50 protein-coding genes, 2 tRNA genes and 1 riboswitch are annotated in these 57,671 nt (G+C 75.3%); of the genes, 34 read left to right on the top strand and 18 right to left on the bottom strand.

Annotation, left to right across the window (positions count from 1 at the left end):
- Positions 1-185 precede the first annotated feature (185 nt).
- The 3 genes from ACRYR8_RS01290 to ACRYR8_RS01280 are packed head-to-tail and all read left to right on the top strand — an operon-like array spanning position 186 to position 3,446.
- The gene (locus ACRYR8_RS01290; protein ID WP_432482265.1) at positions 186-1,841 is read left to right on the top strand and encodes a GGDEF domain-containing protein; all 1,656 of its coding nucleotides are present in this window, start codon (positions 186-188) and stop codon (positions 1,839-1,841) included.
- Positions 1,838-2,587, top strand: a complete 750-nt coding sequence (gene recO / locus ACRYR8_RS01285; RefSeq protein WP_432482264.1) for a DNA repair protein RecO — start codon at positions 1,838-1,840, stop codon at positions 2,585-2,587. The genes ACRYR8_RS01290 and recO overlap by 4 nt, the downstream gene beginning before the upstream one ends.
- A gap of 25 nt (positions 2,588-2,612) precedes the next feature.
- On the top strand, positions 2,613-3,446 hold the full coding sequence (locus ACRYR8_RS01280) for a glycoside hydrolase family 16 protein (protein ID WP_432482263.1): 834 nt from the start codon (positions 2,613-2,615) through the stop codon (positions 3,444-3,446).
- A gap of 7 nt (positions 3,447-3,453) precedes the next feature.
- Here the strand turns inward: ACRYR8_RS01280 and ACRYR8_RS01275 are convergent, their stop codons facing one another.
- Positions 3,454-5,109 (bottom strand): glycosyltransferase family 2 protein, encoded by a 1,656-nt coding sequence (locus ACRYR8_RS01275; protein WP_432482262.1) that lies wholly within the window; start codon positions 5,107-5,109, stop codon positions 3,454-3,456.
- Positions 5,110-5,436: 327 nt separating this feature from the next.
- Between ACRYR8_RS01275 and ACRYR8_RS01270 the strand changes: the two genes are divergently transcribed.
- On the top strand, positions 5,437-6,312 hold the full coding sequence (locus tag ACRYR8_RS01270) for an isoprenyl transferase (RefSeq protein ID WP_432482261.1): 876 nt from the start codon (positions 5,437-5,439) through the stop codon (positions 6,310-6,312).
- Complete coding sequence (locus ACRYR8_RS01265; protein ID WP_432482260.1) at positions 6,309-7,652, top strand: cytochrome P450; 1,344 nt, start codon at positions 6,309-6,311, stop codon at positions 7,650-7,652. The genes ACRYR8_RS01270 and ACRYR8_RS01265 overlap by 4 nt, the downstream gene beginning before the upstream one ends.
- Positions 7,653-7,705: 53 nt before the next feature.
- Here ACRYR8_RS01265 and ACRYR8_RS01260 read toward each other — a convergent pair whose 3' ends face one another.
- The 4 genes from ACRYR8_RS01260 to ACRYR8_RS01245 form a co-directional block, all read right to left on the bottom strand.
- Positions 7,706-9,217, bottom strand: coding sequence for a cell wall-binding repeat-containing protein (locus tag ACRYR8_RS01260; RefSeq protein ID WP_432482259.1), 1,512 nt, complete (start codon positions 9,215-9,217; stop codon positions 7,706-7,708).
- A 196-nt stretch (positions 9,218-9,413) separates the two neighbouring features.
- On the bottom strand, positions 9,414-12,230 hold the full coding sequence (gene ppc / locus ACRYR8_RS01255) for a phosphoenolpyruvate carboxylase (RefSeq protein ID WP_432482258.1): 2,817 nt from the start codon (positions 12,228-12,230) through the stop codon (positions 9,414-9,416).
- 218 nt (positions 12,231-12,448) lie between these two features.
- Positions 12,449-12,727 (bottom strand): HU family DNA-binding protein, encoded by a 279-nt coding sequence (locus ACRYR8_RS01250; RefSeq protein ID WP_432482257.1) that lies wholly within the window; start codon positions 12,725-12,727, stop codon positions 12,449-12,451.
- 122 nt (positions 12,728-12,849) lie between these two features.
- Positions 12,850-13,248, bottom strand: coding sequence for a Fur family transcriptional regulator (locus ACRYR8_RS01245; protein WP_432482256.1), 399 nt, complete (start codon positions 13,246-13,248; stop codon positions 12,850-12,852).
- A 195-nt stretch (positions 13,249-13,443) separates the two neighbouring features.
- Between ACRYR8_RS01245 and ACRYR8_RS01240 the strand changes: the two genes are divergently transcribed.
- The 6 genes from ACRYR8_RS01240 to ACRYR8_RS01215 all read left to right on the top strand — a co-directional run bounded on the left by ACRYR8_RS01240 (position 13,444) and on the right by ACRYR8_RS01215 (position 21,178).
- Positions 13,444-14,838: a glycine--tRNA ligase gene (locus ACRYR8_RS01240; RefSeq protein ID WP_432482255.1), complete on the top strand. Its 1,395-nt coding sequence runs from the start codon at positions 13,444-13,446 to the stop codon at positions 14,836-14,838.
- Between the two features lie 138 nt (positions 14,839-14,976).
- Complete coding sequence (locus ACRYR8_RS01235; RefSeq protein WP_432482254.1) at positions 14,977-15,717, top strand: polysaccharide deacetylase family protein; 741 nt, start codon at positions 14,977-14,979, stop codon at positions 15,715-15,717.
- The gene (locus ACRYR8_RS01230) at positions 15,714-17,039 is read left to right on the top strand and encodes an SGNH/GDSL hydrolase family protein (RefSeq protein WP_432482253.1); all 1,326 of its coding nucleotides are present in this window, start codon (positions 15,714-15,716) and stop codon (positions 17,037-17,039) included. Before ACRYR8_RS01235 ends, ACRYR8_RS01230 begins: the two co-directional genes overlap by 4 nt.
- 166 nt (positions 17,040-17,205) lie before the next feature.
- Positions 17,206-18,744 (top strand): flotillin family protein, encoded by a 1,539-nt coding sequence (locus ACRYR8_RS01225; RefSeq protein WP_432482252.1) that lies wholly within the window; start codon positions 17,206-17,208, stop codon positions 18,742-18,744.
- Positions 18,741-19,916 carry a tRNA dihydrouridine synthase DusB gene (gene dusB / locus ACRYR8_RS01220; protein ID WP_432482251.1) on the top strand — a complete coding sequence of 392 codons (1,176 nt, stop codon included), beginning with the start codon at positions 18,741-18,743 and terminating at the stop codon, positions 19,914-19,916. The genes ACRYR8_RS01225 and dusB overlap by 4 nt, the downstream gene beginning before the upstream one ends.
- Positions 19,913-21,178 (top strand): deoxyguanosinetriphosphate triphosphohydrolase, encoded by a 1,266-nt coding sequence (locus ACRYR8_RS01215; protein WP_432482352.1) that lies wholly within the window; start codon positions 19,913-19,915, stop codon positions 21,176-21,178. Before dusB ends, ACRYR8_RS01215 begins: the two co-directional genes overlap by 4 nt.
- Positions 21,179-21,222: 44 nt before the next feature.
- Here ACRYR8_RS01215 and ACRYR8_RS01210 read toward each other — a convergent pair whose 3' ends face one another.
- The 3 genes from ACRYR8_RS01210 to ACRYR8_RS01200 all read right to left on the bottom strand — a co-directional run bounded on the left by ACRYR8_RS01210 (position 21,223) and on the right by ACRYR8_RS01200 (position 23,955).
- Positions 21,223-22,011 (bottom strand): DUF4190 domain-containing protein, encoded by a 789-nt coding sequence (locus ACRYR8_RS01210; RefSeq protein ID WP_432482250.1) that lies wholly within the window; start codon positions 22,009-22,011, stop codon positions 21,223-21,225.
- Between the two features lie 76 nt (positions 22,012-22,087).
- Positions 22,088-22,699 carry a CoA-binding protein gene (locus ACRYR8_RS01205; protein ID WP_432482249.1) on the bottom strand — a complete coding sequence of 204 codons (612 nt, stop codon included), beginning with the start codon at positions 22,697-22,699 and terminating at the stop codon, positions 22,088-22,090.
- On the bottom strand, positions 22,696-23,955 hold the full coding sequence (locus tag ACRYR8_RS01200; RefSeq protein WP_432482351.1) for an O-acetylhomoserine aminocarboxypropyltransferase/cysteine synthase family protein: 1,260 nt from the start codon (positions 23,953-23,955) through the stop codon (positions 22,696-22,698). The genes ACRYR8_RS01205 and ACRYR8_RS01200 overlap by 4 nt, the downstream gene beginning before the upstream one ends.
- Before the next feature lie 167 nt (positions 23,956-24,122).
- Between ACRYR8_RS01200 and dnaG the strand changes: the two genes are divergently transcribed.
- The 7 genes from dnaG (at position 24,123) to ACRYR8_RS01165 (ending at position 30,149) form a co-directional block, all read left to right on the top strand.
- Positions 24,123-26,039: a DNA primase gene (gene dnaG / locus ACRYR8_RS01195; RefSeq protein WP_432482248.1), complete on the top strand. Its 1,917-nt coding sequence runs from the start codon at positions 24,123-24,125 to the stop codon at positions 26,037-26,039.
- A gap of 81 nt (positions 26,040-26,120) precedes the next feature.
- Positions 26,121-26,193 (top strand) — tRNA-Asn (locus tag ACRYR8_RS01190).
- A gap of 75 nt (positions 26,194-26,268) precedes the next feature.
- The gene (locus ACRYR8_RS01185; RefSeq protein WP_432482247.1) at positions 26,269-26,955 is read left to right on the top strand and encodes an HNH endonuclease family protein; all 687 of its coding nucleotides are present in this window, start codon (positions 26,269-26,271) and stop codon (positions 26,953-26,955) included.
- Between the two features lie 101 nt (positions 26,956-27,056).
- Positions 27,057-27,143: riboswitch (SAM riboswitch) on the top strand.
- Positions 27,144-27,150: 7 nt separating this feature from the next.
- The gene (locus ACRYR8_RS01180) at positions 27,151-27,570 is read left to right on the top strand and encodes a rhodanese-like domain-containing protein (RefSeq protein WP_432482246.1); all 420 of its coding nucleotides are present in this window, start codon (positions 27,151-27,153) and stop codon (positions 27,568-27,570) included.
- The gene (locus ACRYR8_RS01175) at positions 27,567-28,766 is read left to right on the top strand and encodes an O-succinylhomoserine sulfhydrylase (RefSeq protein ID WP_432482245.1); all 1,200 of its coding nucleotides are present in this window, start codon (positions 27,567-27,569) and stop codon (positions 28,764-28,766) included. Before ACRYR8_RS01180 ends, ACRYR8_RS01175 begins: the two co-directional genes overlap by 4 nt.
- 26 nt (positions 28,767-28,792) lie before the next feature.
- On the top strand, positions 28,793-30,025 hold the full coding sequence (locus tag ACRYR8_RS01170) for a cobalamin-independent methionine synthase II family protein (RefSeq protein ID WP_432482244.1): 1,233 nt from the start codon (positions 28,793-28,795) through the stop codon (positions 30,023-30,025).
- 50 nt (positions 30,026-30,075) lie between these two features.
- A tRNA-Ile gene (locus ACRYR8_RS01165) sits at positions 30,076-30,149 on the top strand.
- Between the two features lie 1,245 nt (positions 30,150-31,394).
- Here ACRYR8_RS01165 and ACRYR8_RS01160 read toward each other — a convergent pair.
- Positions 31,395-32,258, bottom strand: coding sequence for a TolB family protein (locus ACRYR8_RS01160; RefSeq protein ID WP_432482243.1), 864 nt, complete (start codon positions 32,256-32,258; stop codon positions 31,395-31,397).
- 346 nt (positions 32,259-32,604) lie between these two features.
- The gene (ilvA, locus tag ACRYR8_RS01155) at positions 32,605-33,906 is read right to left on the bottom strand and encodes a threonine ammonia-lyase IlvA (protein WP_432482242.1); all 1,302 of its coding nucleotides are present in this window, start codon (positions 33,904-33,906) and stop codon (positions 32,605-32,607) included.
- A gap of 95 nt (positions 33,907-34,001) precedes the next feature.
- Between ilvA and ACRYR8_RS01150 the strand changes: the two genes are divergently transcribed.
- Positions 34,002-34,331 carry a YnfA family protein gene (locus ACRYR8_RS01150; RefSeq protein ID WP_432482350.1) on the top strand — a complete coding sequence of 110 codons (330 nt, stop codon included), beginning with the start codon at positions 34,002-34,004 and terminating at the stop codon, positions 34,329-34,331.
- 160 nt (positions 34,332-34,491) lie between these two features.
- On the opposite strand, the gene ACRYR8_RS01145 is transcribed toward ACRYR8_RS01150, so the two are convergent.
- Both ACRYR8_RS01145 and ACRYR8_RS01140 read right to left on the bottom strand, forming a co-directional pair.
- Positions 34,492-35,157, bottom strand: a complete 666-nt coding sequence (locus ACRYR8_RS01145) for a hypothetical protein (RefSeq protein WP_432482241.1) — start codon at positions 35,155-35,157, stop codon at positions 34,492-34,494.
- A gap of 70 nt (positions 35,158-35,227) precedes the next feature.
- The gene (locus ACRYR8_RS01140) at positions 35,228-35,653 is read right to left on the bottom strand and encodes a hypothetical protein (protein ID WP_432482240.1); all 426 of its coding nucleotides are present in this window, start codon (positions 35,651-35,653) and stop codon (positions 35,228-35,230) included.
- A gap of 231 nt (positions 35,654-35,884) precedes the next feature.
- On the opposite strand from ACRYR8_RS01140, the gene ACRYR8_RS01135 reads away from it, so the two are divergent.
- The gene (locus ACRYR8_RS01135) at positions 35,885-36,397 is read left to right on the top strand and encodes a DUF3145 domain-containing protein (RefSeq protein WP_432482239.1); all 513 of its coding nucleotides are present in this window, start codon (positions 35,885-35,887) and stop codon (positions 36,395-36,397) included.
- A 74-nt stretch (positions 36,398-36,471) separates the two neighbouring features.
- On the opposite strand, the gene ACRYR8_RS01130 is transcribed toward ACRYR8_RS01135, so the two are convergent.
- The 5 genes from ACRYR8_RS01130 to ACRYR8_RS01110 all read right to left on the bottom strand — a co-directional run bounded on the left by ACRYR8_RS01130 (position 36,472) and on the right by ACRYR8_RS01110 (position 41,546).
- Positions 36,472-37,722, bottom strand: a complete 1,251-nt coding sequence (locus ACRYR8_RS01130; protein WP_432482238.1) for a beta-ketoacyl-[acyl-carrier-protein] synthase family protein — start codon at positions 37,720-37,722, stop codon at positions 36,472-36,474.
- Positions 37,723-37,810: 88 nt separating this feature from the next.
- A complete protein-coding gene (locus ACRYR8_RS01125) occupies positions 37,811-38,056 on the bottom strand; it encodes an acyl carrier protein (protein WP_166611561.1) in 246 nt (81 codons plus the stop codon).
- A 96-nt stretch (positions 38,057-38,152) separates the two neighbouring features.
- Positions 38,153-39,196: a beta-ketoacyl-ACP synthase III gene (locus tag ACRYR8_RS01120; RefSeq protein ID WP_432482237.1), complete on the bottom strand. Its 1,044-nt coding sequence runs from the start codon at positions 39,194-39,196 to the stop codon at positions 38,153-38,155.
- Entirely contained in the window at positions 39,193-40,158 is a 966-nt protein-coding gene (locus tag ACRYR8_RS01115; protein ID WP_432482236.1) for an ACP S-malonyltransferase, read from the bottom strand. Before ACRYR8_RS01115 ends, ACRYR8_RS01120 begins: the two co-directional genes overlap by 4 nt.
- Positions 40,159-40,331: 173 nt before the next feature.
- The gene (locus tag ACRYR8_RS01110) at positions 40,332-41,546 is read right to left on the bottom strand and encodes a PucR family transcriptional regulator (protein WP_432482235.1); all 1,215 of its coding nucleotides are present in this window, start codon (positions 41,544-41,546) and stop codon (positions 40,332-40,334) included.
- A 161-nt stretch (positions 41,547-41,707) separates the two neighbouring features.
- Here ACRYR8_RS01110 and ACRYR8_RS01105 point away from each other — a divergent pair, with 161 nt between their 5' ends.
- Both ACRYR8_RS01105 and ACRYR8_RS01100 read left to right on the top strand, forming a co-directional pair.
- Positions 41,708-42,385, top strand: a complete 678-nt coding sequence (locus ACRYR8_RS01105; protein WP_432482234.1) for a hypothetical protein — start codon at positions 41,708-41,710, stop codon at positions 42,383-42,385.
- Between the two features lie 530 nt (positions 42,386-42,915).
- The gene (locus ACRYR8_RS01100; RefSeq protein WP_432482233.1) at positions 42,916-43,533 is read left to right on the top strand and encodes a DNA-binding response regulator; all 618 of its coding nucleotides are present in this window, start codon (positions 42,916-42,918) and stop codon (positions 43,531-43,533) included.
- Between the two features lie 127 nt (positions 43,534-43,660).
- On the opposite strand, the gene ACRYR8_RS01095 is transcribed toward ACRYR8_RS01100, so the two are convergent.
- Positions 43,661-44,629 (bottom strand): ACP S-malonyltransferase, encoded by a 969-nt coding sequence (locus ACRYR8_RS01095; protein ID WP_432482232.1) that lies wholly within the window; start codon positions 44,627-44,629, stop codon positions 43,661-43,663.
- Positions 44,630-44,934: 305 nt separating this feature from the next.
- Between ACRYR8_RS01095 and ACRYR8_RS01090 the strand changes: the two genes are divergently transcribed.
- The 12 genes from ACRYR8_RS01090 to ACRYR8_RS01035 all read left to right on the top strand — a co-directional run bounded on the left by ACRYR8_RS01090 (position 44,935) and on the right by ACRYR8_RS01035 (position 57,515).
- Complete coding sequence (locus ACRYR8_RS01090) at positions 44,935-45,591, top strand: hypothetical protein (RefSeq protein WP_432482231.1); 657 nt, start codon at positions 44,935-44,937, stop codon at positions 45,589-45,591.
- Between the two features lie 86 nt (positions 45,592-45,677).
- Entirely contained in the window at positions 45,678-46,454 is a 777-nt protein-coding gene (locus ACRYR8_RS01085) for a sulfurtransferase (protein WP_432482230.1), read from the top strand.
- A 349-nt stretch (positions 46,455-46,803) separates the two neighbouring features.
- A complete protein-coding gene (locus ACRYR8_RS01080; protein ID WP_432482229.1) occupies positions 46,804-47,175 on the top strand; it encodes a TcmI family type II polyketide cyclase in 372 nt (123 codons plus the stop codon).
- Positions 47,176-47,218: 43 nt separating this feature from the next.
- Positions 47,219-48,919 carry an acetyl-CoA carboxylase carboxyltransferase subunit alpha gene (locus ACRYR8_RS01075; protein WP_432482228.1) on the top strand — a complete coding sequence of 567 codons (1,701 nt, stop codon included), beginning with the start codon at positions 47,219-47,221 and terminating at the stop codon, positions 48,917-48,919.
- Positions 48,916-49,515: an acetyl-CoA carboxylase biotin carboxyl carrier protein gene (gene accB / locus ACRYR8_RS01070; RefSeq protein ID WP_432482227.1), complete on the top strand. Its 600-nt coding sequence runs from the start codon at positions 48,916-48,918 to the stop codon at positions 49,513-49,515. The genes ACRYR8_RS01075 and accB overlap by 4 nt, the downstream gene beginning before the upstream one ends.
- 4 nt (positions 49,516-49,519) lie before the next feature.
- Positions 49,520-50,875, top strand: coding sequence for an acetyl-CoA carboxylase biotin carboxylase subunit (locus ACRYR8_RS01065; RefSeq protein ID WP_432482226.1), 1,356 nt, complete (start codon positions 49,520-49,522; stop codon positions 50,873-50,875).
- A gap of 42 nt (positions 50,876-50,917) precedes the next feature.
- The gene (locus ACRYR8_RS01060; protein WP_432482225.1) at positions 50,918-51,178 is read left to right on the top strand and encodes an acyl carrier protein; all 261 of its coding nucleotides are present in this window, start codon (positions 50,918-50,920) and stop codon (positions 51,176-51,178) included.
- A complete protein-coding gene (locus ACRYR8_RS01055; RefSeq protein WP_432482224.1) occupies positions 51,175-51,702 on the top strand; it encodes an SRPBCC family protein in 528 nt (175 codons plus the stop codon). The genes ACRYR8_RS01060 and ACRYR8_RS01055 overlap by 4 nt, the downstream gene beginning before the upstream one ends.
- Positions 51,699-52,199, top strand: coding sequence for a cupin domain-containing protein (locus ACRYR8_RS01050; protein ID WP_432482223.1), 501 nt, complete (start codon positions 51,699-51,701; stop codon positions 52,197-52,199). Before ACRYR8_RS01055 ends, ACRYR8_RS01050 begins: the two co-directional genes overlap by 4 nt.
- Positions 52,199-53,479, top strand: coding sequence for a beta-ketoacyl-[acyl-carrier-protein] synthase family protein (locus tag ACRYR8_RS01045; protein ID WP_432482349.1), 1,281 nt, complete (start codon positions 52,199-52,201; stop codon positions 53,477-53,479). The genes ACRYR8_RS01050 and ACRYR8_RS01045 overlap by 1 nt, the downstream gene beginning before the upstream one ends.
- The gene (locus tag ACRYR8_RS01040) at positions 53,476-54,720 is read left to right on the top strand and encodes a beta-ketoacyl synthase N-terminal-like domain-containing protein (protein ID WP_432482222.1); all 1,245 of its coding nucleotides are present in this window, start codon (positions 53,476-53,478) and stop codon (positions 54,718-54,720) included. Before ACRYR8_RS01045 ends, ACRYR8_RS01040 begins: the two co-directional genes overlap by 4 nt.
- Entirely contained in the window at positions 54,717-57,515 is a 2,799-nt protein-coding gene (locus tag ACRYR8_RS01035; RefSeq protein ID WP_432482221.1) for an FAD-dependent monooxygenase, read from the top strand. Before ACRYR8_RS01040 ends, ACRYR8_RS01035 begins: the two co-directional genes overlap by 4 nt.
- The last annotated feature ends 156 nt before the right edge of the window (positions 57,516-57,671 follow it).

The raw sequence follows: 57,671 nt of genomic DNA, 5'->3' as shown, positions 1-57,671 counted from the left end.
CCGGCCCGCCGCGCCACGCCGCGCGGCGGGCCGGGCCCGGGTGTTCGCGCGGGGGGTGGGGACGCGCCGTCCCGATGGTCGTTGAGCGCTCAGCCGTGACGCGTTCCGGCTGCGCCGACCCTGCTCGCGGTTAGGATCAGTCACGATCCGTGCTCGACCGCGCGGGGGGACGGGGGACGATCGACGTGGGCAGCGCTGCAGTGGCGACCGGGACGACCGGGCGGGAGCTGGAGCCGTTCGGGCCGTTCGGGCCCTTCGACGCCCTCGCCGAGTCGGCGCACCGCCTCTACCTCGACGGCTACGGCGAGCGGGCCGTCCAGGTCTCCCGCGAGGGTCTGCTGCTGTGCGAGACCGCCGGGGACGAGCGGACCGCCCGGTACCTGCAGTTCATCTGCTGCGTCGCCCTGCAGCAGCTCGGGCGCGCCGCCGAGGCCGCCGAGGAGGCCGGGCACCTGCTGCACCGCCTCGGCGCCCGCGCCGACCCGGTCTGGCGGGCCAAGGCCCTGTCCCTCCTGGCCGAGGCCCGCGTCGACCTGGGCATGACCGCCCTGGCGATGGACCACCTCGCCGAGGCCCAGCTCATCGTCACCGCCCAGCCGGTGCGCACCTACGACCACCTCTCGGCGACCATGTCGGTCGCCCTGGCCCTGCGTGCGCTGGCGCTGTTCGAGCCCGCCGACGAGCTCACCGAGCTCATGCTCGGCCTCACCTTCCCGCCGGCCCGCGTGCGGCTCAACGTCGTGCAGGAGGCCGCCGTCCTGGAGGTCTCCTGGGGCGCCATGCTCGACGTGGTCGGTCGCTCCGCCGAGACGGGCCCCCACTACGCCCGGGCCCTGGAGCACGCCGCGCGGATGCGCTCGCTCGCCACGGAGGTCGGTTACCCGGAGATGCGGGCCCGTGCCGACGCGATCGAGGGCTTCGTCCTGCACCGCACCGGCGAGCCCGCCCTGGCCGCGGCGCGGCTGCGCACCGCGGCCGCCGCGTTCCGCCAGCGCGAGGAGCTGGTGGAGACGCAGATCGCCCGCGTGGGCCTGGCCATGTCGCTGTCCGCGGAGGGCGACCAGGCCGGGGCCCGCGACCTGCTGACCGCCGTGCAGCGCACCTCCTCCAGCACCCAGCTGGACGTGTGGGGGCTGACCGCGCTGAAGGTCCGCGCCGACAACGCCGTGCGCCACCACGGCGGCCACGAGGCCGCCGACGCGCTCGCCGAGCTGGCGCGCATCTCCCTGTCGCGGCTGTGGGAGGACCGCGAGAGCCGCTTCGAGGCGCTGCAGGACCGCATCCGCCAGCACGAGATGGCCGAGCAGAACGAGCGGCAGGGGCGGGCCGCGCTGACCGACCCCACCACCGGCCTGGGCAACCGCCGCCGGCTGCAGCAGGTCCTCGAGCGGCCCGACCAGCGCTACAGCGCCGTCCTCGTCGACCTGGACGGCCTGCGCGCCGCCAACGACGAGCACGGCCCCGAGACCGGCGACGCCGTGCTGCGCCGGGTGGCGGCGCTGATGGTGGAGAACTGCCGCGAGGACGACGTCCTGGTGCGCTACGGCGGCGACGAGTTCGTCGTCCTGATGCCCGCCGAGCGCCCGGGCGCCACGCCTGCCGACGTCGCCTCGCAGTTGCTGCAGGCGGTGCGCGAGGAGCCCTGGGCGCGGACCGCGCCCGGCCTGCGGATGACCGCCTCGGTGGGCGTCGCCGGGCCCGCGCCCGCCGCCGAGGCGCTCGCGGCCGCCGACGCCGCGTGCGCGCGCGCCCGTCGCGCGGGGGGTGACCGGCTGGAGCTCGCCCGACCCGACCCGCTCGGCGGGGAGGTGTCGGGGGCGGGGCCTACGCTGCCCGGGTGAGTGGGATCGGGGGACCGCGCAGCTACCGCGACGAGGCGGTCGTGCTGCGCACCGGCAAGCTCGGCGAGGCCGACCGCGTCATCACCCTGCTGACCCGCCACCACGGGCGGGTGCGTGCCGTGGCCAAGGGCGTGCGCCGCACCTCCTCCCGCTTCGGGGCCCGCCTGGAGCCGTTCACCTGCGTGGACGTGCAGCTGCACCGCGGCCGCACCCTCGACATCGTCACCCAGGTCGACGTGCTGGCCCCGCTGGGCGCCGTCATCGCCGCCGACTACGGCCTCTACACCGCCGGGCACGCGCTGCTGGAGACCGCCGAGCGCTTCACCGAGGTCGAGGGGGAGAGCAACACCCAGCAGTACCTGCTGCTGGTGGGCGCCCTGCGCACCCTGGCCCGCGCCGAGCACGCCGCCCCGATGGTGCTGGACGCCTTCCTGCTGCGCTCCCTGGCCGTGGCCGGGTACGCGGCCAGCTTCGCCGACTGCGCCCGCTGCGGACAGCCCGGCCCGCACCGCGCGTTCTCCGTGCCCGCCGGCGGGGCGGTGTGCCCCGCGTGCCGCCCGCCCGGATCCGCCGCCCCCGACCCGCGCACCCTGGAGCTGCTCGCGGCCCTGCTGAGCGGGGACTGGGTGCTCGCCGACACCAGCGACCCCCGCTGCCGCGACGAGGCCAGCGGGCTCGTGGCCGCGTTCCTGCAGTGGCACCTGGAGCGCGGCATCCGCTCCCTGCAGCACGTCGAGCGAGTCTGACGGGGTGTCGTCGGACCGTTCCCGCGTGCTGCGGACCATGGGCGCAGGCCTCGCGCCCGCGCGCCGGGCCGTCCTCGCCGCTGCGCTGCTCTCCGGGTGCGCGGACCGTGGTGCTAGCAGTCCAGATCTGCCCCGCGAGCGTCGTCTCCTGTGGGAAGACGACTTCACCGGCCGGCGCGGCAGCTTCCCCGATCCCGTGTCGTGGACCGCTGAACTCGGTGGTGGCGGCTGGGGCAACGACGAACTGCAGGAGTACACGGACGCCCCCGCGAACGTCGCCCTCGACGGCGAGGGGCACCTGGTCATCACCGCCCGCAGGGCGGTGCCCGGTGACGACTCCACGTGGACGTCCGCGCGCATCACCACGTTCGGCAAGCGCACCGTGGTCCACGGGCGGGTCGAGGTCCGTGCACGCATCGCCGCCGGCCAGGGAGTGTGGCCCGCGGTCTGGATGTTGGGCGCAGACATCCAGCAGGTCGGCTGGCCCGCCTGCGGCGAGATCGACGTCCTGGAGGCGTTCGGCGACACCCGCACGGCACTGCATTCCCTGCATGCAGCCCGCACCGACGGGAGCCACTGGTACACCACCTCCCGCTCCGTGCGGGAGCGCCCACTCGCGGACGAGTTCCACGTCTACGCCGTGGACTGGACAGCGGCCGGTGCACGTTTCGAGGTGGACGGTGAGGTCACCGCCTCCGTGAGCCGGGAGGCGTTGCCGCCCGACGTCACCTGGCCCTTCGACGGTCCGCAGTACCTCCTGCTCAACGTCGCCGTCGGGGGCCGACTGCCGGGCTACCCGGACGCCGGCACCCCGGACAGCGTTTCCACGGTCGTCGACCGCGTCCGCGTCTACGGGTGAAGCGGGCTCAGCGCACCACCTCGTCGAGGGCGCGCGGCGCGGCGCGCGGCGTCGGCACCGCAGCGGCAGCCGCCCGCGTGTCCGGCAGGGTGATCAGCCGGTCGCGGCGGAAGAGGGCGGCGACCATGCCCCGCAGCCGTGCCGGCGCCACGCGCAGCACCGGCAACGCCCACCCCGCGAGCACGCCCGCCGGCACCATGAGCATCGCGATGACGACCGCCGCGCCCCAGGCGACCATGGCCCAGGCGACGTGCCCCTGCGCGAAGCCCGCCAGCATCCCGAGCAGCATGATCGCTGCAACCGTCAACTGGGGCCGGAAGGCCGTGAGCGCCCCGCCGCGGGGAGCGCGGCCGCCCTTGGGTGTCACCTTGAACGACAGGTGCTTGCCGCGCAGCACACCGATCAGCGCGAGGAAGTAAACGGGCTGGATGAAGGTCCCCACCACGCGACCGGGGAGCATCAGCCCCCGTTCGACGTCGGGGCGGACGTTCCAGCGGTTCATGACCCAGTTGTGGGCGTTGCGCCACACCAGGTAGGGGCCGTAGTGGAGCAGCAGGGGCATCAGCGGCATGGACGCGGCCGGTACGCCCGTGGCGAAGTAGGCCAGCAGCAGGGCCGTGCCCGTGACGAAGGCCAATCCGCTGAAGTAGTTCTGCTGCAGCCACAGGTAGTACAGCCGTGCTCGCCAGTCGAGCTGCCGGAGCCGGCGCGGGGTCACCCGGCGCAGGATGTCGAAGCAGCCGAACGCCCACCGCATCTGCTGGTTGGTGTAGGCGAGCCAGGTCGTCGGCCCCTCACCGACGGCCAAGGGCTGCGGGACGTAGGTGCTGCGCCACCCCGCTGCGTGCAGCTTGATCCCCGTGGCGAGGTCTTCGGTGAGGTGTCCCTCGTAGAAGCCTTCCGAGCGCAGTGCGCAGACCCGGACCACGTGGTTGGCGCCCAGCATGAGCGCGAGCTTCCGGGCACTGAGCCCGCGCAGTACTGACCCGTAGAACGTGAACTGCTGCTGCCCCGCGGCACGGGCGATGAAGGACTCCGTGTTCCCGTAGATCTGCGGTGTGACGACCCAACCGACGGAGCTGTCGTGGAACTCGGCGAGGGTCTGGGTCAGGAAGTCCCTGCGCACCAGGAAGTCCGTGTCGACCTGAGCTACGAAGTCGTACGCGTCCCCGTGGGCCGCGTACCAGGCGTTGTGGTTGCCGCCCTTGGTTCGCGCGGCGAAGGTCCCGTCCGCGGTGTTCCACTCCGCCACCCCGCGGCGGGAGAAGTGACGGACACCCAAGTCGGTGCACAGTCGCCGCACCTCGAGGTCGTTCCCCTCGTCGAGCACCCAGGTGTCGTGCGGGTAGTCGGCCTCGAGCATGGATGTGAGCGTCCGCCGCAGCATCGCGATGGGCTCGCTGCCGGGGACGAACGTCGTCAGGAAGGCCACGCGATGACCCATCGCTGGCGCAGGCCGCGGAGCTTCCACGGGGAGGCGCCGGGTGAGCACGTGGTTGAGGGTGTCCATCGCGATGCGGTGCCAGACCACCGCGGTGAGCAACCCGAACATGGCGAGAGCGAGCCACCGACCGTGGCCCGTGACAGGGGCCAGGCGTCCGGGGGAGAACCAGTAGAGCGCGAAGGTGGCCAGCGCGGTGCTTCCCAGGGCGATGGAAGCCACCCATAGGCACCGTTGCCGTCGATCCACTTGTCGTGTCCCCCCGTACGTCCGTCTGAGCCCAGTACTCCGGCCCGCCGGGGAGCCGGTCCCGGGCGAACGCCGAAGCGGTGGGTGGAGGCGATCGCCTCGCAGGACAGCGTCGAACCGTGATGGACGTAAGGTCACGCTGTGTAACTCATATGGAGGCCGGATGCCGCCTGACCGGCCCACCGCCCTTGACGCACAGTGACTCCTATTGGCAGTCCGGCCAGCAGTGGTGCGCGCTTCGACCTCCACCGGGACGGCCTCGTGCCGAGCCGCACGGCACTCGTGCCAAGCTCGGACCTCGTGAGCACCCCCGCACGACGCACCCTCGGGCGCCGCGCCGCGGCAGCCGCGCCCCGCACCGTCGAGGCCCCTCCGCCGCACCCCTCCGGGGCGCGCCCGCCGCAGCTGCCGCCGGAGCTCGTCCCGAAGCACGTCGCGATCGTCATGGACGGCAACGGCCGCTGGGCCAACGCCCGCGGCCTGCCGCGCAACGAGGGGCACAAGCGGGGTGAGGCGTCCCTGCTGGACGTCGTGGCCGGGGCCGTCGAGATCGGAGTCACCCACGTGTCGGCGTGGGCGTTCTCCACGGAGAACTGGAAGCGCAGCCCCGACGAGGTGCGCTTCCTCATGGGCTTCAACCGCGACGTCATCCGCCGTCGCCGCGACGAGATGCACCGCTGGGGCGTGCGCGTGCGCTGGGCCGGCCGGCGGCCCCGTCTGTGGCGCAGCGTCATCGACGAGCTGGAGGCCGCCGAGGAGCTCACGAAGGACAACACCGTCTGCACCCTGACGATGTGCGTGAACTACGGCGGTCGCGCCGAGATCGCCGACGCCGCGCGCGCCATCGCTCGAGAGGTCGCCGCCGGGCGGATCAACCCGGACCGGGTGGACGAGCGCACCGTGGCGCGGTTCATGGACGAGCCGGACATGCCCGACGTGGACCTGTTCTGGCGCTCCTCCGGCGAGCAGCGCACCTCCGGGTTCCTGCCCTGGCAGTCCACCTACGCCGAGATGGTGTTCTCCGACGTGCTGTGGCCCGACGTGGACCGGCGTGCCCTGTGGGCCGCGATCGAGACGTACGCGCAGCGCGACCGCCGCTACGGCGGGGCGGTCGACGCCCCCGGGACCCCCGGGACCCCCGGGACCCCCGGGACCCCCGGGGCCTCGCCCGCGTGAGCACGGTGAGCACGGTGGGTGCCGTCACCGCCCCGGTGGTGCGCGAGGCGCGGGTGGCCCTGCGCTGGGGACTGCAGCACGGCCTGCCTCGCCTGGCGGTGCGCCGCGGCGCCCGTGAGGGGGACCTGCAGTCGCTGCTGCTGGCCGACCCGCCCACCTGGCGGGAGCCGTACGCCTTCCACGAGCGGGTCCGCGCGGCCGGGCCGTTGCTGACGGGGCGCTTCACCTGCATGAGCGCCTCCCACGAGGTGGTGCGCGAGGTCCTGGGCGGTGCCGACTTCGGCGTCGGCGCCCTGCACGACACACCCCTGCCGCAGCTGCGGCGGTTGCTGGACTGGGCCGGGCGGGACCGGCCCACCCACCCCGTCGAGCCGCCGTCGATGCTCGCGGTCGACCCGCCCGACCACACCCGCTACCGGCGCCTGGTCTCCAAGGTGTTCACCGCGCGCGCCGTGCAGGGCCTGCGCCCGCGCGTGGAGGAGCTCGCCGGCGAGCTGCTCGACGAGCTCGCCGCGCGCGGCCCGGTCGCCGACGTCGTGCGCGACTACGCCCTGCGGCTGCCGGTGGCCGTCATCGCCGAGGTCCTCGGCGTGCCGCCGGAGCACCGCGAGGAGGTCCGCGCCTTCGAGGCCGGGGTCGCCGGCAGCCTGGAGGTCGCCGCCCCGTGGCGCGAGGTGCGCGCCGTCGACGCGGCGCTGCGCGGTTTCGACGCCTGGATCGGCGAGCACCTGCAGCGGTTGCGCCGCGACCCCGGCGACGACCTGCTCAGCCGGCTGGTCACCGTCACCGACGACGAGGGTGGTGCGCAGCTGTCCGACCGCGAGCTGCGGGCCACCGCCGGCCTCCTGCTGGCCGCGGGGTTCGAGACGACCGTGAACCTGCTCGGTTCGGCGACGGCGTTGCTGCTGCAGCACCCCGACCAGCTCGCACTGGTGCGCGCCGACCCCGGCCTGTGGCCGGGCGTGGTGGAGGAGTCCCTGCGGCTGGAATCGCCGGTGCAGCTGACCTCCCGGCGTGCGCTGCGCACCACCCGCGCGGGCGGCTGCGAGGTGCGTGCCGGCGCACGCGTGGTGCTGCTGCTCGGTGCCGCCAACCGCGACCCGGGCGTCTTCACGGATCCCACCCGGTTCGACGTGCGCCGCGCGAACGCCCGCGAGCACGTCGCGTTCTCCGCGGGCAGGCACTTCTGCCTCGGCGCCGCGCTGGCCCGGCTGGAGGGCGAGGTGGGGCTGCGCGCGTTGTTCGGGCGCTTCCCCGGCCTGGCGCTGGAACCCGGGGCCCGGCGCACGACGACGCGGGTGCTGCGCGGGTGGCGCAGTCTGCCGGTGCGCCTGGGGTGAGCGTCCCGGCGCGGGGGTGGGCCGGCGGTGCGCGCACCCCCGGCCCACCGGGCTCACAACCCGAGGATGGCGTCGACCTCCGCCCGCACGGACGCCGAGACGGTGTTCTCACCGCCCAGGACGTACACCGCCTGGATCCGGCCGGCACCCGCCTGCAGGTACTCGCGCGCGGCTGGCGACAGCTCAGCGCCCACGAGCAGCACGGGGGCGTCGCGCCGGCCGGCCGCGGGGGCACCGGCCAGGGCGTCGGGGAAGTTCGCGCCCGTCGCCAGCACCACCGTCGTGGCCGTCGGGAAGAGGGTGTCGGCGATCTCGGCGGAGGTCGTGTAGCGGTCGTCCCCGGCGAGGCGTTCCACCTCGTGGCCGTGGGCGACCAGTTCCGCCAGCACCGCCTCGCTCACCGAGCCGAGGCCACCGGTCACGTGGATGCGCACGTCGCCCAGCTGCTGCAGGAACTCCAGGACGCGAGGGTCGAGGGATTCGGCGGCGGTCAGCAGCACGGGGGCGTCCGTGCTCGCCGCGAAGGCGGCGCCGGACAGGGCGTCGGGGAAGTTCGCGCTGCTGGTGAGGACGACCTCGTCCACCTCGGCACCGGAGTCGACGAGGAAGCGCCCCAGCAGCAGTGCGGTCTCGACCCGGTCCTCACCGGCGATGCGGACCACGTCGTACCCGGCGGCACGCAGGTCCTCGGCGACCGCGGGGCTGATGGCGCCGTCACCGCCCAGGACGTAGACGGTCCCACTCTCCCCGAGCGTGCGCGTGATCTCCGCACGGACGCTGTCGGGCAGCTCCGCGGTGGCGCTGAGCAGGACGGGAGCGTTGCGCAGCAGCGCTGCCGGGGCAGCAGCCAGCGCGTCGGCGAAGCCGTCGGAGCGGGCCAGCAGGACGGCGTCGGCCGCCCCGTCGACGGGGAAGTCCTCCCGCGCCAGCCGGTTGGCCGTCTCGAAGCGGTCCGCACCGGCCAGCCGGGCGCTGCCCCCACCCACCTGCACCTCCACGGGCACGCTGACGGGGGAGCCACCGGTGGGCGTGGCGGTGACCGTGACCGTGTAGGTGCCCGCTTCGGCGTAGCCGTGCTTGCCGAAGGCCTTCACCTTCTCGGGGGAGCCGACCACGCGCATGGCCTGCGGGGCCGAGCCGTCACCGAAGTCCACGACCAGCTCCACGCCCGCTGCGGGTGCACCGACGGCCGGGCGCTGGGAGAGCTGAGCCAGGACGCCGCCCCCGCCGGTCTCGCCGTCGGTCTCGCCGCCGGTCTCGCCGTCGGTCTCGCCGTCGGACTCCTCGTCGGACTCCTCGTCGGACTCCTCGTCGGACTCCTCGTCGGACTCCTCGTCGGACTCCTCGTCGGACTCCTCGTCGGACTCCTCGGGCTCGTACTCGGCGGCGACCGTCACCACGCCGCTGGGCGTGGCGATGGCGGGGCGGACCTCCACCTCCAGCACGTCAGCGGCTCCGGCGTCGACTCCACCGGCCTGAGCCGGCACGCTCACGGCACCGAGCGAGAGGGTCAGCACCACTGCTGCGGCCAGGCCCGTCCCGGCGCGGCGGTTGTTCTCATTCACGGTCTCTCCCCGGTGGCGGTGGCTTCCTCTCCGACCACCATCGGCGCCGCGTTCGCGAGTGCGGATCGACCGGTCGGGGGAGACCCGGACGGAGCAGGCACGAACACCGGTCCACCACCGGCCGACCGCGGGCGCAGCCGGCCGGTGGTGGACCGGGGCGGCCGCTCCCGCGGCCACCCCGGTGCGGACCGCCGGGTCAGCCGGTGTTGCGCATCCCCGCGGCGATGCCGTTGATCGTCAGCAGCAGCGCCCGCCGCAGCGCCGGGTCCACCCCGTCACCGGCGGCGCGGGAACGGCCCAGCAGGCTCACCTGCAGCGCGTGCAGCGGTGCCAGGTACGCGTCGCGCAGCTCCAGCGTCCGGCGCAGCACCGGGGTCGACTCCAGCAGCGAGTCCTGCTCGGTCACCCACAGCACCTGCTCGAGGGTGCGGGCGTGCTCGGCGCGGATCACGTCGAACGCGCCGCGCTGAGCGGCGGGCACCAGTTCCTCGACGTAGTGCGCCGCGATGCCGAGGTCGGTCTTGGCCAGCGTCATCTGCACGTTGGAGACGAAGCTGCGGAAGAAGTGCCACTCGGCGTACATCTCCCGCAGCGCATCACCGCGACCCGCCGCGCGCGCCGCCGCCAGGCCCGAGCCCACGCCGAACCAGCCGGGCACGTTGATGCGGCTCTGCGTCCAGCCGAACACCCACGGGATGGCCCGCAGGTCCTCCAGACCCCCCGTGCCGCCGGGGCGCCGAGAGGGGCGCGAGCCGATGTTCAGGTGACCCAGCTCCTCCACCGGCGTGGCGGTCAGGAAGAACGGCACCAGGCCCGGGTCGCGCACGAGAGCCCGGTACGCGCGCTGGCCCTCGGCCGCCAGCACGTCCATCGTGCCGTCCCACACGTCCAGCACGTCGTGGTCCGCGCGGGCGCTGCGGTGCAGGGTGGAGGCCTCCAGCGCGGCCGACAGCGCCACCTCCAGGTTGTGCCGGGCCAGGCGCGGCTGCACGTACTTGTCGGAGATCACCTCGCCCTGCTCGGTCACCTTGATCGGGCCGTCGAGCGTGCCGTACGGCTGCGCCAGGATCGCCTCACCCGTGGGGCCGCCGCCGCGTCCCACCGAGCCGCCGCGGCCGTGGAACAGGCGCAGCACCACGCCGTGGCGGCGCGCCACGTCGCGCAGCGCCCGCTGCGCGCGGTGGATCTGCCAGCGCGAGGCGGCGATGCCGGCGTCCTTGGAGGAGTCGGAGTAGCCGAGCATGATCTCCTGCACGTCGCCGCGGGCGGCGACGACCCGGCGGTAGGAGGGGTCCGACAGCAGGCCCTCCAGCAGGTCCTCGGCGGCCTCCAGCTCCGTGACCGTCTCGAACAGCGGCACGAACCCGATGCGCGCCACGTCCCCCGGGCCGCCCTCACGGCCCCCGCCGTCGGCCAGGTCCACCAGCCCCACCTCGCGGGCCAGCACCACCACGGCCAGCAGGTCGTCCACGCCCTGCGTCATCGACACGATGTAGCTCTCGATCGCGTCGTCACCGAAGCGGTCCAGGCAGTTGCGGATCGTGGCGAACAGGTGCATGACCTGCGCCGGCGTGCCCGTCAGGCTGCGCACCGCCGCACCGATGAGCGGGCGGTGCCCCGTCAGCTCCCGGCTCAGCAGCCGCCGGCGCGACTCGCGGTCCAGCGAGGCGTAGGGCTGCACCAGCTCGCCCAGGCGGTCGTAGGCCGCCGCGAGGGCCGCGTGGTGGCGCTCGGCGTGCTCGCGCACGTCCAGCGTGGCGAGGCCGAACCCGACGGCGTGGGCGGTGCGCAGCAGCCGCGCCACCGACCCGTCGGCGACCAGTTCGCCGTCGTTGGCGCGCAGGGAGTCCTGCAGCACCCGCAGCTCGGCGAAGAACTCCTCCGGACCGGCGTAGTCCAGACCCTCGACGTGCTCGGCGCCCGAGCGCAGCCGGGCGCGGGTGCCCTCCAGGCGGGCCAGCACGTAGGACAGCTGGAAGCGGTAGGGCTCCTCGCCGTTGAGGCGCTCGCGGTCGGCGCGCACCTCCGGCATCAGGCGCGCGTCGCGCTCCAGCGAAGCCGCCAGCTCCTCGGACACGCCCACGATCTGGGTGGAGGCCGCCAGTTCGGTGCGCAGCTCGCGCACGGCGGACGACAGCACGTCCAGCGCCGCGTCGTGCATGAGGCCCAGCACCTCCAGCGTCACCTCCGGGGTGACGTTGGGGTTGCCGTCGCGGTCGCCGCCGACCCAGCTGCCGAAGCGCAGGGGGCGCGCGCCGGCCGGCAGGCCCAGCCCGGCGTTCGCCAGGCCCACGTCCAGGTCCTCCAGCAGGTCCGGCAGCACGTCGGCGGCCAGCGTGCGCAGGTAGTGCAGGGCCGAGCGCGCCTCGTCGGCCGGGCGGGGGCGTTCCACGCGCAGCTCGTCGGTCTGCCACAGCAGGTCCACGAGCTCGGCGAGGCGGCGCTGGCCGCGCAGGGCGTCGGTGGGGCGCTGCTGGGGGTCCTCGGAGGCCTCCACGTTGGCGGTGATGCGCAGCAGCAGGTCCAGCACGGAACGACGGCTGGACTCGGTGGGGTGGGCGGTGAAGACCGGCCGCAGCTGCAGCCGGCCCAGGACCTCGCGCACCGCGCGCGGGTCGGCCTCGCCGGCGGTGACGGCGTCCTGCAGCCGCTCCAGGGCGGTGTCCAGCCCGCCGCTGGGCTGGTGCGACAGCTCCAGGCCGCGGTGCAGCTGCTCGGAGGCGTTGGCCAGCTGGAAGTAGGCGGTGAAGGCCCGCGCCAGCACGATGGCGGTGCGGTCGTCCACGCCGGACAGCAGCTGCGCCAGCTTGGCGCCGTGGTCGGGTTCGCGGGCCAGGGCGCGCACCTGCTCGACGAGCTCGAGCAGGTCGGGGCCCTCGTGGCGGGTCAGCGACTCGCCGAGGAGCTCGCCGAGCCGGCGCACGGAAGCGCGCAGCGCGGCGTGGCCCTCGTCGGAGGAGACGCCGTCGACGGCCAGGGGGCCGTGGGTGGGGGTGTCGGTGCGCGTGCTCATGACTGCTGGCCTTCGCCTCCCTGCCGGTGCGGGGTCGACGCTGACTCCGTCACGCTGGTGCTGCTCGGACTACCTGCGGCCCCGGACCGGCCGGGCTCCCGCACCGGCCCGGGTGGGCGCGGCGCCGGGCAGTCTTGCGCGTCCACGCCGCCCGGGGGAACCCGGGGCGCGCCGGGGGTGGTTCCCCGGCGGGTCCGGGCCCCGTGGCGGCGGGCGCCTCAGGCCCCGGCGGCGGCGGCCTTGAGCTTGGAGCCGGCGGTCAGCTTGGCGCCGAAGGAGGCCGCGATCTCGAGCGTCTCGCCGGTGCGCGGGTTGCGGCCGGTGCGGGCGGCGCGCTCCACGCGCTCGACCGTCATCAGGCCCGGCAGCTTGACCGCGTCGCCCTTGGCGACGGCCTCGAGCAGCACGTCGCCGAAGGCGCCGAGCACGGCGTCGGCGTCGGCGGCGGACACGCCGCTGCGCTCGGCCACGGCGGAGATGAGTTCGGAGCGGTTCACGTGGTCTCCCGGTGGTGCGGTGTCAGGGGTCGGCAGGCGACGTTACCCGGCGGCGCGGCGCGGGCCGGGCGCGGGCCGGGCGCGGCGCGCCGCGGTGGCCGCCGAAGCCGCCCGGGCGGTCCTCAGGCCCCGGCGCTGCACGTGGCGCACACGCCGAAGACCTCGACGACGTGCTCGACCTGCGTGAAGCCGTGCTCGGCGCCCACGCGGCGGGCCCAGGACTCCACCGTGGGGCCCTCCACCTCCACCGTGCGCCCGCAGGAGCGGCACACGAGGTGGTGGTGGTGCCCGGTGCTGCAGCGGCGGTAGACGGCCTCGCCGTCGTCGGTGCGCAGCACGTCGACGTCGCCGTCCTCGGCCAGGGCCTGCAGGGCCCGGTAGACCGTGGCCAGGCCCACGCTGTCGCCGCGGGCGCGCAGCCGGGCGTGCAGGTCCTGGGCGGACAGGAACGCGTCGGCCTCGTCCAGGGCGGCCGAGACCGCGGATCGCTGCTTGGTGGACCGGCGGGCCGGGGTCGTCACGGCTGCTCCTCTCGCCGCGCACCGGCGCGAGCTGCGACCGGGGGACTGCGCCTGGCGACTGTACGTCAACGCTCGCCCGGACGGCGGCCCCCTCCGCCGAGCGCGTAGCCTCGCACCCGCCCCGCCACCCCGGCGGGGCGCCGCGCCGACCGGTGCGGCCAGGTCCGCCGACACCCAGCCGGATGGAGATCCCGCGTGGCACAGCCCAGCTCCGCCTCCCGCCTCGACGCCGTCATCAACCTCGCCAAGCGCCGCGGGTTCGTCTTCCCCAGCGGTGAGATCTACGGCGGGACGCGCTCCGCCTGGGACTACGGTCCGCTGGGGGTGGAGCTGAAGGAGAACATCAAGCGCCAGTGGTGGCGGCAGGTGGTCGCCTCCCGCGACGACGTCGTGGGGCTGGACTCCTCGGTGATCCTGCCGCGGCGGGTGTGGGAGGCCTCCGGCCACGTGGCCGTCTTCACCGACCCGCTGGTGGAGTCGCTGGTCACGCACAAGCGCTACCGCGCCGACCACCTGCTGGAGGCGTACGAGGCCAAGCACGGCCACCCGCCGGTCAACGGCTTCGCCGACGTGGTCGACCCCGACACCGGTGTGCGCGGGCAGTGGACCGAGCCGCGCGAGTTCTCCGGCCTCATGAAGACCTACCTGGGCCCGGTCGACAACGAGGAGGGCCTGCACTACCTGCGGCCCGAGACCGCTCAGGGCATCTTCGTGAACTTCGCCAACGTCATGGGCTCGGCGCGCAAGAAGCCGCCGTTCGGCATCGGCCAGATCGGCAAGAGCTTCCGCAACGAGATCACCCCGGGCAACTTCATCTTCCGCACCCGCGAGTTCGAGCAGATGGAGATGGAGTTCTTCGTCGAGCCCGGCACCGACGAGCAGTGGCACCAGTACTGGCTCGACGAGCGCATGTCCTGGTACGTCGGCCTGGGCATCGACCCGGGCAACCTGCGCTTCTTCGAGCACCCGGCCGAGAAGCTGTCGCACTACTCGAAGCGCACCGTGGACATCGAGTACCGCTTCGGGTTCACCGGCTCGGAGTGGGGGGAGCTGGAGGGCATCGCCAACCGCACCGACTACGACCTGTCGACCCACTCGCGCGAGTCCGGCGTGGACCTGTCCTACTTCGACCAGGCCAAGGGCGAGCGCTGGACGCCGTACGTCATCGAGCCGGCGGCGGGCCTGACGCGCTCGCTCATGGCGTTCCTGGTGGACGCGTACTCCGAGGACGAGGCCCCCAACACCAAGGGCGGGGTGGACAAGCGCACCGTGCTGCGGCTGGACCACCGCCTGGCCCCGGTCAAGGCCGCGGTGTTCCCGCTCTCGCGCAACGAGCAGCTCTCGCCCAAGGCGCGCGACCTGGCCGCGGAGCTGCGCAAGCACTGGAACATCGAGTTCGACGACGCCGGCGCGATCGGTCGGCGCTACCGCCGCCACGACGAGGTCGGCACCCCGTACTGCATCACCGTCGATTTCGACACCCTGGAGGACCAGGCGGTGACCATCCGCGAGCGCGACACGATGGCGCAGGAGCGGGTCTCGCTGGACCAGGTCGCGGGCTGGCTGGGCAGCAGGCTGCTGGGGGCCTGACCCGCCGCGGTGCCGAGGGCGCCGTCCCGCTGCGGCGGGGCGGCGCCGTTCTCGCACCCGCTCCTTCCGGAAACCTTGCGGTAAAGGGGGTGGGGCCGTACGTTCACAACCCCAGCTCAGCTACGAGGAGGTAGCTCCGTGGAACTCCCCGTCCTCCGGACCCCCCGCTCACGCGCCACCCGCCGCCTGGTCGTCGCCGCCGCCCTGACCCTGGCCGCCCTCACCGCGGCCCCCACCGTGCCGGCGCAGGCCGGCCGTCCCGCCCCCGAGCCGATCACCACCGCGCGCACCGGCGGGCAGTCCGTCGCCCTGACCTTCGACGACGGACCGAACGGCGCCGACACCGAACGCCTGCTCGACGTCCTGCGCGCCCACGACGTCACGGCCGTCTTCTGCCTGCAGGGGGACCGGGTCGTGCAGCACCCCGACCTCGTGCGGCGCATCGCCGCGGAGGGGCACGTGCTGTGCAACCACTCCGTGCGGCACGACGACCTGGGGGAGGCCACCCCCGAGCAGGTGCGCGCCGACCTGGAAGCCACCAGCGCCCTCATCCGCTGGGCCGTGCCCGGCGCGCGGATCCCCTACTTCCGCGCCCCCTACGGCTCCTGGGGCGTCAGCCCGCAGGTGGCCGACCGGATGGGCATGGAACCGCTGGGCTGGACCTTCGACGTGGCCGACTGGGAGGAGCCCGGCGCGGAGCTGATCGCCCAGCGCGTGCGCGAGCGCCTGGTGCCGCGCTCGGTGGTCCTGATGCACGACGGCGGGGGTGACCGCAGCGGCACCGTCGACGCGGTCGAGGCGCTCGTCCCCGAGCTGCGGGCCGCCGGGTGGCGGTTCACCCTGCCGGCGCGGCACGCGACGAGGGGGGCGCACCGGTGAGCGCCCTCCGCGCCCGGCGCCTGCGCGCCGTCGCCCTGCTCACCGGCGCCCTCGTCCTCGGCGCCGGCACCGCCACCTCCGCCGCCCCGGACCCCTCGGTCGTCGCGAAGGCCGCCCACGGCCGCGGCACCGGAGGGGAGTGGGTCGGCACCTGGGCGAGCGCCCCCACCGCCGTGCCCGCCGGCGGCGTCACCGTCCTGCAGGACCGGACCGTCCGGCAGGTGGTGCACGCCAGCATCGGCGGCGACAGCCTGCAGGTGCGCTTCACCAACGAGTTCGGCGAGACCCCGCTGCTCATGGGCGAGGCGCACGTCGGCCTGCGGGCGGGGGCCTCGGGCACGGACGTCCAGCCCGGCACCGACCGCAGGATCACCTTCGGCGGCAGCACGTCCACGACGGTGCCCGCCGGCTCGCCGCTGCTCAGCGACCCGGTCCAGCTGTCCCTGCCGGACGGCGGCGACCTCGTCGTCAGCATCCACCTGCCGCGGTCCACGCCGGTGACCACCGTGCACGCGTTCCCCCACCAGGACGGCGTCGTCGCCGCCGGCAACGTCACGGGCGCCGCGAGCGTGACGCCCACCGCCACCCTGGGCCAGTGGGTCTTCCTCTCCGGCGTCAGCGTGCTGTCGCCCGAGCGGGAACGGGCCTCGGCGATCGTGGCGCTGGGCGACTCCATCACCGACGGCGCGGAGACGACCCGCGGCGCGAACCGGCGCTGGCCGGACCTGCTCGCCGAGCGGCTGCGCGAGGCGAGGGGTTTCCCCGACCGCGGGGTGCTCAACGAGGGCGTCAGCGGCAACCGCCTGCTGCACGACCCGAACCCGCCGGCCGGCTCGCCCGCGGAGGGCTACGCGGCCTTCTTCGGCGAGAGCGCGCTGCGGCGCTTCGACCGCGACGTCGCCGCCCAGCCCGGCGTCGAGCACCTGGTCGTCCTGCTCGGCGTCAACGACCTGGGTCACCCGGGCACCTCGGCGCCGGAGTCCGAGGCCGTCACCGCGCAGCAGATCATCGACGCGCACCGCCAGCTCATCGCCCGCGCCCGCCAGCTGGGCATCACGGCGATCGGCGGCACGGTCCTGCCGTTCGGGGGCGACACCCTCGGCTTCTCCAGCGAGGAGGCCGAGGCGGCCCGCCAGCAGGTCAACCACTGGATCCGCACCAGCGGGGAGTACGACGCGGTCGTCGACTTCGACGCCGCCCTGCGCGACCCGCGCGACCACCGGCGGCTGAACCCCCGCTACGACTCCGGCGACCACCTGCACCCCGACGACGCGGGGATGCGGGCGATGGCCGAGGCGGTGCCGCTGAGGCTGTTCCGCTGACCCGGGGTGCCGCCCCGCCGCGGCCCGCCGCGCCGCGCGGGGCGGCGCGCCGCCCGCCGGGGCCCTGACCGGGCGCGCGCCGGGCCGCTAGGGTCTCCGGCGGGTGCCTCGGGACACCTGCCGGCAGCGGTGCCCACCGCCCCGGTCCGCATCGGAACGGAGTGGGATGGACACCGTCATCACCGTCGCCGTCGTCGTCGGGGCGCTCGTCGTCCTGCTCCTGGTGGCGGCCGTCGTCGTCAAGGCGCGGTACAAGATCGCCAGCCCGTCCGAGGCGCTGATCATCGTCGGCAGGAAGGGCCGGCCGGTCACCAACCCCCAGACCGGGGAGGTGACCACCGACCTGTCCGGCCAGAAGGTCGTCATGGGCGCCGGCGTGTTCGTCAAGCCGCTCGTGCAGCAGGCCCACCGCCTGTCCCTGGCCTCGGTGCGCATCCCCATCTCCATCCGCGGCGCGGTCTCGCGCCAGGGCATCCGGCTGAACGTGGACGGCGTGGCCATCGTCAAGGTGGGCGGCACCGAGGACCTGGTCCGCGCCGCCTCCCAGCGGTTCCTGCAGCAGCAGGGGGAGATCGAGCCCTTCACGCAGGAGGTGCTGGCCGGCAGCCTGCGCGGCGTCATCGGCACCCTGACCGTCGAGGAGATCATCCGCGACCGCGTCGCCTTCGCCCGCCAGGTCGAGGAGGAGGCCGTCACCAGCCTGAACAACCAGGGCCTGGTGCTGGACACCCTGCAGATCCAGGACGTCAGCGACGACGGCAACTACCTGCAGGACCTGGGCCGGCCCGAGGCGGCCAACGCCCGCCGTGCCGCCGAGATCGCCGAGGCGAACAACGCGCAGGAGGCCCAGCAGGCCCAGGCGCTGTCCGATGCGAAGATCGCCCAGGCGCAGCGCGACCTGGCCCTGCAGCAGGCGCAGTTCCGCGCGGACCAGGACAAGGCCGCCGCCGAGGCGGACGCCGCCGGCCGCCTGGCCGAGGCCGCCGCGCAGCAGCAGGTCCTGATGGAGCAGGAGCGGGTGGCGCAGCGCCAGGCCGAGCTGACCGAGCGCAACCTGGACACCGAGGTCCGCAAGCCCGCCGACGCCCGCCGCTACGAGGCCGAGCAGCAGGCGATGGCGCAGAAGACCGCCCGGGTCCTGGCGGCCGAGGCGGAGCAGCAGGCCTCCGTCGCCGCCGCGCAGGCCGAGGCCGAGCGGGTGCGCCTGTCCGCGGAGGCCGAGGCGGCCAGGGTCCGGGTCTCCGCCGACGCCGAGCTGCAGCGCCGCACCGCGGAGGCGAACGCCGTCCGCCTCGAGGGCCAGGCGCAGGCCGAGTCCCTGTCCGCCACCGGTGCCGCCAAGGCGGAGGCCCTGCAGAAGGAGGCGCGGGCGCTGCGGGAGTTCGGGGACGCCGCGCTGACCCAGCGCGCCCTGGAGGTGCTGCCCCAGGTGGCGCAGGCGCTGGCGAGCCCCATCGCCGGCATCAAGGACCTCACCGTCATCTCCAACGACGGCGCCGGCGCCCTGAGCCGCTCCGTCGGCACCAACCTCCAGGAGACGCTGGAGGTGCTCAAGCGGACCACCGGCATCGACGTCGCCGAGGTCTTCCGCTCCGCCGGTGAGGGGCGGGACGGGCAGCAGGGCGCCGCGCGCGGCCGGGAGCGGGGCGGGGAGCAGCGGGGTGGCCACGGGGAGGCCCCGGGGGCCGTCATCATGGAGGGGTGAGCCTCCTCGACGTCCCGGTGCACACCCCGGTGGCCGCGCCCCTGCGCATCGGCCCGCACGTCTCCGCGACCCCCGTGGTGCTGGCGCCCATGGCGGGCATCACCAACGCCGCCTACCGCCAGCTGTGCCGCGAGCACGGCGAGGGCTTCTACGTCTCGGAGATGGTCACCTCCCGGGCGCTGGTCGAGCGCACGCCGGAGTCGATGCGCCTGGTGACCTTCACGCCCGAGGAGCGCCCCCGCAGCCTCCAGCTGTACGGGGTGGACCCGGCCACCGTCGCCGCCGCGGTGCGCATGGTGGTCGCCGAGGGCCTCGCCGACCACGTCGACCTCAACTTCGGCTGCCCCGTGCCCAAGGTCACCCGCAAGGGCGGGGGAGCGGCCCTGCCGTGGAAGGCGGACCTGTTCCGCGACATCGTCGCCGGCGCGGTGCGGGAGGCGTCGAAGGGCGGGATCCCGCTGACGGTGAAGATGCGCAAGGGCATCGACGACGACCACCTCACCTACCTCGAGGCCGGCCGCACCGCCGAGCGCGAGGGCGCCGCGGCCGTCGCCCTGCACGGGCGCACCGCCTCCCAGCACTACTCCGGCCAGGCCGACTGGGAGGCGATCGCCCGCCTGAAGGAGGCCGTGACCACCATCCCCGTCCTCGGGAACGGGGACGTGTGGAGCGCCGAGGACGCGCTGGAGATGGTGCGGCGCACCGGCTGCGACGGCGTCGTGGTCGGTCGAGGCTGCCTGGGCCGGCCGTGGCTGTTCGCCGACCTGGAGGCCGCTTTCGCCGGGCGGCCCGAGCGGCTGCGTCCGGGGCTGGACGTCGTCGCCGCGACCGTGCGCCGGCACGCCGAGCTGCTCGCCGAGCACTACGGCGACGAGCTGCGCGGCTGCCGCGACGTGCGCAAGCACATCGCCTGGTACTTCAAGGGCTACGTCGTCGGCGGGGACCTGCGCGCCAGACTGGGTCTGGTGGACTCCCTGGCGGCCCTCGACGAGCTGCTCGCCACCCTCGACCTCTCCCAGCCCTACCCGGGGGCGCCGGCGGAGGGCTCGCGCGGCCGCGCCGGCTCACCGCAGCGGGTGGCGCTGCCGGAGGGCTGGCTGGACGACCGCGCCCTGTCCGGCGCTGCCGCGGAGGTCGTGCGCCAGGCCGAGCTGTCGGTCTCGGGGGGCTGACGGTGAGCGAGCGCGACGGGCACCAGCCCGGCTACGCGGCCTCGGACACCGAGCGCTGGGCCACCGAACCGCCCAAGACCCACCGCCGCAGCGCGTTCGCCCGCGACCGCGCCCGCGTCCTGCACTCCTCCGCGCTGCGCCGCCTCGCCGCCAAGACGCAGGTGGTGGGCCCGGGCACCGACGACTTCGTGCGCAACCGCCTGACCCACTCGCTCGAGGTCGCCCAGGTGGGCCGCGAGCTGGGCGCGGCGCTGGGCTGCGACCCGGACGTCGTGGACACCGCGTGCCTCGCGCACGACCTGGGCCACCCGCCGTTCGGGCACAACGGCGAGCGGGCGCTGGCGGAGGCGGCCGCCGGCATCGGCGGTTTCGAGGGCAACGCGCAGACCCTGCGGCTGCTGACCCGCCTGGAACCCAAGACGGTCGCCGTCGACGGCTCACCGGTCGGGCTGAACCTGACCCGCGCCAGCCTGGACGCCGCCACCAAGTACCCGTGGGAGCACGGCAAGGCCCCGCGGGTCACGTCCAAGTTCGGCGCCTACGCCGAGGACGCGGCGGTGTTCGCCTGGCTGCGCGACGGGGCGCCCGAGCACCGCCCCTGCGTGGAGGCGCAGGTCATGGACTTCGCCGACGACGTCGCCTACAGCGTCCACGACGTGGAGGACGCCGTGGTCGCCGGGCACGTCCGGCTGGACTGGCTGCGCCGGCGCGAGACCCGCGCCCGGGTCGCGGCCCAGGTGCGCGACTGGTACCTGGCCGACGCCACCGACGAGGCCGTCGACGCCGCGGTGGAACGCCTGTCCGGCCTGCCGTTCTGGGCCGAGGAGCGCCCCGGCGAGGTGTTCGGCGGCCGCCGGCACCTGGCGGCGCTGAAGGACATGACCAGCCAGCTCATCGGCCGCTTCGCCAACGCCGCTCAGGACGCCACCCGCGCCCGCCACGGCGAGGGCCGGCTGACCCGCTACGCCGCCGACGTGGAGGTGCCCGCCGAGACGGTGCTGGAGGTCGCCGTGCTCAAGGGGGTGGCCGCCACCTTCGTCATGAGCGCCCAGGAGCGCCAGCCGTTCTACGCCCGCCAGCGCGAGCTGCTGCTGGAGCTGCTGGCACGGCTCGTCGAGCGCGGCGGCGAGGTGCTCGAACCGCCCTTCCGCGAGGACCACCTCGCGGCGGCCGACGACGCCGCGCGGCTGCGCGTGGTCGTCGACCAGGTCGCCTCCCTGACCGACGCGTCCGCCCTCGCCTGGCACGCCCGGCTGACCTGACCCGACCCCGGCCCGCCCCGACTGGAGCGGGTGCGGTCCGGGCGTCACCAGGCGGACAGGGTGCCCGCGGTGAGGGAGCCGGTCAGCGAGCCGCCGCTGCCGCCGACGAGGTTGCACTGCACGAGCCGGCTGCCGGCGTCCCAGTCCCGCTCGGTCGGGAAGTAGTAGCTGTAGCGCAGGGCGGCGTCCCCCAGCCCGGCACCGGCCGCGGCCTCGCCGACCGCCGGGCCGCAGCGCGCGTCCGCCTCCGCCGTCAGGGCCTCGTCGCCGGGGAAGAAGTCGTGGAACACCTCCGCCACCGAGTGCACGGCGATCACCTCGCCGCCGTGCGCGACGGTGCAGTCGGCCACCAGGACCGTCCCGGTGTCCAGGCTGCCGGCGTGCTCGTCGAAGCAGTCGCCCGCGGCGAGGTCGTCGATGAGCACCTCGCGCGGCACGGCGGGCGCCGCCGGGTCCGCGGCACCGGGCACGGGCCGGGGATCGGCCGGTGCCGGTTCAGCGGGTGCCGTGGCCGCGGGTGCCGTGGCCGCGGGCGCGGAGCGCGGGGACCGCGCGGCGAGGGAGACGCCGACCCCGGTCACCACGACGACCGCCGCGACCACCAGGCCGGCCAGGACCTCCAGGGACCCCAGCACGACGCCCGCGACCGCCAGCCCGCGGCCGCCGGTGAGGTGCCGCCGGGTGCGGGACAGCGCCACTGCGCCCAGGACGACGGACAGCACCGAGCCGCCGACGAGGGCGAGGACGAACGCCGCCACGGCGAGCGGATCCGTCGGGCGCTGCACGAGCGCCGGTGGCCGTGGGGGCAGACCGGTGCGGTCCCGCGTGTTCACGAACGCGCAGCGTAGGGACGCCGCCGTTCACGCGCCGGGGATTTCCGGTCCGCCCGGCCGGCCGGTCCGGGGACCCTCAGCGCGCCCGGCGCCGTGCGGAGATCACCCCGGTGTCGAAGCCCGCGAGGTGCAGCCCGCCGTGGAAGCGGGCGTGCTCGATCTTCAGGCAGCGGTTCACCACCACGGTCGTGCCCGCCTCGTGCCCGCGGCGGGCGACGTCCTCGTCGGCGAGGCCCAGCTGCAGCCACAGCACCGGCGCGCCCACCGCGAGGGTCTCGTCCAGCACGGCGCCCAGCTCGCTGGGACGGCGGAACACGTCGACGATGTCGGGCACGCCGGGCAGTTCCGCCAGCGACGGGTAGGCGGGCCGGCCCAGCACCTCCCGCTCGTTCGGGTTGACGAACCAGACCTCGAAGTCGGAGCTGGCCAGCAGGTAGGTGCCCACGAAGTACGACGCGCGCGACGGCTTGTTCGAGGCGCCCAGGATCGCCACCGTCCTGCTGCGGCGCAGGATCGACAGCCGCTGGCCCGGGGTGGGGGGCGTCCAGCCGCCGGCGTCGCGCACGGGCGGGGCGTCCTGCGCACCGGTGGCCGGTGCCGCGGGCGCAGCCGGGTCGGCAGCGAGGCTCCCGGTGTCGCCGACGGCACCCGCGGGGGCGGTGCCGCTGCCGGGGTCCGCGGCGCTCACCGCGACACCCCCGCCGTCGCGGCGGTCAGCGCCTGGTCCAGGTCCCACAGCACGTCCTCCACGTCCTCCAGCCCGACGCTGATGCGGATGAGGTCCTCCGGCACGCCCGCCGCCTCCAGCTGCGCGGCCGACAGCTGCTGGTGGGTGGTGGAGGCCGGGTGCAGCACGAGGGTGCGCGCGTCGCCGATGTTGGCCAGGTGCGAGCACAGCTGGCAGTTGTCGATGAACCGCTCGCCGGCTGCGCGACCGCCCACGACCCCGAACGAGAACACCGCGCCGGGGCCCTCCGGCAGGTAGTGCTGCGCGCGCTCGAAGTGGCGGTGGGAGGGCAGCCCGGAGTAGCGCACCCAGCTGACGCGCTCGTCGGCCTCGAGCCACTGCGCCACGCGGCGGGCGTTGGCGACGTGCTCGCGCATGCGCTGCGGCAGCGTCTCCACGCCCATCAGCAGCAGGAACGCCGAGTGCGGCGACAGGGTGGCGCCGACGTCGCGCAGCTGCTCGCTGCGCAGCTTGGTGAGGAACCCGTACTCGGCGAAGTTCCCCCACCACGACAGTCCGCCGTAGCTGGCCACCGGCTCGGTCATCGAGGGGAACCGGCCGTTGTCCCACGGGAAGGTGCCGGCGTCGACCACGACGCCGCCCAGCGTGGTGCCGTGCCCCCCGAGGAACTTCGTGGCGGAGTGGATGACGATGTCCGCGCCGTGCTCGATCGGCCGGCACAGGTAGGGCGTCGCGGTGGTGGCGTCGACGACCAGCGGGACGCCCGCCTCGTGCGCGACGTCGGCCAGGGCCCTGATGTCGGCGACCACCGTGGAGGGGTTGGCGACCAGCTCGGTGAACACGCACCGCGTGTTCTCGGTGATCGCGGCACGCACCGCGTCGGCTTCCGGCTCGACGAACACGGTGTCCACCCCGAAGCGGCGCAGCGTCACGTCCAGCTGGGTGACGGTGCCGCCGTAGAGGTTGTTCGAGGCGACGATCCGATCGCCGGCGCCGGCCAGGGCCGCGAAGGTGAGGAACTCCGCGGACTGCCCCGAGCTGCACGCCAGCGCACCCAGGCCGCCCTCCAGGGAGGCCATGCGCTCCTCCAGCGCCGCCACCGTCGGGTTCGAGATGCGGCTGTAGATGTTGCCGTACTTCTGCAGCGCGAAGAGGTTGGCCGCGTCGGCGGCGTCCTCGAACACGAAGCTGGTCGTCTGGAAGATCGGCACGGCCCGCGCGCCCGTCGTCGGCTCCGGCACCGCGCCGGCGTGCACGGCGCGGGTGCGGAAGCCCCACGCCCGGTCGCTGCCGCCGGCGGGCGCCCGCCCCTCCCGCTGCCCGTCCTGGTCCCGGTCCGGTCGATGGTCGCTGCTCACGGGGCCGATCCTGCCACCCGCGCCCGCGGGCCGGCCGTGTCCGGGTCCGCGCCTAGACTCGCCGCGTGGCAGGCCTGATCGACCCCGACGACCTGCGCGCGGTCAAGGAGCGCGTCCGCATCGACGAGGTGGTCGCCGAGCAGGTGACGCTGCGCCCCGGCGGGGTGGGCTCCTTCAAGGGCCTGTGCCCCTTCCACGAGGAGCGCACCCCCAGCTTCACCGTCCGCCCGGCCGTCGGCCGCTGGCACTGCTTCGGCTGCGGCGAGGGCGGCGACGTCATCGAGTTCGTCCGGCGCATCGACGGCACCACGTTCACCGAGGCCGTGGAGCGCCTCGCCGAGCGCGTCGGCGTGCAGCTGCGCTACGTCGACGACTCCGGCCGCCCGGGCCGCCGCCCGGCCGGCGCCGGGGGAGCGGGGCAGCGCCAGCGGCTGCTGGAGGCGCACAAGCTGGCGGAGGCCTTCTACGCCGAGCAGCTCGAGCAGCCCGGGCCCGCCGAGACGGCCCGCCGCTTCCTGGCCGAGCGCGGCTTCAGCCGCGAGGCGGCGGCCCGCTTCGGCGTCGGCTTCGCGCCCCCCGGCGGTGAGGCGCTGCTGCGCCGGCTGCGGGCGAAGGGCTTCACCGAGGAGGAGCTGACCACCTCGGGCCTGGCGGGGCAGGGCAGCCGGGGCCTGTACGACCGCTTCCGCGGCCGCCTGGTGTGGCCGATCCGCGACGTCAGCGGGCACACCGTCGCCTTCGGCGCCCGGCGCCTGTTCGACGACGACCGCATCGAGGCCAAGTACCTCAACTCCCCGGAGACGCCGGTCTACAAGAAGTCGCAGGCCCTGTACGGCCTGGACCTGGCCAAGCGCGACATCGCCCGCACCAAGCAGGTCGTCGTCGTGGAGGGCTACACCGACGTCATGGCGTGCCACCTGGCGGGGGTGACCACCGCGATCGCCACCTGCGGCACCGCCTTCGGCGAGGAGCACGCCCGCATGGTGCAGCGCATGCTCGGGGACGCCGCCGGCTCCGCGGAGGTCGTCTTCACCTTCGACGGCGACGCGGCGGGGCAGAAGGCGGCGCTGCGCGCCTTCGAGCTGGAGGAGCGCTTCGCGGCGCAGACGTACGTGGCCGTCGAGCCGTCGGGGCAGGACCCGTGCGACCTGCGGCTGTCCTCGGGTGACGCGGCCGTCGCGGCCCTGGTGGCCGGGCGGGTGCCGCTGTTCGAGTTCGCGATCCGCTCGACGATCTCCCGCTACGACCTCGACAGCGAGGCCGGCCGCCTGGCCGCGCTGGACGCGGCCGCCCCGATCGTCGCGACGATCCGCGACCGCGGTCTGCGGCAGCGCTACGCGGTCAACCTGGACCGCTGGACGGGCTTCCTCGACGAGCGCTTCGTGCTGGACCGGGTGCGCCGGCACGCCGGGGACGGGCACGGCGGCCGCGACGGGCACGGCGGGACGTCCCGCCGCAGCGGGACCGGCGAGCAGGCCGCCGCCCGCCCCGCCCCGCCGGCCCAGCGGGTCGACGACGTCGTCGAGCAGCTGGAGCGGCGGGTGCTGTCGTGCGCGCTGCAGGCGCCGTGGGTGGTCGCCGAGGACTTCGCCGAACTGCCCGCCGACGCCTTCACCGCACCCGTGCACCGCGCCGTGCACGACGCGGTCACCGCCGCGGGCGGTCCGCTGGAGGCGCCGCAGGGGCCGGCGTGGGTGGCGGCGGTGCTGGAGTACGCCGACGGCCCCGTCGCGGCGCTGGTGCAGGAGCTGGCCGTGACGGAGCTGCCCGTCAGCGACGAGGAGGAGCTGGAGCGCTGGGGCCGCTCGCTGGTGGCGGCGCTGGCCGGTCAAGCGGCCACCCGCGCGGTCGCCGACGCGCGGCGGCTCCTGCAGCGGCTGGACCCCTCGGCGCAGGCGCAGGAGTACCTGGCGGCCTCCTCGGAGCTGTTCCGCCTGGAGGCCGCCCGGCGGGCCTGGCAGGAGCGCGCGCAGGGGTCCTGACGGGGCCCGGCCCGTGACGCGGGCACCCGGGAGGGGCTGGTACGGTTGACGTGCTGTCGCCGGGGGTTCACCCGGCGGTGGTCCCGCATAGCTCAATTGGCAGAGCAGCCGGCTGTTAACCGGCAGGTTGTTGGTTCGAGTCCAACTGCGGGAGCTCCTCGAGGGGGCGTGCGCACGCACGCCCCCTTCGTCGTCCCCGGCTCCACGGGGACCCGTGGAGGAGGTGGCCGTGCCCGCTCGGCGCTCCAGCGCCCCCGCGGCGATCCTCGTGCCGCTGCTGCTGGTCGTGCTGGCCGTCGCGCTGTGGCGCGCGCTCGCCGGCGGCGCGCCCACCGGGACCGGCGCCGCGACCGGCGACGCGGCCGAGGCGCTGGCCGCGCTCGAGGTGCGTGCCGCCGCCCCCTCCACCGGTTACGAGCGCGAGCTGTTCGGCGACGGCTGGGTGGACGTGGACGCCGACGGCTGCCGCACCCGCGACGACGTCCTGCAGCGGGACCTGACCGGGGTCCGCCTGGGCGAGGACGGCTGCACGGTGCTGTCCGGCACGCTGGAGGACCCCTACTCCGGGGACGAGATCGCCTTCCGCCGCGGGCGGGGCACCAGCGACGACGTGCAGATCGATCACGTCGTCGCGCTCGCCGCCGCCTGGCGCACCGGCGCGCAGGAGCTCAGCGACGACGAGCGCGTCCGCTTCGCCAACGACCCCCTGGAACTGCTGGCCGTGGACGGGGCGCTGAACCAGTCCAAGGGCGACGACGACGCCTCCGAGTGGCTGCCGCCGGTGGGGGAGTGCGAGTACGTCGCCCGGCAGGTCGCCGTCAAGAGCGCGTGGGGGCTGTGGGTGACGCCCGCCGAGGGCGAGGCGATGGCCGACGTCCTCGCCGGCTGCCCCGGGCAGGAGCTGCCCGGTCCCTGAGACGGCCGGGCGGCCGCAGCCGCCCGGTGCGGACCGGTGGGGCCCGGTGCGGCGCACCGGCGAGGGGGCCCGCGCACCTCCGCCGATGCCCTACGCTGATCGGACCATCCAGAGCGGCCGAGAGACCTGGCTCGACGACGCCGCAGCAACCCCCCTCGGGAGGGTGCTCATGCCGGGACCGATGGGAGGGTTCTGTTGACCTACTCCGGCGACCTCACGGCGCGTGAGGCGTTCGAGCTGCTGCGCGACGACGGCGACGCCGTCCTCGTGGACGTCCGCACCGAGGCGGAGTGGACGTACGTCGGGGTGCCCGACACCGCCGAGCTGGGCAGGTCGCCGATCTTCGCCTCGTGGTTGCCGGTGGAGCAGGACGCGCCCGGTGCGAGGTTCCTCGCGGAGCTGGCGCGCGCGGGCGTCGAGCCGGGCCACCGCGGCCCGGTGGTGTTCCTGTGCCGCTCGGGCAAGCGGTCCGTCGCCGCCGCCGAGGCCGCCACGGCCGCCGGCATCGGCCCCAGCTACAACGTCCTCGACGGCTTCGAGGGAGACCTGGACGAGCACGGGCACCGCGGCGGCGCCGGCTGGCGCGCGCAGGGCCTGCCGTGGAGGCAGTCGTGAACGAGCAGCGACCGCGCCCCTGGCGCCCCGACACCACCGCCGTGCGCGGCGGCCTGGCCCGCTCGGGTTTCGAGGAGACCTCCGAGGCGATGTACCTGACGTCCGGGTACGTCTACGACTCCGCCGCTGCCGCCGAGGCCGCGTTCACCGGTGAGGTCGACCGCTACGTCTACTCCCGCTACGGGAACCCCACGGTCTCGGTGTTCACCGAGCGGCTGCGGCTGCTGGAGGGCGCCGAGGCGTGCTACGGACTGGCCAGCGGCATGTCCGCGGTGTTCTACGCCCTGGGGGCGTTGCTGGGTGCCGGCGACCGGGTCGTGGCCGCCCGCAGCCTGTTCGGCTCCTGCTACGTCATCCTCGACGAGATCCTGCCCCGCTGGGGCGTGACGACGGAGTTCGTCGACGGCGAGGACCTCGCGCAGTGGGAGCGGGCCCTGGCCACGCCCGCGCAGGCGGTGTTCTTCGAGACCCCGGCGAACCCCATGCAGACCCTCGTGGACATCGAGGCGGTCGCGGATCTCGCCCACGCGGCCGGCGCGGTCGTGGTGGTGGACAACGCCTTCGCCAGCCCGGTGGGCCAGCGGCCGCTGCAGTTCGGCGCCGACGTCGTCGTGTACTCCGCGACCAAGCACATCGACGGCCAGGGGCGCGTGATGGGCGGCGCCGTCCTGGGCACCGCGGAGTTCGTCGGGGGCCGCCTCCAGGAGCTGACCCGGCACACCGGGCCCACCCTGAGCCCGTTCAACGCGTGGACGCTCGCCAAGGGCCTGGAGACCCTCGGCCTGCGGGTGCGGCACTCCGCTGCCACCGCGCTGCGCATCGCCGAGCACCTCGAGGTCGGCCCCGGCGTGCGCTGGGTGCGCTACCCGCTGCTGCCCTCGCACCCGCAGTTCGACCTCGCGAAGCGCCAGATGGAACTGGGCGGCACCGTCGTCACGTTCGAGCTCGACGCCCCCGCCGGGCGGGGCAAGGAACGCGCCTTCGAGGTGCTCGACGCGCTGCGCACCATCGACATCTCCAACAACCTCGGTGACGCGAAGTCCCTCGCGACCCACCCCGCCACCACGACGCACCGCCGCCTCGGCGAGCAGGGTCGCGCCGCCATCGGCCTGTCCGACGGCGTGCTGCGGCTGTCGGTGGGCCTGGAGGACCCCGAGGACCTGCTCGACGACCTCGACCGCGCACTGCGCGGCTGACGACCGACCCCACGAACGGAGCACCCGTGACCAGCACGCCCCGCCGCATCGAGGTCAGCCACGCAGGCAGCCTCCCGCGCACCCCCGAGCTCATCGCCGCCAACGACGCCCGCGAGCTCGCCGAGGACGGCCTGACCCTCCAGCGCACCCCCGAGTTCGAGGCGCTGCTCACCGACGCCGTCGTCGACCTCGTGCGCCGCCAGCGCGACCTCGGCATCACGCTCGTCGGTGACGGCGAGTACGGCAAGGCCATGACGAGCACGGTGGACTACGGCGCCTGGTGGTCCTACTCCTTCCAGCGGGTGGCCGGCCTGGAGGTGACGGGCGAGGACATCTTCAGCCAGCCCACCGTGCGTTCCGAGCCGGGGAGGGTGCAGCTGACCAGCTTCCCGGACCGCCGCGACTGGCAGCTGTTCCACGAGGCCTACACCGACCCCACGTCGGGGATCTCGACGGGCAAGACCGCCACGGCCTTCCCCGCCACCACCGGCCCGCTGCGCTACGTGGGCCAGGAGGCCATCGCCTCCGACGTCGCCAACCTCGTCGCCGGCCTGGACGCGGCCGGGCTCGAGCGCAGCCAGGGGTTCATCACCTCCCTGTCGCCCGGCAGCGGCGCACGCATCTCCAACCGGTACTACGCCACCGACGAGGAGCACATCTGGGCCTGGGCGGAGGTGATGCGCGAGGAGTACCGCGCCGTCGTCGACGCCGGCCTGGTGCTGCAGATCGACGACCCCTCCATCGCGGAGAACTGGGACCAGATCAACCCCGAGCCCGGCGTGGAGGACTACCGCGCGTTCACGAAGGTCCGCGTCGAGGCCCTCAACCACGCCATCCGCGACCTGCCGGCCGAGCAGGTCCGCTTCCACCTGTGCTGGGGCAGCTGGCACGGCCCGCACACCACCGACATCGAGTTCCGGCACATCGCCGACCTCATGCTGGAGATCAACGCCGGTTCCTACTCGTTCGAGGCGGCCAACGTCCGCCACGAGCACGAGTGGAAGGTGTGGAAGGACCTGGGACTCCCGGCCGGCAAGAAGATCGTGCCCGGCGTCGTCGGCCACGCCACGAACGTGGTGGAGCACCCCGAGCTCGTCGCTGACCGCATCGAGCGGTTCGCCTCCGTCGTCGGCCCGGAGAACGTCATCGCCTCCACCGACTGCGGCCTCGGCGGCCGGATCCACCCGCAGATCGCCGTCGCCAAGCTCGCCGCGCTGAGCGAAGGGGCGCGGATCGCGAGCGAGCGCCTGTTCGGCTGAGGGGCGCGCGGCCGCACCGGGTAGTCTCCCCGTGCGGGGACGACCCGCACGGGGCGGTAGCTCAGCCGGTCAGAGCAGGGAACTCATAATTCCTCGGTCGTGGGTTCGAGCCCCACCCGCCCCACCTCGCGGACCTGCGACCGGTCGCCGCCGGTGCTGCTGGGGCGCAGCGCCCTCCGCGCGTGCGACGGCTTCGGCCCGGGGGGAGGCCTTGAGGGGGCAGGGGTTCGGCCCGTGCGGGCGCACCGGTGCTCACCGTCGGACGTGATCCCTGAGGCGCTCAGGGTCTGCGCCCCCACGTGGTCCCGCTGCACGACCACGTGCCGAGGCGCTCGGTGATGCGCCCGCTCGTCGTGGCGACCACGCGCTCGCCGGTGCTGATGCTGGTGAGGAACAGGTACTTCCCGTCCGGCGAGTACGTGAACCCCCGCTGGCGGTCAGGGGCATCACCTCGCGGTTCCTGCCGGTGTCGGCGTCGACGGTCTCGATGCGGGGACCCCCGCCGTACGCGATCCGCCCGCCGTCCGGCCGGTACACGGGGTGGCTCCGGTATCGGGCGGGGAGTGTCGAGGCGCCACCGGTGACCGCGAGGGTGCGAACACCGTCGGTGCTGCCGGATGCGATCCTGCCGCCCCCGGGGTCCCGGCTGGGTGAGTAGTCCCAGGCGTCGGGTGTGTTCGCGACGTTCCGCACGAGAGCACCCGTCTGGGGACTGGTGATCTCCACGTCCCCGTCGCGGGAGACGGCCAGCTGCTCGCCGTCGGGTGACCAGGACGTGCTGCTGGCCGGGGCGCCGATCGGGCGAGGCGGTGGCAGTCGACCACGTCCACGATGAACAGCTTCTCGCAGGCCTTGTCGTTGTGCCCGCTGATGGCGAGGTAGCGGCCGCTCGGCGAGAACGACGTGCTCCCGGGCCACGGCGCGATGTGGAAGGCGGTCCACTGCCCGTCGGCCGGTGCCCCCGACAGGCGGGGCGCGACGAGTTCGGGCCCTGGCCGACGTAGACCTTCGGGCCGTTCGGCCCCGGTAGCTGAGCCGCCGCCGGCGTGGACGTCAGAGCGACGGCGAGCGCCGCGCCGAGGGTGGCGAGGAGGGTGCGTTCGACGGTTCTCCCTTGATCGTCGGAGCAGGCGCGAGGCCGCTGCGGGCGGACCGGTCCGGAGCGGGAACGGCGGTCCGGGCCCAGGCCCAGGTCCGGGCCCGGGCACGGCCGGCGCTGCGCCCGTGCAGGTGGTGGCGCCCCCGGGCCTGCCGCGGAACGTGCACGCCCCCTGCTGCGGCCAGGAGCCCCCCGTGTCCGCTCGCGGGGGACCACGCGACGGTGCCGGTGGCGCGCTCGTCGGCGGCACGCCGGAACGGGGCCCGCCCGTCAGGGCTTGCGACCCCAGGCGAACGTCCAGCACCCCGAGTAGCCGTACCGCTCGACGACCCGACCGCTCGTGGTGACCACGACGCAGTCGTCCCCGGTGACGGCGCTGCGGAAGGCGAAGCGCGTGCCGTCGGGGGAGTAGGTCATGTTCCCGCCGGCGGTGATGGGCGTGACGCTCACACCGCCGCCGGTGACGGCGTCGGCGGTGGCGATGCGGCTGTCGGCCGTGCGGACGTAGGCGATGCGCTTGCCGCCCGGGTGGTAGTCCGGATCCGTGGCGTCACGCACGAGGACCTTCGAGGAGCCCCCCGTGGCGGCGACGGTGCGCACGACGCTCCGGCCGTCCTCGACGACGCCGTAGGCGATCCGTCCACCGCCGGGGTGCCAGGACAGCCCGGACTCCAGCGTGGAGGGGGTGTTCGTCAGCCGGCGGATCGTCGCGCCGGTCTGCGGGCTGACCACGTAGACGTCGCCACCGCGCGAGATCGCCAGCTGCTTGCCGTCCGGGGACCAGGCCAGGTCCCCGGCCGCAGCGCCGATCGCCCGCGGCGGGTAGCAGTTGACGGTGTCGACGACGTACAGGTTGGTGCCCATCTCCGGGTTCCAGCCGCTGAAGGCGTAGTAGCGCCCCGAGGCGGAGAACGCACCGCCCCCTTCCGGCATCTGGTCGAAGGGCGTCCAGTCGTCGTCGTGGTCGTACGGGTACCCGTTCAGGCACGGGGCGCGGAAGTCGGTGCCGTCCGAGATGGACGCGATCGGGCCGTTGGGCCCGGGGTGCTGGGCGGCCGCCCCGGTGGTTGTGCCCACCACCACCGCCGCCGCGGCTGCGGCGCCCGCGGCGAGGGTGGTCAGGAAGCGCTTCATCGGTCTCCCCTTCGTCGTCGGGGCGGCGGCACGGCACCACCGTCCCGAGGACCACGCTAGGAGTTCCCCGTGCGCCGCGAGGGGGGATCAGCGGTACGGGGTTGACACCCCTTCGGGGGGCGTCACCGCCACAGCCTCCCGTGCCACCTCAGACCCTTGAACAGGCGCACCGAGATGCGCCCCCGCGAGTCGACCGTCGCACGCCCGAACCGCTTGGAGAAGCTGACGCCGCGGTTCGAGGCGTTCAGCCGAACACCGCGACCGAGAGCCTTCGAGCGCCGGAAGAACAGACCCATGCCGCGGGAACGCACCCGCCCCCGTCCCGGTTCCGGAGGGGGGCGGCGCGTCAGAGCAGGTACCGGTACAGCGGCTCCGTCGCGGAGATCCGCTCGAAGGACGGGGGAGCGGCCGCCATCCGCTCCAGCAGCGCCGGCAGCTCCTCCTTCGAGGGGATCTCGATGCCCACCAGCGCCGGGCCGGTCTCCCGGTTGCTGCGCTTGACGTACTCGAACAGCGTGATGTCGTCGTCCGGGCCCAGCACCTCGTCGAGGAACCGGCGCAGCGCACCCGGCTCCTGCGGGAAGTCCACCAGGAAGTAGTGCTTGCGCCCCTCGTGCACGAGCGCCCGCTCCACGATCTCCGCGTACCGGCTGACGTCGTTGTTGCCGCCGGAGACCACGCACACCACGCTCTGACCCGGCTCCACGCTCAGCGCCTCCGCCAGCGCAGCCGTCGCCAGCGCCCCCGCCGGCTCGGCGATGATCCCGTCGGTCTGGTACATCGCCAGCATCTCCACGCAGATCGCGCCCTCGGGCACCGTCACCAGCTCCACCAGCTCCACCGGCGCCCCGGCGACCACGGCGTGCGTCACGTCCCCCACGCGCCGCACCGACGCGCCGTCGACGAAGGAGTCCAGCTGCTCCAGCCGCACCGGGCCCCCGGCGGCCAGCGCCGCCGCCATCGAGGGCGCCCCCGCCGGCTCCACCCCCACCACGCGCACCCCCGGGTGCCGCTCGCGCACCCACGTCAGCACACCGGCCAGCAGCCCCCCGCCGCCGACGGGCACCACCAGCACGTCCGGCGGCGCCTCGCCCAGCGCGGCCAGCTGCTCCACGACCTCCACGGCGACCGTGCCCTGCCCGGTCAGCGTGCGGGCGTCGTCGAAGGCGGGCACCACGGTCGCGCCGGTCTCGCGCGCCTCCTGCGCCGCGGCGGCCGCGGACTCGTCGTAGGTGTCGCCGAGCACGACGGTCTCCACGTACTCCTGGCCCAGCGCGGCGATCCGGTCGCGCTTCTGCCGCGGCGTGGTGCGCGGCACGTAGATGCGCCCGCGCACCCGCAGCGCCGCGCACGCGTACGCCACGCCCTGCGCGTGGTTGCCCGCGCTGGCCGTCACCACGCCGCGCGCCCGCTCCCCGTCGGTGAGCTGGGCGATGAGGTTGTGGGCGCCGCGCAGCTTGTAGGAGCGCACCACCTGCAGGTCCTCGCGCTTGAGCCGCACGTGCGCGCCGGTCGCCGCCGACCAGCGCGGGTTCGTCGCCAGAGGGGTGCGCGTGGCCACCCCGGCGAGGCGCCGGGCGGCCGCCTCGACCGCCGCGGCATCGGGCAGGGGCGTCGTCGCGGCCGGGTGCGGCACCTCTAGCGTCATGGGCCGATCCTCCCGCGAGCGCGCCGGTGCTCGCGACGAGGGGCCGGGGACGAGGGGTCGAGGGGGTGGCACCGGTGCTGGACGGGGCGCAGGACGTGGTGCGCACGGCGGTTCTCTTCGCCGCCGCCGCCCTGCTGGAGATCGGCGGCGCGTGGCTGGTGTGGCAGGGCGTGCGCGAGCACCGCGGCTGGTGGTGGTGCGGGCTGGGTGCGCTCGCGCTGGCCGGGTACGGGTTCGTCGCGGCCTTCCAGACCGAGGCGTCCTTCGGGCGGGTGCTCGCCGCCTACGGCGGCGTGTTCGTCGCCGGCTCGCTGCTGTGGGGCGTGGTGGCCGACGGCTTCCGGCCCGACCGGTGGGACCTGACGGGGGCGGCGGTGTGCCTGGTGGGGGCCGCGATCATCGTGCTGGCCCCGCGGGACCGCTGACCGCCCCGACCCCCGAGGGGGGTGGGGCGGCGCCGGACCGGGAAGCGCCTCACGGCGCATCGCCGCTCGTAGCGGCTCCAGTTGGGACCCGGGGCTTACCGCGGCCCGGCGCCTCGACCAGTGTAACGACGCACCCTGGGCCGGTGGCGAGCCGAGCGCGTCAGCCGAGCTCCCCGGCGCGCCAGCGGTGGGCCACGACCTCCAGCTGCTCGGCCGTGCGCAGCAGCCGCGCCGCCGAGCGCGTCAGCGCTGCCGCGGCGTCCTCGGGGTCGGCGTGGTGCTCGGTGCGGCGGGGCTCGTCGGCGTGGTGGGCACGCCCCACGGCGACGATCCGGCAGAACGCCGCAGCCCGCTCCAGGGTCACCGCGAAGTCGCCCTCGGCCACGCCGGTGAGGACCTGGTCGACGACCGCGGCGACCTCCGCGGGCCCCGGCGGGTCCGCCACCCCTGCCAGCACCTCCAGGACGGGCGCGTGCCGACGGCCCTCGGCGAACTGCTGCGCCACCGCCGCGGGGGAGCGCTGCACCCACGTGCGCAGCACGTACAACCGCCAGAGCGCACCCGCCAGGGAGTCCGCGGGGGCGTCCGCCCACAGCGAGGCGATCACCTCCAGGCCCTCCTCCTGCGCCAGCCGCACCACCCGCCGCGTGACCTCCGCGTCCTGCGCGGAGCGGGCGCCGTGCACCAGGGCGCTGGCGGCCGCGTGCGCGGCCTCCTGCACCGCGGAGGGGTCCACGCCGCCGGCCAGGGCGACGAGGGCGTCGTCCCCGGGCATCGCGGGGCGGTGGTGGCGGCGGGGCGGCTGCGCGCCGGGGACGTCGGGCACGGGGCGATGCTGCCACCGCGCGCGGGCCGCCGCCGCACGGCCCCGGACCGCGCGGGGGGCGGGGCGGGGCTCAGCCGGCGAAGGGCGGCGGCGGGGCGGCCAGCGTGGCGCGGGGGCAGTCGCGCAGCCGCAGCCCGCCGTGGCTGAGCGCCTCGTCGCACAGCGAGTCCACGCTCCAGCCGAGGGCGCTGCCGAAGCGGGTCACCGTCACCCGGTAGACGGTGATCTCGTAGCGCGTGGGCGTGCCGTAGGCCACGTGGATGCGCCCGATGAGCTCGGCGCCGGCGACGTTCTCCGGGCCGTTCCACGGCCGGTCGAAGCGGCTCCACAGGCTGGGCCCGGTCTGCCAGACCCCGCCGTTCTGCACGTCGCGCAGCGCCAGCTCGACCAGGACCGAGCGGGCGGCCTCCTCGGGCACGATGGCGGCCGGGCGGATGACCTCCGACAGCTCACCCTGCGAGGACGTCCCCGCTTCCGGGACCGGTGGTTCGTGCACCCCGTCCCATCGGCACGCCGGGCCCGGACCTGAAGGCCGTGCCGCACCCCGGCCGGGGCCGTGCGGCGCCCGGGCGCGACACGCGGGCGCGTCGCGCGGTGGTGGTGCGCGCGGAGGCCGTGAGGCATGATGACCGCAACAGCACGTCCGGTAGTCGTTCGGACACGTTCACCTGCGTGGTGCGGGGTCGTTGGGGAAGACGCCCTTCACACCGATGCAGAGGAGGACGGCATGTCCGGTGCGATCACCCGCGGCGTGCTCTACGTGCACTCCGCACCGCGAGCGCTCGTCCCGCACATCGAGTGGGCGGCCGGCGGTGTCCTCGGCGTGCGCGCGTCCTTCGACTGGACCGCGCAGCCGATCGCGCAGGGCTGCCTGCGCGCGGAGTACTCCTGGCAAGCGGCGCAGGGCTCCGGTGCCCGGCTCGCCTCCGCGCTGCGCGGGTGGGCGCACCTGCGCTTCGAGGTCACCGAGGAACCCAGCCAGGGCTGCGACGGCGGGCGCTGGAGCCACACCCCTTCCCTGGGCATCTTCCACGCGGTCACCGACGTGCACGGCAACGTCCAGGTCCCCGAGGACCGGGTGCGCGCCGCCCTGGAGCTGCTCGACGGGCCGGCCGCCGACCCCGCCGCCGCCCGGCGCGCCCTGGCCCTGGCCGTCGGGGAGGCGTGGGACTGCGAGCTGGAGGTCTTCCGGCACGCCGGGGACGACACCCCTGTGCGCTGGCTGCACCACGTCGGCTGAACGACCTGCGAGCACCCGCACGCGCGAGGGCCCCGCACCCACCGGGTGCGGGGCCCTCACGCGTGGGCGGCCGCTCAGACCGAGGCGAACACCACGCTGACGTTGTGCCCGCCGAAGCCGAAGGCGTTGTTGATCCCGACCAGCCGGGCCCCGCCGTTCAGCGGTCGCGGGTCCTTGCGCACGACGTCCAGGGTGACCTCGGGGTCGAGGTCGTCCACGTTGATCGTCGGCGGCGCCATCCGCTCGCGCAGGGCGAGGATCGTCAGGATGCTCTCCACCGCGCCGGCCGCGCCCAGCAGGTGCCCGGTCATCGACTTGGTGGCCGAGACCGCGATGCCCTCCGCCGCGTCCCCCAGCGCCAGGCGCAGGCCCTTGTCCTCGGCCACGTCGCCCGCGGGCGTGGAGGTGGCGTGGGCGTTGACGTGGACGACGTCGGCGGCCGAGACACCGGCCGACTGCAGCGCGTCGCGCACCGCACGGCTGACGCCCGCGCCCTCCGGCTCGGGGGCGGCGACGTGGTGCGCGTCGGCCGACAGGCCCGCTCCGAGCAGCTCGGCGTGGATCCGCGCCCCGCGGGCCCGGGCGTGCTCCTCGGACTCCAGCACGACGATGCCGGCGCCCTCGCCCAGCACGAAGCCGTCGCGCTGGGTGTCGAAGGGCCGCGAGGCCCGCGCCGGGTCCTCGTTGCGCCGCGAGAGCGCGTGCATCGACGCGAACGAGGCGATGGGCAGGGGGTGGATGGCCGCCTCCGTGCCGCCGGCGATGACCACGTCCGCGCGGCCGCTGCGGATCATGTCGGCGCCGTAGGCGAGCGCCTCCGCCCCCGAGGCGCACGCGCTGACGGGGGTGTGCGCGCCGGCGCGCGCGGTGAACTCCAGGCTGACGGCGGACGTGGGGCCGTTGCCCATGAGCATCGGCACGGTCAGCGGCAGGACGCGGCGCGCGCCCTTCTCGCGGAGGGTGTCGTAGGCGGTCAGCAGGGTCCAGATGCCGCCGATGCCGGTGGCGACCACCGAGGCCAGCCGCAGCGGGTCGACGTCGGGGGTGCCGGCGTCCGCCCACGCCTCACGGGCGGCGATCACGGCGAACTGCTGGGAGGGGTCCAGGCGCTTGACCTCGCGGCGCTCCAGGACCTGCTCGGCCGCCACGGCCGCCTGCGCGGCGAACGTGACGGGCAGCTCGTACTCCTCGGTCCACGGGGCGCTGATGGGACGCGCCCCGGAGGTGCCGGCGAGGACGGCCTCCCACGTGGAACGGACGTCCCCGCCGAGCGGTGTCGTCGCTCCCATCCCTGTGACGACGACGCGGCGAGCGGTCGCGGTCATGGTCGGTCAACTCCTTCTCGAGCGGTGACGGCTGCGGTGCCGGGCCGGCCCGCGGGGTGCGGGCCGGCGTCGCGGCGGTGCGGGCTGCTCAGCCCTGGGCCTGGGAGATGTAGGCGACGGCGTCGCCCACGGTCCGCAGGTTCTTCACGTCCTCGTCGGGGATGCGCACGCCGAACTTCTCCTCGGCGTTCACGACGATCGTCATCATCGACAGCGAGTCGATGTCGAGGTCGTCGGTGAAGGACTTGTCGGCCTGCACGCTGTCGGTGGGCAGGCCCGTCTCCTCGTTCACGATCTCGGCGAGACCGCTGAGGATCTCCTGCTCACTGGCCATGCGTCGCTCCTTCGGTGTGGGTGGCCGGTGATCCGGTCACCGCGTCGGCCTGGTGCGCGGTCCGCGCCCAGGGGTCGGTGGGGCCGCCGGGGCGGCTCAGGGCAGGCGGACGACCTGCGCGGCGTAGGACAGGCCGGCGCCGTAGCCGATGAGCAGGGCCAGACCGCCGGAGGGGGCGTGGCCGTCGGCGACGGCGCGCTCCATGGCCAGCGGCACGCTGGCCGCGGAGGTGTTGCCCATGTCGACGATGTCGCGGGCCACGTGCACCGACTCGGGCAGCTTCAGCTGCTTGACCATCGCGTCGATGATGCGCGCGTTCGCCTGGTGCGGCACGAAGACGTCGATCTCCTCGGCGCTCACGCCGGCGGCGTCCAGGGCCCGCTGGGCCACCGGGGCCATCTGCCACACCGCCCAGCGGAAGACCGACTGGCCCTGCTGCTCCAGGTAGGGCCACTTCTCGGGCTCCTGGGCGGCGGCCTCGGCGGCGATCGGGTCCGCGGCGGCGGCGCGCGAGGCGCGCAGGTCCAGCCAGGAGAACTTCGAGCGGATGGCGTCGGCCTGCGAGCCGTCCGAGCCCCACACGGTGGGGCCGATGCCGACGTCGGCCGAGGGCCCCACCACCGCGGCGCCGGCGCCGTCGGCGAACAGGAACGCGGTGGAGCGGTCGTGCTTGTCGGTGAAGTCGGAGAGCTTGTCGACCCCCACCACCAGCACGTTGCCCGCCGTGCCGCCGCGCACGAGGTCGCTGGCGAGGGCGACGCCGTGGCAGAAACCGGCGCAGCCGGCGGAGATGTCGAAGGCGGCGGCGGGGGTGGCGCCGAGGCGGTCGGCGAGCACGGCCGCCGCCGCCGGCGTCTGGTAGGGGTAGGAGACGGTCGCCAGGACGACCGCGTCGATGTCGGAGCCGGTCAGGCCGGCCGCGGCCAGCGCCTTGGCCGAGGCGTCCTCGGACATGTCCACGACGCCGACGTCCTCGGCCGCCCAGCGGCGGGTCCGGATGCCGGTGCGCTGCTGGATCCACTCGTCGGAGGAGTCGATCCAGGTGCACACCTCCTCGTTGCCGATCAGCCGCGGCGGCCGGTGCGCGCCGATGCCGAGGATGCGCGAGTGCCGCGCGGCGGAGGACTGGATGTCGGTCACTGGACGCCTCCTGCGCCGGCCGTCGCGGCCGCGGCCGCCCCGTGCTCGGCGATCAAGGTTCGGGCCCGCTCGAGGTCGGCGGGCGTCTTCAGGGCGAGGACGTCGATCCCCTTCAGCTGGCGCTTGGCGAGGTTCACCAGCGTCCCGGCCGGGGCCAGCTCGATCAGCGCGGTGACGCCGAGGCGGCGGAACGCCTCGGTGCACAGGTCCCAGCGCACGGGCCGGCTGACCTGCGCCACCAGGCGGGGCAGCAGCTGCGCGCCGTCGGTGACCAGCTCGCCGTCGGCGTTGGCCGCCAGCGGCACGGTGGCGGTGCCCGGCTCCAGCCCGGCGGCCAGCTCGCGCAGGGTGCCGACGGCGGGCGCCATGTGCTCGGTGTGGAACGCCCCGGCCACCTGCAGCGGCACCACCCGGGCCTTCGCCGGGGGCTCGTCGGCCAGCGCCCGCAGCGCGGGCAGCTCACCGGCGGCGACGACCTGCCCGCCGCCGTTGTCGTTGGCGGCCGTCAGGCCCAGCCGGGACAGGGCCGCGGCGACCTCGGCGGGGTCGCCGCCCAGGACGGCGCTCATGCCGGTGGGCCGGGCCGCCGCGGCGGCGGCCATCGCGCGACCCCGCTCGCGGACCAGCACCAGGGCCTGCTCGGGGCTCAGGGCGCCGGTGGCGGCCGCGGCGGTCAGCTCGCCGACGGAGTGCCCGGCCACGGCGCCGGCGACCCGGGCCAGCTGCGCCGGGCCGTCGACGAGCTCGCGCAGCGCCACCAGCCCGGCCGCGACGATGAGCGGCTGGGCGACGGCGGTGTCGCGCAGCGTCTCGGCGTCCGAGACGGTGCCGTGCGCCACGAGGTCGTCGCCGACGACGGCGGAGGCCCAGCGCAGCCGGTCGGCGACGCCGGGCAGCTCCAGCCAGGGGGCCAGGAAGCCCGGGGACTGCGAACCCTGGCCGGGGAAGACGAAGACGAGCACCTGACGAGCGTGCCCTGCGTCACCTGGTGTTCACGGTCACGACGCTCACGGACTTTGCCCGTGCGTGTTGTGGGATACCTACAAGACCTCTCGTGCCGTCCCGGGGGTCGGCACGCAGCGTGAGGAGTCGTCACGCTCGACCGGCGGGCCTGCCGCGGGCCTGCCGCGGCGGCTCACCCCGCGTCCCGGCCGCCGTCCCGGCCGCCCTGCGGCCCCGCCTGCGCCAGCCGGCCCAGCGCGAGCGCCACCTGCAGCACGAACCGCTCCCGCGGCTCGGTGGGCGTCCACCCGCACACCTCCCCGACCCGGCGCAGGCGGTAGCGGACCGTGTTGGCGTGCACGAACAACGCGCGCGCGCACGCCTCCAGCGACCCCCCGGACTCCAGGTAGGCGGCCAGCGTCTCCAGCAGCGCCCCGCCCGCCCGCGCCAGCGGCACGTACGCGCGGTCCACCAGGGCGCGGCGAGCCGTCGCGTCGCCGGACAGGGCCCGCTCCGGCAGCAGGTCGTCGGCCTCCACCGGCCGCGGCGCCCGGGGCCACGCCCGCGCGGCCACCACCCCCGCCAGGGCCGCTCGGGCCGAGCGCGCGGCGACCGGCAGGGACGGCACGGTGGGGCCCACCACCACCGGGCCGGGGCCGAACTCCGTCACGGCCAGCCCCGCGGCCGTCTCGCGCAGGTCCGCCACCCCCGACAGGACGACGATCAGCCGGTCGCCCTGCACGCCCACCAGCGCCTCGCCGCCGGCCGCCCGGGCCGCCTTGCGCACCCGCGGCACCACCCCGCCGGGCGTCTGCTCCCCGGCGGCGCCGATGACCACGGCCGTCGGTGCGTCCAGGGTCCAGCCCAGCGCTGCGGCCCGGGAGGCGATGGTGTCCTCCCCGTCGCCGCGCAGGACGGCGTCGACCACGAGAGCCTCCAGCCTCGCGTCCCACGCCCCCCGGCTCTCCGCGGCTCTCGCGTACACCGCCGCCGCCGCGAAGGCGACCTCCCGGGAGTAGCGCAGCAGCGCCTCGCGGGCCAGCACCTGCTCGCCGGGGCGGGACTCGCCCACGACGGCGTCGAGCCCCTCCTCCACGACCGTGATGGCCGTGCGCACGAGCTCCACCGTCTGCTGCAGCGTCACCGAGCGCATCAGCTCCCGCGGGGCGGTGCTGAAGACGGCGGTGGCGGCCAGCACGGCGGGGTCCGGCTCGGTCAGCCAGCGCACGAAGTCCGTGAACCCCGCCTGGGCCACCAGCCCCACCCAGGAGCGCTCGTCCGGCGGCAGCGCCGCGTACCACGGCAGACCCTCGTCCATGCGCGCGGCGATGGCCGAGGCGAAGGTCCCGGCTGCCGCCTCCAGTCGCCGGACGGTGTCCTCGGACAGCTCGGCGGAGTGCGGGGGCACGTGCGCGAGCGTACGGCGACGGGACGCCGGCGGGCCCCTGGGCTAGGGTTCGAGGGCTGGGTCCTCCTCCTGCGCCGGCACCCGCCGGCCCCGGGGGCCGGTGACGCAGGACGTGCCGGGCCCCGTCGCGGGAGCCGACGAGGACGCCGGGGAGGGGACGCATGGGACTGCTCGACCGTTGGCGCCGACGCCCCGCGCAGGGGACCCGCACCGGGGAGGCGGGCCGGCGCAGGCGCCGCCGCAACGCCCCGGTCGCGCCGGTCCTCGGGGAGGCCGCGCTGCGCGAGGCCCTGCACGACGACCCGAACGACGCCGAGGCGTTCGACGCCATGGCCGAGACCGTCCGTACCCGCGCCGCCGAGGCGCACGTGGCCGACCACCCCGCCGAGGGGCACGAGGCCGAGGACGCCCGCCGCGCCGCCGACAACGCCGTGTGGGCGCTGGCGGAGGAGCTGGCGCAGAGCCCGCGGGCGTGGCGGCCCCTGCTGGTGCTGGGGCGCCTGTCGCTGCACGACGACCGCGAGGCGGCCCTGCGCCGCCTGGGCATCGCCGCCGAGCGCGACCCCTCCGGCACCGGCCTGGCCGAGGCCCTGGGGATCCTGCGGGACGCGGGCATGAACGACGAGGCGCTCAGCCTCGGAGTGGGCCACTGGCGCCCGCGCGAGCACGACGTCGAGGCCGGCCGGCACCTGGTGGCCGCCGCCATCGACTCCGGCCGGCTCGCCGAGGCCCGGCGCCACCTCAAGGCGCTGGGGGAGCACCCCGACCAGGGGCGCGTGGCACCGCTGCGCGCCGAGCTGGAGGAGGCCATCGCCCGGGCGGACCGGGCGCACCGCTGACCCCTCCCGGCCGGCGGCTCCGGACGGCCCGGGGCGCCGGTCCAGCCCACCCGACCGCTCGTCGTGCGCTGGTGACCCGCTGGTGACCCGCCCCTGACGTCCCGGTGACGGGGGTGGAACGTGAGTGCGCATCGCGTGACGCTCAGTGACGTCGGGCCGCTCAGGCGGTTGACAGCTCCTTCACAGGTCACCGAAGGTGAGCCCGACCCGCAGCCGCACGGGGGGCGCGCGAGCGCGCGGCGGGGTCGAGGAGAGCACCGAGCACCGCCGCCCCCACCTCCCACGTCGGACCCCGGCCTCTGGTGGTTGCCATGTCTGCGGAGACCTCCCCGCTGTCCTCGACCCTCCCCCTCCCCGGGGACGTGCCCGCGCGCATCCCGGCCTCCAGGTGCCCCTCGACCGCCCGAGCCAGCGCGGGAGCACCGCGCGACGTCGCCGCGGTCCCGGCCCAGGCGTCCGGCCCCCAGCGCTCACCCGCGCCGCCGGGCGCTCGCGGCACCTTCCGCGTCCTCGTGTGCGGGGTGCCGCCGGTGACCGCCCACGGCATCGTCACCGCCGCCGGGCAGCAGCACGGGCTGCACGCCGAGCGCCTGCGCGACCTCGGTGAGCTGCAGGAGCACCTCACCACCGCCGGCCCGGCCCGCGCCGCGGCGTGCGGGACCCGCGTGGTGCCGACCACGGTGGTGCTGACCACGCTCGCCGCCGCGCGGGCCACCGCTCACCTCCTGCAGCGCTGCGCGGGCCCCCGGGCGGTGCTGGTCGTCCTGCTCGACGACCCGGGCCCCGCCCACCACGTCGAGGCGCTGCGCGCCGGGGCCCGCGGCGTCGCCCACGCCGGTGCGCCGCTCGACGACCTGCTCGCCGTGGTCACCGCGGCCGCCCACGGCTTCACCGTCCTGCCGGCCCCCGTGGCGCGCGCGCTGTGCCAGCCCCTGGTGAGCGGCCGGGTGCACGACGTGCCGGCCGAGGAGCGCGGCTGGCTGCGCCAGCTCGCCAGGGGCGTCTCGGTGGCCGAGCTCGCGGTGCGCAGCTGCTACTCCGAGCGCGAGATGTACCGGCTGCTCAACCGCGCCTACCAGCGCCTGGGGGCGGCCAACCGCACCGAGGCCCTGCTCGCGGCCCAGCGCGCCGGCCTCCTGTCGGCGTGACAGGACGGCCCGCGCCGGGCTGAGCACGGTGCACCGCCTCCTCCACGGGGCCCCGTCCCGTCCGCGGACCTCCGTCGCACCCGGGTGCGGGGCCGACCCCGCACCCGGGCCGGCCCCGGAGCACGCGTCAGGAGCCGCCGAGCAGCTGGGCCGCCGCGGGCAGGTCCTCCGGGCCGCGCACCGCCAGCACCCGCGCCCGCGGCAGCGCTCGACGGACCAGCCCGCTCAGCGCGCCCGCCGGCGGCAGCTCCACGAAGGCCGGCGTGCCCGCCCGCGTCATCGCCGCGGTGCACAGGTCCCAGCGCACCGGCCCGGCCACCTGGGCGACCAGGCGTCGCAGCACCTCGGGTCCCGTGGTCACCACGGCGCCGTCGGCGTTGGACAGCAGCGGGTGCACGGGGTCCGCGGCGAGCACGCCGTCTGCCGCGGCGCGCAGCACCGGTACCGCCCCCGCCATGGCCGGGGTGTGGAAGGCCCCGGCCACCGGCAGGCGCCGGACGAGCGAACCGGCGGGACGGTCCTCCTCCAGCGCGCGCAGCGCCTCGTCCGGGCCACCGACCACCAGCTGCCCGGCGCCGTTGTGGTTGGCGGCCAGCAGCCCGTTCCGGGCCACCGCATCGAGCACCTCGCCGGCCTCGCCGCCCAGGACGACGGACATGCCGGAGCGGCCGTCGCAGCACGCGGCCATGGCGCGGCCCCTCGCCGCCACCAGCCGCAGCGCGCTCGCGTCGTCCAGCACCCCCGCCAGGGCCGCCGCCGTCCACTCCCCGACGCTGTGGCCCGCCAGGAACCCCGGGGCGCCGTCGCGCAGCAGCTCGCGGCCCACCAGCAGCGACGTGGCGACCAGCAGCGGCTGCGCGACCTGGGTGGGCAGGATCTGCTCCGCGCTCCAGGTGGTGCCCGCCGCGACGAGGTCGACGCCGGCCGCCTCGGACAGTTCGCCGAGCTGTTCGCGGGCGCCGGGCAGCTCCAGCCAGGGCGCCAGCTGGCCCGGGCGCTGAGCGCCCTGGCCGGGGGCCAGCAGCGCGGCGGCGCCGGGCGGGGCGCTCGCGGTGGCGCGTGCTGGCGCGGCACGCCGCACGGGGACCTCGACCACGGTGACCTCCTGGGGCGCGGAGCGCGGGACCCCGGCCGGGGCACCGTCCGCTCGGGGACGCTGCTCCCGCGGCGCGCGGGCGGTCAAGGTGCCCCGGCTGAGATCACCAGCGACCTGCCAGCGCCTGGCAGTGACCTGCCGTGCGCGGCACGGCCGTGGGACGTCGCGGTGCGCGAGGCTGGTGCGGTGACGCCCGCCGCGGCCGCCCCGTTGAGCCGTACCGCGCCCCGACCTCGACGAAGCAGGTGCCCCGCGGTCCGCGGCCACCCGCGCACTGCGTCGACCACGCCCGCCGGGGGGCGCGCGTGAGCGCCCCCTCGACGCGGGCACCGCTCGTCGTGCTCAGCGGCGTGCCCGAGGTGTACGGCCACGGCTTGGCGCACGCCCTGAGCGCGGCGGGCGCGGACCGCGTCGTGCGCACCGACGGCGAGGACCTGCTCGCGGTGCTGGAGCAGGAGTCCGCCAGCGCTCCGGCCGTCCTCGTGGTGCCCGAGGCGACCGCGGACCGGGTGCGCGCCACGTTGCTGGGCACGCCGGTCGAGGAGCGCGTCGCCCTGGTGCACCTGTCGCTCGGCGGCGAGTGCGACGCCTTCGCGACCGCTGTGAGCTCGGGCGCCCTGGGGGTGCTGGACCCCGCCGTGGAGCTGGAGGCCGCGGTGGAGGTGGTGCTGTCCGCAGCGGCGGGACGGGTCGTCATCCCCGAGCACGTGCTGGCGGCGCTGTCGGAACCGCCCAGCGCCTCGGGCGCGCCGCAGGTGGCCGAGCACGAGCGGGAGTGGCTGCGCATGCTCGGCCAGGGCGGGACCGTGGCGGCCGTCGCCCGCTCGGCGTCCTACTCCGAGCGGGAGATGTACCGCCTCCTGGCCAAGCTGTACCGTCGCCTCGGTGCGGAGACGCGCACCGAGGCGCTGCTGCGCGCCGCCGACTGGGGTCTGCTGGACGAGGGAGGGCACGTGACGTGACCGCCCAGCGCGCCGGTCCCGACTCCGCTGCGAATCCGGTACCCCCGCTGGTGGACCCCCGTTGGCTCGCTGCGCACCGCTCGTCGGTGGTCGTGCTGCAGGTGGACGACGACTCCACCGCCTACCACGCCGGGCACCTGCCGGGCTCGCTGCCGCTGTCGACGTACGACGACCTGCACGAACGCGTCCGGCGCGGGCCGGTCTCGCAGCGGAACTTCGAGCGGCTCATGTCGGCGATGGGCGTGGGCGTGGACGACCACGTCGTGCTCTGCTCAGCAGGTACGACCAGCCACGCGGCGTACGCGTTCTGGGTGATGCGGCTGTACGGCCACCGGCGCATCAGCCTGCTGGACGGCGGTGTGCCGGCGTGGACGGCGGCCGGCGAGCGGCTGGAGGACGTACCGGTCGTGGTGGCCGCCGCCGACTACCGCAGCCCGGGGCGCGACGAGTCGATCGTCGTCGGGCGCGACGAACTGCTGGCCCGCTACGTGGGTGCCCCTGCGCCGGTGCTCGTGCTGGACTGCCGCACCGAGGCGGAGTTCGAGGGGCACGTGCAGCACCAGCTGGACATCGCCGCGGAGCGGCACCGCGTGCCCGGGCACATCCCCGGTTCGCGCAACCTGCCCTCGGGGGAGGTCCTGGAGGGGCGTGCGTTCGCGCCACCGCAGCGCCTGCGGCGGCTGTTCACCGACCGGGGCCTGACGCCGTCGTCCGACGTGGTCGTCTACTGCCGGGTGGCGGACCGCAGCTCCCTGCTGTGGTTCGCCCTGGTCGAGCTCCTGGGCCACCCGGGGGTGCGCCACTACGTCGGGGGCTGGGCCGAGTACGGCAGCCTCGTCGACGTGCCCGTCGAGCTGGACTGACCCGGCGCTCGGCAGGGAGCTGGCAGGTACCCGCTCCCATGCTGGCACGGACCTGACAGGCGCTCCCGCAGACCGCCGTCGGCGTTGACGGCGGGTGCACGAGCGGCCACGCTCATCACAGCGGTCACTCGGGAAACCACCGGGGAACCACTGGGCGGCACCGCTCCAGAACCACTTCAGAACCACCTCGCAGCCACCCGTGCGGCCACCGGCCGGACCCGGCCGGAGCGACGGCCCGGGCACCCGCACCCGTCACCGCTGCTGGAACCCCCTGCTGAAACCCGCTGCCGAACCCCACCGCCGGCTCGCCCCAGCACGCCGGGCCGGCACGTCCTGACGAGGAGTTCCCATGACGCGTCCTCTCGCAACGGAGACGACCACCGCCGCCGACCGCACGACCGCCCGGAACCTCATCGTGGCGAAGATCTCCCCCGGTGCGGAACCGGACGTGGCGCGCATCTTCGCCGAGTCGGACGCGACGGACCTGCCGCACGCGCTGGGCGTGACCGAGCGCAGCCTCTACAGCCTCGGCGACCTCTACGTGCACCTCGTGGAGTTCGACCGCGACGCGGCCGAGGTCATGGAGATCGCCGCCCGGCAACCGGGGTTCGGGGAGATCAGCCGCAGGCTCGACCCGTTCATCTCGCCGTACCTGTCCACGTGGCGCGGTCCTGCTGACGCCTCGGCCCGCCGCTTCTACACCTGGCGGCCCGGCCAGTGAGCCGCACCGGCCACCGCCTCCAGCAGCCCGCAGGAGAGACCCGATGACGACCACCGCGACCCCGCCCACCACCGGCACCGAGTGGGTCAAGTGCACCGGGTGCGCGCGGCCCCTCTACCGCCGCCGCCTGGTGCGCGACCTCGAGGTGTGCCACGAGTGCGGCCACCACCAGCGGCTCTCCGCCCGGGCCAGGATCGCCCAGCTCGCCGACCCCGGCAGTTTCGAGGAGTTCGCCCTGGCGCCCGTGCCGCACGACCCGCTGGGTTTCAGCGACACGGCTCCGTACCCCGACCGCCTGGAGCGCGCCCGACGTGCGACGGGTGAGCAGGAGGGCACGGTCACCGGCACCGCGCGCATCGAGGGCGAGCCCCTCGTGCTGCTGGTGATGGACTTCGGGTTCCTCGGCGGCAGCATGGGGTGCGCCACGGGGGAGGCGGTCGCCACGGCGGCGGACGAGGCCGTGCGCCGGCGCCTGCCGCTGGTGCTGGTCACCGCCTCCGGCGGTGCACGGATGCAGGAGGGCGCCCTCGCGCTGCTGCAGATGGCCAAGACGAGCCAGGCCCTCGCGCTGGTCACCGAGGCGGGGCTGCTGACGGTGGGCGTGCTGACCGACCCGACGTTCGGCGGCGTCACCGCGTCCTTCGCCTCGCTCGGCCAGGTCCTGATCGCAGAGACCGGCGCATCGGTGGGCTTCGCGGGCAAGCGCGTCATCCAGCAGACCGTCCCGCAGGAGCTCCCCGAGGGTTTCCAGCAGGCCGAGTACCTCATGGCCCACGGCCTGGTGGACCGGGTGGAGGGCCGCGAACGGCTGCGCCCGCTGCTGGGCCGGCTGCTGCGGCTGCACCGTCCCGGTGCGGTCCCGGCCGTCCCCGGCGCCGGCTGCATCCCGGCCCCGCGCGTGCCCGGCACGACCGCTGCACGACGGGCGGCGGCGACCTCCGGGCGCGACGCGTGGGACGTCGTGCGTGCTGCCCGGCACCCGGACCGGCCGACGACGCTGGACTACCTCGACCTCGCCTTCGACGACTTCGTCGAGCTGCACGGGGATCGCGCCCACGCCGACGACCCGGCGATCGTCGCCGGTGTCGCATCGCTGGCCGGCCGGCCCGTCGTGGTGCTCGGCCACCAGAAGGGGCACGACACCCGCGAGCTCGTTGCGCGGAACTTCGGCATGCCCCACCCGGAGGGGTACCGCAAGGCGCTGCGGCTGCTCGAGCACGCCGAGCGGTGCGGGATGCCGGTGGTCACGCTGGTCGACACGCCCGGGGCGTACCCGGGTGTGGCCGCCGAGGAGCGCGGGCAGTCGATCGCCATCGCCCAGGCCATCGCACGCTCCAGCCGGCTGCGCGTGCCCGTGGTGAGCGTCGTGACCGGCGAGGGCGGCAGCGGCGGTGCGCTGGCCCTGGCCACCGGTGACCGCCTGCTCATGCTGGAGAACACCTTCTTCTCCGTCATCAGCCCCGAGGGGTGCGCCGCCATCCTGTGGCGCGACGCGCAGGAGGCCCCGCAGGCGGCCCGGGCCCTGCGGGTGACCGCCGCCGACCTGGTGCACCTCGGGGTCGCCGACGGTGTTGTCCCCGAACCCGCCGGTGGGGCGCACGTGGACCCGGAGGCGGCGGCGGGCCTGGTGGCGAGAGCCGTGACGGAGGCGCTGGACGAGCTGTGCGCCGTGGATGCGCCCGAGCTGCTGCGGCTGCGCAGCGCCCGGCTGCGGGGCATCGGTGCGGGGAGGGGATCGCTGTGAGCACGAACGGCACGAGCGCGAGCGGGAACCGCGCCGGCACGAACGGCACGACCGGAACGGGCGGGGTGGGCGCTGCGGTGGAGGTGCACTCGGTGGAGGTCCACCAGGACGTCGTCCAGGAGCTGACCGACCAGGCGGTGTCGCTGTCGCGGTCGCTCCACGGGCCCCTGAGGCGGATCGCGCTCTCGCGCGGCCAGGTCACCGTGGAGGTGGACTGGCAGGACGTGGGCGTCCCCACGCCCGTGGCGGCCCACCCCACGGGTTCTCCCGCCGGTGCACCGGCGGCCGACGTGCCGGTCGCCGCACCCGCGGGCGACGAGCACCTGCACACCGTGCGCGCGCCGTTGGTGGGCACGTTCTACGCGGCGCCCTCGCCCGACGAGGCCCCCTTCGTCTCGATCGGCGACACGGTCTCGGTGGGGCAGGTGCTGGGGATCGTCGAGGCCATGAAGCTGTTGAACTCGATCGTCTCCGACGTCACCGGCCGCGTCGTGGAGGTGCTGGTGGAGAACGGGTCCCCCGTGGAGTTCGACCAGCCCCTGGTGCGCATCGAGCCGGTCGGGGCAGAGGCCGCCGACGCGCCCCGGGCCGGGTGAGCGCGTGTTCTCCAAGGTCCTCATCGCCAACCGCGGCGAGATCGCGGTCCGCGTGGCGCGCGCCTGCCGCAGCCTGGGCATCGGGGTGGTGGCGGTGCACTCCAGCGCCGACCGCGACTCGCCGGTGGTCCGCATGGCCGACGAGTCGGTGAACATCGGCCCGGCGCCCTCGCGGTTCAGCTACCTGAACATCCCCAACGTGGTCGAGGCGGCCATGCAGACCGGTGCCGACGCGATCCACCCCGGTTACGGGTTCCTGTCCGAGGACCCGGACTTCGCCGAGGTCTGCGCCGACAACGGCATCACGTTCATCGGCCCCCGCCCGGACGTGATGGCCCGTCTGGGCAACAAGGCCAGCGCCCGTTCGGAGATGTCCGCCGCCGGCCTGCCCCTGCTGCCCGGCGTGGTCGAACCCGTCGCCACCGCCGACGAAGGCGCGGCGATCGCCGACACCATCGGTTACCCGGTCGTCATCAAGGCGGCCGCCGGCGGCGGCGGGCGAGGCATCACCGTCGTCCGCGACCCCGCGGCGTTCCGCCAGTCGTACACCGCGACGCGGCGCACCGCGCACAGCGTGTTCCGCGACAGCACCGTGTACGTCGAGCGGTACCTGGACCACGCCCGCCACATCGAGGTGCAGGTGCTGCTCGACGAGCACGGCAACGGCCTGCACCTCGGTGAGCGCGACTGCTCCGTGCAGCGCCGCCACCAGAAGCTGGTGGAGGAGGCCCCCGCGGCCGGCCTGACGCCGCAGCAGCGCCAGGAGATCGGCGCGGCCGCGGTGCGCGGCGCCCTCGCGGTGGGCTACACCGGGGCGGGAACGTTCGAGTTCCTGCTCGACGAGCGCGGCGACTTCTCCTTCATGGAGGTCAACTGCCGCATCCAGGTCGAGCACCCGGTCACCGAGATGGTCACCGGCCTGGACCTGGTGCGCGAGCAGATCCTCATCGCCGCCGGCGAACCGCTGAGCGTGGACCAGGCGGACGTGAGGCTCGACGGAGCGGCGGTGGAGTGCCGCATCAACGCCGAGGACCCGTCCCGCGGTTTCGCCCCCGCACCGGGCCTGCTGGACGTGTTCGACCTGCCCGGAGGCCCCGGCATCCGGGTCGACACGGCCCTGACGGCCGGCGCGCGGATCAGCCCGCACTACGACTCCCTGGTCGCCAAGCTCATCGCCTGGGGCCCGGACCGGGAGCAGGCCCTGGCCCGGATGCGCACGGCGCTGGCCGAGATGCGCATCGAGGGCAAGGGCGTCACGACGACCCGGGACCTGCACCTGCAGGTCCTGGGGGACCCGGTCTTCCAGGCCGGCAAGCACCACACCGGTTTCCTCGACGGCGCCACGGCGCTGAGCGCGTGAAGCCCCCACCCACCCGCAGCAGGACCTGACGAGGAGATCACCGTGACCGTCCAGAACACCACCTTCGGCATCGAGGACCTGATGGACCTGCTGGTCGCCAAGGTCGGCCTGCCGGCTTCCGCCCGCACCAGCGACCCGGACGCCATGTTCACCGACCTGGGCCTGGACTCGCTGGCGTTCCTGCAGCTGCAGACGGAGCTGCAGCAGGCGTACGGCCTGCCCGTCGACGAGGGTGCGCACGCCGAGGACCACTCCCTCGGCTCGATCGTCGACATGGTGAACTCCGCGCGGACCGGCGCGTGAGCGCGGCGGAGACCGAAGCGCCGGCCGGCACCACCTCGCCGACGCCCGGGCACGTCGACAACTCCGTGCTCATCGACGCCCCCATGGACCTGGTGTGGGACATGACCAACGACGTCGAGAACTGGCCGGACCTGTTCACCGAGTACGCCTCCGCGGAGGTCCTCAACCGCGAGGACGGCAAGATCACCTTCCGGCTGTCGATGCACCCGGACGATAACGGCAAGGTGTGGTCGTGGGTGTCCGAGCGGACGCCCGACCCCAGCACCCGCACCGTCGTCGCCCGCCGCACCGAACCCGGCCCGTTCGAGTTCATGGACATCCGCTGGAGCTACGAGCAGCGCCCCGACGGCGTCCTGATGCGCTGGGTGCAGGACTTCGCGATGCGCCCGCAGGCCCCCGTCGACACGCCCACCATGACCGACCGCATCAACGCCAACACGCTCGTCCAGATGGACGTGATCCGGGGGAAGGTCGAGGCCGCCGCGCGCGCTGCCGCCCCCGCCGAGCAGGGGAGCGACGCATGACGACCGAGGTCCGGCCCGAACAGCTGCGCGACGGCCACCCGAACGTGGGCGCCCCCGACCCGGTGCGCACGCACCAGGCGCAGGCCCCGAACCCGTCGGACATCCGCACCGTGAGCGCGGCGGAGGTCCCCGCCAACCGCCGCCGCGGTGGTGACGTGCGCACCGTCCTGGCCCCGTCGACCGTCGGGTCGACGACCGGGTTCATGGGCACCGTCACCCTGCAGCCGGGGGAGGTCGTCACCGAGCACTGGCACCCGTACTCGGAGGAGTTCCTGCTGGTGACGAGCGGCGAGCTGGGCGTCCGGCTGGACGGCGAGCTGCGCACCCTGCGCGCCCAGGAGGGCGTCTGCGTCCCGATCGGTGTGCGCCACAAGCTGATCAACGACTCCGCCGAGCCGGCGGTCGCGGTGTTCACGCTCGCTCCGCTGGCGCCGCAGCCTCGCCTGGGGCACGTGGACACCGAGGAGCTGCCGCCGCTGCCCGGGGCCGCCTCGTGATCGGCGGGCGCCGCGTCGTCGTCACCGGCGTCGGCGTCGTCGCCCCGGGCGGCCCGACCCGCGACAGCTTCTGGCAGCTGCTGGTGGACGGCCGCACGGCCACCCGCCCGATCAGCTTCTTCGACGCGTCGCGGTTCCGCTCCCGCATCGCCGCCGAGGTGGACGTCGACTTCGCCGCGCGCGGCCTGACCACCCACGAGATCGCGCGCACCGACCGGTTCGCGCGGTTCGCGATGATCGCCGCCGACGAGGCCGTGGCCGACTCCGGCCTGGACCTCGCCTCCGGCACCGACGTGGACCACGACCGGCTGTCGGTGAGCCTGGGCAGCGCGGTGGGCGCCACCATGCGCCTGGAGGACGAGTACGTCCAGGTCAGCGACTCCGGCAAGGACTGGGTCGTCGACCCCGCCTACGGCAGCCGCTTCCTGGACCGGGTGCTCATCCCCAGCAGCGGCGCCTCGGAGCTGGCCGCTCGCTTCCACGCCCACGGGCCGGCCTCGGTGATGTCCACCGGCTGCACCTCCGGACTGGACGCGGTGGGCTACGGGTTCCAGCTCATCGAGGACGGTGACGCCGACGTCGTCATCGCCGGCGCCGCCGACGCCCCCATCTCGCCGATCTCGGTGGCCTGCTTCGACGCCATCCGCGCCACCTCGGCGCGCAACGACGAGGCCGCCACGGCGTCGAGGCCCTTCGACGCCACCCGCGACGGGTTCGTCATGGGCGAAGGCGGAGCGGTGCTCGTCCTGGAGGAGTACGAGCACGCCAGGGCGCGCGGCGCACACGTGTACTGCGAGGTGAGCGGCTTCGCTAACCGGTGCAACGCCTTCCACATGACGGGGCTGCGACCCGACGGCACGGAGATGAGCCGGGCCATCGACGCCGCCCTGGCGCAGGGCCGCATCGACCCCGGTGCGGTCGACTACGTCAACGCGCACGGCTCGGGCACCAAGCAGAACGACCGGCACGAGACCGCTGCTGTCAAGCTCAGCCTGGGGCAGCACGCCTACGAGGTGCCCATGACCTCCATCAAGTCCATGGTGGGGCACTCGCTGGGGGCGATCGGCTCCATCGAGCTGGCCGCCTGCGCGCTGGCGATGGAGTTCGGCGTCGTGCCCCCCACTGCGAACCTGGAGAACCCGGACCCGGAGTGCGACCTGGACTACGTGCCCAAGACGGCCCGCGACCAGCGGATCGACGTGGCGGTGTCCGTGGGCAGCGGCTTCGGCGGCTTCCAGTCCGCAGTGGCCCTCAGCTCCCCGTCCCGGAGCGCGTCGTGACGCGCGCGGTGGTGACGGGACTGGGCGTCGTCGCGCCCAGCGGCGTGGGTGCCGAGCAGCACTGGGCCTGCGTGCGGGCGAACGAGCTGCGGGTGAGCCCGCTGGACACGTTCGACTCCAGCCCCTACGGGGTGACGCTGGCCGGGCGGGTGCCCGGGTTCAGCGCGGACGAGCACGTCGAGGCGCGGCTGCAGGTGCAGACCGACCGGTGGACCTGGATGTCGCTGGCGGCCACCGCCATGGCGCTGGGCGACGCGGCGTACGACCCGGCCGAGCACGACCCGTACGCCACCTCGGTGGCGCTGGCGGCGTCCTCCGGGGGCAACGAGTTCGGCCAGCGCGAGATGACGGGCCTGTACGGCCGCGGTCCGCAGGCCGTCACGGCCTACCAGTCGATCGCGTGGTTCTACGCGGCCAGCACCGGGCAGGCCTCCATCAAGCACGGCACCAAGGGCCCGGCCAGCGTGCTGGTCACCGAGGCCGCCGGTGGCCTGGACAGCCTGGGGCACGCGCGCCGCGTGGTGCGCCGCGGCACGCCCGCGGTGCTGGCCGGCGGCACTGAGGCCTCGCTGTCGCCGTACGCGCTGGCCTGCCAGTCGGTGAGCGGGCGGCTGACGCCGGCGCGCGAGCCGCGCCGGGGGTACAAGCCGTTCGACGCCGCCGCCGGCGGGTACGTGCCCGGTGAGGGCGGCGCGGTGCTCGTGGTGGAGGACGCCGAGCAGGCGCTCGGCCGCGGCGCTCCGCGGGTGCACGGCGAGATCGCCGGCTACGCGGCCACCCACGACGCGTCCTCGCCGTCGGACCCGCTGAGCGACCCGGGGCAGTACGCCAGGGCGATGCGGCTGGCGATGCGCGACGCCGGCGTGGGTCCGGACGACGTGGACTTCGTGATCGCCGACGCGGCCGGTGTGCCGGAGCTGGACGTCGCCGAGGCCGAGGCGCTGCGCACCGCCTTCGCCGGCCGCCGCGCCCCGGTGCCGGTCTCGGCTCCGCAGGGCCTCGTCGGCCGCCTCAGCGTGGGCGGCTCGGCGCTGGCCGTGGCGACCGCCCTGCTGGCGATCCGCGACGGCGTGGTGCCCGCCGTGGGCAACCTGGACGAGCCGTCGGCCGAGGCCCACGGTCTGGACCTCGTCGCCGCACCGCGCCAGGCCCCGGTCGGCACGGTCCTCGTGGTCGCCCGCGGCCTCGGCGGGTTCAACAGCGCGATGGTGCTGCGGCGGTTCGAGGGAGGGGGTGCGTGAGCGCGTCGACGCCCCTGCGGGGCGGTCCGGTGCGCACGGTGCTGCGCATGCGGGCCCGCCCCGGCCGCGAGGAGGAGTTCGTGGCCGCCTGGCGCCTGGCCGCGGCGCAGATCAGCCGCGCACCGGGGAACCTGCGACAGGAGCTGATGCGAAGCCGCACCGAGGAGAGGTGGTTCGCCATCGCCAGCGACTGGACCGACGAGGAGGCTGCCGCGGCCTTCGGCCGCAGCAGCGCCCGGGAGAACCTCACCGAGTCCCTGCGCGAGCTGCGTGAGGACGCCGCCCGCGAGGTCTTCACGGTGCTGGAGCAGGTCCCGGGGCGGCAGGTGGGGCAGGAGCAGCAGCAGCCGGCACCGGCCGACCACGGTGCGGTGCGGGTGGACATCTCCACCTCCGTCGCGCCGGGGCAGGAGGAGGCGTTCGAGCGCGCCTACCTGGTCGTCGCCTCCCGCGTCGGCGGCAGGGGCGGGAACCTGCGCGAGGAGCTGCTGCACGACCCCGAGACGGGGCGCTTCCACATCTTCGCCGAGTGGGAGTCCGCGGAGGGGTTCCGCCAGTGGGTCGAGGACCCCGCGCACCTGGCGGACTCCGCCGCGCTGGCGCGCTGGCTCTCGGTCGACTTCCAGCGCATCGTCTACCAGCTGCGCGAGCGCCCCGCCGTCGGCGCCGGCGACCCCGGAACGTGGCAGTTCGTCCCCGGCGCGGTGCGCGTGGACACCTCCACATCCGTCGCGCCGGGGGAGGAGGAGGAGTTCGTGCGGGCCTACCGCGCCGCGGCCTCCCGCGCGGGCCGCGAGGACGGGCACCTGCGCGAGGAGCTGCTGCACGACCCCGAGACGGGCCGCTTCCACATCGTGGCCGAGTGGGAGGACGAGCAGCGGTTCCGGCAGCGGGTGGAGGACCCGGCGGTCGACGGGCCGCTGGCGCGCTGGCTCTCGGCCGACTCCCGGTGCCGCGTCCTGCCGATCCGGCAGCGCCCGGTCGTCCAGGCGCACGGTGCCGCCCCCGCGCCGGCGAGGACCCCGGCGGCCCCGGCGGCCCGCGCACCGCTCGCCACCGCGCCGGTCCTGCCTGTCCCGCAGGTCCCGCAGGTCCCGCAGGTCCCGCAGGTCCCGCAGGTCCCGCAGGTCCCGCAGGTCCCGCAGGTCCCGGCCGCGGCGACCACCGCCGGCCCAGAGGTCCTCGTCGTCGGCGCCGGCCCCGCAGGCATGACCCACGCCCTGGAACTGGCCCGCCGCGGGGTGCGCGTGCGGCTGGTCGACAAGCGCGCCGAGGCCTCCACCCAGGCCGACAAGGCCATCGGCATCCACTGCCGCACCATGGAGATCTGGGAGCGGCAGGGCATCGTGGCGCAGGCGATCGACGCGGGCACCTGGCTGCACGGGCAGACCGTGCACGTCAACGGCGTCCAGACGTACGAGACCGACTGGTCCGGCCTCGAGGAACTGCCCTACGCCCACCTGGGCCTTCCGCAGTACGAGACCGAGCGGCTGCTCGCGGGTGCCCTCGCGGGCGCCGGGGTGCGCGTCGAGCGCGGGGTGGAGCTGCTGACGTTCGGGCAGGACGTCGACGGCGTCACCGCCGTGCTGGGCACCGCGCACGGCGAGGAGGTGGTGCGCACGCAGTACCTGGTCGGCTGCGACGGCGCGCACAGCACCGTCCGCTCGGGCCTCGGCCTGACGTTCGAGGGCGGGTTGTCGATGTTCCCCCAGCTGTTCATGCTCGGGGACGTCGACCTCGACTGGGACATGCCGTCGGGGCACCTGCTGCGGTTCGTGCGCATCGAGGAGGACGGCGCCTTCACCGGCATGCTCGTGTGCGTGCCGCTGAAGGGCCGAAACCGCTACCGCGTCGCCACCATGGCGCCCCAGCGGTTCATCGATGCCGTCGGCACCGGCGTGGTGCCCGCCGGGTTCTGGCAGGAGTACGACCCGCCGGTCCTGGGTGACATCCAGGAGGTCGTCGACGAGCTCGGGCCCGCGGGCACCACGGCGAGCAACCTGCGCTGGTCGTCGATCTTCCGCATCAAGCACGGCATCGTGGACCGCTACCGCGACGGCAGGGTTTTCGTGGCCGGCGATGCCGCCCACCTGCACCCGCCGGCCGGCGGTCAGGGCATGAACACCGGCATCCAGGACGCCTGGAACCTCGGCTGGAAGCTGGCGCTGGCGGTGCGGGGCCTGGCCGCCGAAGGGCTGCTCGACAGCTACGAGGCCGAGCGCCGGCCCGCCGGGAGGGCCATCGTGGACCGCGCCGTGAACCTGGCGTTCACCGACGAGATCGACATGGACGACGCCAAGGCCCAGTTCCTGCTCGAGATGCAGATGACGATGAACTACGCCGGCAGCCCGCTCGTGGGCGAGTCCGTCGCTGGTGCGGTGGACGGCCCCGAACCGGGGTACCGCGCCCCGGACGTCACGGGCCTGCGCCGGTTCGGCGTCGCCCACGAGCTGCGGCTGTTCGACCTGCTGCGCTCGACGCGCTCGGCGCTGCTGCTGTACGCCGACGCCGGGGTGGGCGAGGAGGGGTTCCTGCAGCTGGAGAAGTTCGCCGACGCCGCCCGCACGGCGGCCGCCGGGGAACTCGACGTGCACCTGGTCGTCAGCCCCGACGCGGTCGTGCCGGCCGCGCTCGGGCTGGGGGTGCACCGGGACACCGGGGGGGCGTACCGCACCGCCTACGGCGTCGACGGGGTGGCGGCCCACGTGGTGCGGCCCGACGGGCACGTCGGGTTCCGGTCGCTGCCGGCCTCGCTGCCGGCGGTCCTGGAGCACCTCGCCCTGGTGTTCGCCTGAGGACCGGACCGTGCGCGACCGGCGCCACGACGGGGTGGCGGGTGGGCGCGGGGGGGGGGGGGGGGGGGGGGGGGGGGGGGGGGGGGGCGGGGGGGGGGGGGGGCCGGGGGGGGGGGGGGCGGCGGGGGGGGGGCTGGGGGGTGGAGGTGTGGGGGG

This window comes from Kineococcus esterisolvens, assembly GCF_050871405.1.
Classification (GTDB): domain Bacteria; phylum Actinomycetota; class Actinomycetes; order Actinomycetales; family Kineococcaceae; genus Kineococcus.
This window is presented reverse-complemented; position numbering and strand designations above follow the sequence as displayed.

Bases quoted from the DNA above. Each gene is read 5' to 3' on its own strand.
- ACRYR8_RS01225 (WP_432482252.1), top strand. From the start codon at position 17,206: ATGGACACCGTCATCACCGTCGCCGTCGTCGTCGGGGCGCTCGTCGTC.
- ACRYR8_RS01105 (WP_432482234.1), top strand. From the start codon at position 41,708: ATGGGACTGCTCGACCGTTGGCGCCGACGCCCCGCGCAGGGGACCCGC.
- ilvA (WP_432482242.1), bottom strand. From the start codon at position 33,906: ATGACGCTAGAGGTGCCGCACCCGGCCGCGACGACGCCCCTGCCCGAT.
- ACRYR8_RS01080 (WP_432482229.1), top strand. From the start codon at position 46,804: ATGACGCGTCCTCTCGCAACGGAGACGACCACCGCCGCCGACCGCACG.
- ACRYR8_RS01050 (WP_432482223.1), top strand. From the start codon at position 51,699: ATGACGACCGAGGTCCGGCCCGAACAGCTGCGCGACGGCCACCCGAAC.
- ACRYR8_RS01075 (WP_432482228.1), top strand. From the start codon at position 47,219: ATGACGACCACCGCGACCCCGCCCACCACCGGCACCGAGTGGGTCAAG.
- ppc (WP_432482258.1), bottom strand. From the start codon at position 12,230: ATGAGCACGCGCACCGACACCCCCACCCACGGCCCCCTGGCCGTCGAC.
- ACRYR8_RS01135 (WP_432482239.1), top strand. From the start codon at position 35,885: ATGTCCGGTGCGATCACCCGCGGCGTGCTCTACGTGCACTCCGCACCG.
- ACRYR8_RS01160 (WP_432482243.1), bottom strand. From the start codon at position 32,258: ATGAAGCGCTTCCTGACCACCCTCGCCGCGGGCGCCGCAGCCGCGGCG.
- ACRYR8_RS01125 (WP_166611561.1), bottom strand. From the start codon at position 38,056: ATGGCCAGTGAGCAGGAGATCCTCAGCGGTCTCGCCGAGATCGTGAAC.
- ACRYR8_RS01130 (WP_432482238.1), bottom strand. From the start codon at position 37,722: ATGACCGCGACCGCTCGCCGCGTCGTCGTCACAGGGATGGGAGCGACG.